The following is a 53,510-nucleotide window of genomic DNA, read 5'->3' as shown; positions in this document are numbered from 1 at the left end:
AGCGCCACATGGATGTGCCGCAAGGAGCGGTTTCCGGAAAGCACAACCACACCTGCACCAGCTCCCAAACTAAACCGCATAGGACAAAAGAATGCCCGACCACAACCGATTAGTGTGGATAGACCTGGAAATGACCGGCCTGGACCCGGAGAAAGAGCGGATCATCGAGATGGCCACGATTGTTACCGATTCGGAACTGAACCTGGTGGCCGAAGGCCCGGTGATTGCCATTCACCAGCCCGACAGCCTGCTGGATGCCATGGACGAATGGTGCACCAACACCCACGGCGCCAGCGGCCTCACTCAGCGGGTGAAGGACAGCAAAACCAGCGAGGCAGAAGCCGAGCAGGAGACCCTGGCGTTCCTGAAGCAGTATCTGTCTGCCGGCGAATCGCCCCTGTGTGGCAACAGCATCGGCCAGGACCGCCGGTTTCTGGTGAAGTACATGCCGGAACTGGAAGCCTTCTTCCACTACCGGAACCTGGACGTCTCAACCATCAAGGAGCTGGCTCGCCGCTGGCGGCCGGATGTGCTGGATGGTGTGAAAAAGAAAGGCAGCCACCTGGCCCTGGACGATATACGCGATTCCATCGAGGAACTGCGCCACTACCGCGAGCACTTCTTCAAGCTGTAAGGCCGTGCCGGCGCAACGCCCAGGTAACGTGCTCCCGCACCAGTTCTGACGGGTGGTCCGCCCGTTGCTTCAGTGCCTCGATCACCGGAATGGTGCTCGGGGCATTGCCTAATCCTACTGCCAGGTTGCGCAGCCAGTTCTCGTAGCCGGTTCTGCGTATAGCAGAGCCTTCGGTGTTTTTCAGAAACTGCTCTTCAGTCCACAGGAACAACTCGGCCAGGTTGGTGTTGTCCAGGCCGTGTCTGGGCTGGAAGTCGTCTTCCCGGGTGGGCTTGCTGAATTTGTTCCAGGGGCATACCAGCTGGCAATCGTCGCAACCGAATACCCGGTTGCCCATTTTCGGGCGCAGCTCTTCCGGAATCGGGCCTTTCAGTTCAATGGTCAGGTAGCTGATGCAGCGGCGGGCATCCAGTAAGTGAGCGCCAACAAAGGCATCGGTCGGGCACACTTCCAGGCAGGCGGAGCAGGAGCCGCAGTGTTGTTTGTCGAAGGGCTCATCCACCGGCAGCGGTGCGCTGGTGAAGATTTCACCGAGGAAAAAGTAAGAGCCGGCTTTCGGGTGAATCAGCATGTTGTTCTTGCCGATCCAGCCCAACCCGGCCCGTTGCGCCAGCCCCCGCTCAAGGACTGGGGCGCTGTCCACAAAGGCCCGGTAGTCGTAGCCACTGACGGCTTCATCGATCTGTTTGGCCAGTGTAGCCAGGCGTTTGCGCATCAGCTTGTGGTAGTCCCGCCCCAGGGCGTAGCGGGTGATGTAGGCGGTTTCCCGGTTAGTAAGCGCTTGTTTCGGGTTGTCGGGCGAGGGCAGGTAGTCCATGCGCACGGAGATGACCCGTAGGGTGCCGGGTACCAGGGAGTCCGGGGTGTAGCGTTTGTCGCCGTGGTCGGCCATGTAGGCCATGTCGCCGTGGTAACCGGCGGCCAGCCAGCGTTGCAGGCGTTCTGCATGGGGGCCGGTGTCGGCCAGGGTAATGCCGGCATCGGCAAAGCCGAGATCCCTTGCCCACTGCCGGATTTGCTCCGGCAGGGTGGTCAGTTCGGTGCCGGAAGGGTGATTTTCAGTGGTCTCGGGCTGGCTGGTCATGATCGCAACGTCGGCCTTTGAAGCCTGCAGAGATTTAATTTGATTAAGTTATGACCTTTTTTCCTGTTTTGCTATGCTTAACAGGTATCTGGCCAATTTTCTTAAACCGGTTTCTTTAACGGGATACCCCATGCGCTACGCGGACAGTCTACCAGAAGCCCTGTACTCCGCCGACTCGGTTCGAGCGATGGATCGGTATCTTATTGATCAGCAGGGTGTTGATGGCTTTGAGTTGATGCAGTCCGCGGCCAGGGGAGCGTTTCGCCAACTGCTCCGGCACTGGCCGTCTCCTGCATCGATTCTGGTGCTGTGCGGGGCTGGCAATAATGGCGGCGATGGTTACCTGATCGCCCTGAATGCCCATAAGCAGGGGATTCCTGTGCAGTGTGTGTCGGTCAGCCCGGCCGGCAAGCTGTCGGGAGATGCTCTCAAGGCCTTCAAGGCTGCCGAACAGGCCGGTGTTGCCGTGTCTGATTTCGCCGGGTTGCCTGAAGGTGACCTGGCCCGACGGCTTGCCGCTGCAGGCGTGGTGGTGGATGCCATGTTGGGTACCGGTGTGGCGGGTGCTCCCCGGGAACCGTTTGCCGGCATTATCCAGGCATTAAACCAGGCCCGGGTGCCGGTGCTGGCAGTGGATTTGCCTTCCGGCCTGAATGCTACCACGGGTGCGGCTGAAGGCGAGGTGGTTCGTGCCACGGTTACGGTCACGTTTATCGGCGCCAAGGCCGGGCTGTTTACCGGTGCAGGTGCCGGTGTTTGCGGGCGGGTAGTGTTTGAATCCCTGGGCGTGCAAGAGCAGCTGCAAGGCTATGCCGGCCAGCCGCTGGCAAGTTTGCAGTCCTGGGCCCGGTGCCGGGATTGGTTTCCTGAGCGGCCGCTGAATGCCCACAAAGGGCAGTTTGGCCATGTGTTGGTGGTGGCGGGTGATCGTGGCTTTGGTGGCGCCGGCATCATGGCGGCAGAGGCGGCGGCCCGTTCCGGTGCGGGGCTGGTCAGCCTGGCTACCCGGCCCGAGCATGTAACTGCGGCCCTGGCCCGGTGTCCGAATGTCATGTGCCATGGCCTGATTCATGGGTCGGAACTGGCACCGCTGTTGCAGCAGGCAGACATTGTAGTGTGTGGCCCGGGCATTGGCCGCTCGGCCTGGGGCCAGCAGATGTTGCAGCAGGTTCTCGACAGCGGGAAACCGCAGGTGCTGGATGCCGACGCCCTGAACCTGATGGCTGCCCGTGCGGTGGCAACGGCAGACAACCGTGTACTGACCCCGCATCCGGGAGAGGCGGCACGGCTACTGGAATGCAGCGTGGCCGAGATTGAAGCAGACCGTCTGAGAGCGGCCACACGGATTCAGAAGCTTTGGGGTGGTATCGTTTTGCTCAAAGGCGCAGGAACCGTGATTACCGACGGGTCCAATGCCCCGTTTGTGGTAGCCGGGGGCAATCCCGGTATGGCGACCGGAGGCATGGGGGATGTGTTGTCCGGCATGATCGGAGCGTTTCTTGGCCAGCTGGAGGATTTTACCCGGGCCACGGTTGCGGCGGCCTCTGCCCACCTGGCAGCGGCAGACCTGGCATCGGAACGGGTTGGCTACAAATGCCTGGTGCCGGCCGATGTCCTGGATGCTTTACCGCCGGTATTGAAGCAAACTGAAACCATGCCATTCCATAACGACCGGGAGGCGCGATGAGTATTTTTGGCAACGAACGCCGGTTGTTTCTCGAAGGCGAGGCCGAAACCGTGAAGCTGGGCTCCGAGCTGGCCCGGCTGGCCCAGGCCTCGGAGCAGGGGCTGACTGTGTTTCTGGGTGGCGACCTGGGTATGGGCAAAACCACCCTGAGCCGCGGTGTGATTCGTGCCCTGGGCCATGAAGGCGCGGTTAAAAGCCCCACCTATACGCTGGTGGAGCCCTATGAAGACCTGGAACCGCCGGTTTACCACTTCGACCTGTACCGGCTGGGCGATCCTGAAGAACTGGAATACATGGGTATCCGTGACTATTTCGCCAGTCGCAGTTTCCGCCTGATCGAATGGCCGGAGCGCGGCGACGGCATATTGCCGGACCCGGATATCGAGATTCACCTGGAACGGGAAGGCGAGGGGCGTTCGGTCGTGCTCAGGGCACGTTCGGAACTGGGCGCCAGCCTGCTGAACGAAATTGAGTTAATTGGGCCGGAATCATGAGAGTTGTACTTGGGTTCTTGTTGATAATGACTGCAAGCCTGGCCAGCGCCGCTGCCCAGGTGGAAGGTGTGCGTATCTGGCCGGCGCCGGATCACACCCGCCTGGTGCTGGACACCGCCGGTGCAGTGGAGCACAACGTGTTTTCGTTGTCTGACCCGTCCCGGCTGGTCATCGACCTGAAAAATGTTTCCCTGAAAACCGACTTTAGCAAGGTGGACCTGGAAGGCAGCCCGATTCGCCGCATCCGCAGCGCGCGGCGAAATGGCAGCGACCTGCGCGTAGTGCTGGATCTTGCCAGTGATATCAAACCCCGAAGCTTTGCCCTGGAGCCCAACCAGCAATACGGACACCGGCTGGTGGTTGACCTGATCGACGAGAAAGGCAGCCGCATAGAGCGGGCTACCAGCCCCACTGTCACCCAGGATTCTGCAGGCAAGCGGGATATCATCGTGGTGATTGATGCCGGCCACGGTGGCGAAGACCCCGGCGCCATCGGCCCCCGGGGCACCCGTGAGAAAGACGTCGTTCTGAGGATGGCGAAAACCCTGGCAGACCTGGTTAACAAGCAGCCGGGCTTTACCGCCAAGCTGACCCGTACCGGGGATTACTACATCGGCCTGCGTAACCGCACCGTCCTGGCCCGCAAATACAACGCCGACCTGTTTGTGTCGGTGCATGCGGATGCCTTCCGCACGCCGCAACCCATTGGAGCCTCGGTGTTTGCGCTGTCCCAGCGCGGCGCGACCAGTGAAACGGCACGGTGGCTGGCCCAGAGTGAAAACAGTTCGGACCTGATCGGCGGTGCCGGAGGTCTTTCGCTGGAAGGTCGGGACGAAATGCTGGCCGGTGTACTGCTGGATCTGTCCATGACAGCCAGCATCAATGCCAGCCTCGGTGTCGGTAGTTCGGTTCTGGGCCGGCTGGGCAACGTGGCCAAGCTGCACAAGCCCGGGGTGGAGCAGGCGGCCTTTGTGGTGCTGAAATCCCCGGATATCCCCTCGATCCTGGTCGAGGCCGGCTTTATTTCCAACCCCAAGGAAGAAAAGAACCTGGCCAGCCAGTGGTACCGCGACAAGCTGGCGAGCGCGATCATGGATGGTATTCATGAATACTTCCGGCGCACGCCGCCGCCAGGCACCCTGTTGGCCTGGCAAAAACAGAACAAGGGTAGCCCGGAAGTGAGTCAGTACCGGATTCGCCGTGGCGATACCCTGTCGGGCGTGGCCCGGCAGAATCAGACCACCGTCAGTGAGCTCATGCGCTTTAACGGCATGAGCGATGATCGTGTTATGGTAGGGCAAACCATTCGTATTCCCTCATCCTGATCAAGAGGTAGTTCCCGGTTATGCCCCACATCCAATTGCTCTCGCCCCGGCTTGCCAACCAGATAGCCGCCGGCGAGGTGGTGGAGCGCCCTGCATCCGTAGTTAAAGAGCTGGTAGAGAATGCCCTGGATGCAGGGGCCGGCCGGGTAGATATCGAGATCGAGCAGGGCGGGGTCAAGCTGATCCGGGTTCGTGATGACGGTTCTGGTATCGACGAAGCGGACCTGCCCCTGGCCCTGAGCCGCCACGCCACCAGCAAGATCCTGACCCTGGACGACCTCGAAGCGGTGGGTACCCTCGGCTTTCGGGGTGAAGCCCTGGCCAGTATCAGCTCGGTATCCCGCCTGTCCCTGACTTCCCGAACCGAGGCGCAGGAAGCCGCTTCCCGGGTGGAAGTGGAAGGCCGGGACATGGACGCGAAAATCTCGCCGGCCGCCCATCCGGTGGGCACCACGGTGGAAGTGCGGGACCTGTTCTTCAATACCCCGGCCCGGCGCAAATTCCTGCGCACCGAGAAAACCGAATTCAACCACGTGGAAGAATGCATTCGCCGGCAGGCGCTGAGCCGTTTCGATGCCGGCTTTACCCTGCGCCACAACCAGCGGGTAGTGCAGAGCCTGAGACCGGCGGAATCGCCGCTGGATAAAGAACGGCGCATCAGTTCCCTGTGCGGCCAGCAGTTTATCGACAACGCCGTGGTGATCGATGCCGAGGCCAGTGGCCTGCGGTTGTGGGGCTGGGTGGCGCTGCCAACATTCTCCCGCTCCCAGGCGGATCTTCAGTATTTCTTCGTCAACGGCCGGGTTATTCGCGACAAGCTGGTGGCCCACGCCGTGCGCCAGGCCTACCGGGATGTGCTCTACAACAACCGCCACCCGGCCTTCGTGCTGTACCTGGAAGTGGACCCGGCCACGGTGGATGTGAATGTGCACCCCACCAAGCATGAAGTTCGCTTCCGGGATGGCCGGCTGGTGCACGATTTTATTTTCCGTACCCTGCACCGGGCACTGGCCGATGTGCGCCCGGATGATCACCTGCGGGGCGCCGTGGCGCAATCGTTCGGGCGTGAGCCGGAGCCTGCTGCTGGTGCGGGTAACGACGCTCCGGCATTCCAGTCGCAGGCGCACCAGATATCCGGGCAGCCGTCGGCCTTTAGTGGTCATTTCGGGCAGGCAGGAAGCCCACAGCCGCAGCAGGAATGGAAAGCCAGCGACCAGATGGCTTTCTATAATTCCCTGAACGAGGGCGGTGGTGTGGCCACCGCATCCCGGTCTGAAGGTTTTACGCCGCAGCCCATGCCAACGCCGCCACAGGATGGCGAGGAAGAACCGCCGCTGGGTTATGCCATTGCCCAGCTGCACGGCATCTATATCCTCGCCCAGAGCCGGGCAGGGATGATCGTGGTGGATATGCACGCTGCCCATGAACGCATTACCTACGAGCGTATGAAGCGTGCGCTGGTGGAGCAGGACCTGAAAAGCCAGCCGTTGCTGGTGCCCCTGTCCCTTGCCGTCAGCCAGAAGGAAGCAGCGCTGGCGGAAACCCATGGTGAAGAATTGCAGCACCTGGGCCTGCAGATTGAACGCATCGGGCCGGAAACCCTGGCGGTTCGGCAGGTTCCCGCGCTGCTGCGGGGTGCCGATACTGAACAGCTGGTGCGGGATGTGCTGGCTGACCTGATCGAGCATGGCCAGAGTGACCGGGTAGAAGCCGTCACCCACGAATTGTTGGGCACCATGGCCTGCCATGGGTCGGTGCGGGCCAACCGGCAGTTGACCATTCCTGAAATGAATTCCCTGCTGCGGGACATGGAAGCCACCGAACGCAGCGGCCAGTGTAACCACGGCCGGCCTACCTGGACCCTGGTGACCCTGTCCGAGCTGGACAAGCTGTTCCTCAGGGGGCGCTGATCGCCATGACCCAGCCCTCCGCCGGTGCCGGGCAGACATTGCCCCCAGCCATTTTTCTGATGGGGCCCACCGCCTCCGGTAAAACCGACCTGGCCATGGCCCTGTGTGAACGGTTGCCCTGCGAGATCATCAGTGTCGATTCCGCCATGATCTACTGCGGCATGGATATCGGCACCGCCAAGCCGAGCGCTGAAGAGCTGGCCCGGGCACCACACCGCCTGATTGATATCTGCGACCCGGCCGATACCTACTCGGCGGCGGACTTTCGCCGGGATGCACTGGCAGAAATGGCCGATATCACCCGCCGCGGGCGAATACCGCTGCTGGTGGGCGGCACCATGATGTACTTCAAGGCCTTGCTGCACGGCATGTCAGGCTTGCCCTCTGCCAGCCCGGAGTTGCGCCGGCAAATCGAACAGGAAGCCGAATCCCTTGGCTGGCAGCACCTGCATGATGAGCTTTCAGCTAAGGACCCGGTGGCGGCTGAGCTGATTCACCCCAATAATCGCCAGCGCCTGATGCGTGCCATCGAGGTGATTCGCCTGACCGGCCGGCCGATTTCTGAACTCTGGCAGGCAGAGTCGGGAACTTCTGCACAGCAACAGCGGTCCGGTATTGAGGATTACACGTATTTCACCAGGTGGCAGGCAGACGAAACCGGCGACCTGCCGTATACTGTTTTTCAGTTTGCTCTGGCCCCCGAGGAGCGCAAGGTTCTTCACGAGAGAATCGAAAAACGCTTCCTGCTGATGCTGGAGTCCGGTTTTCTGGAAGAAGTCCGGAGCCTGATGGCCCGGGGAGACCTGAACCCGGAGCTGCCGTCCATGCGTTGCGTGGGCTATCGACAGGCATGGGAATACCTGGCTGGCGATTGTGACTACGAAACCTTTGTAAACCGGGGCGTGGCGGCTACCCGCCAGCTGGCAAAGCGCCAACTTACCTGGTTGCGAAAATGGCCGGATTTGCACTGGCTGAACAGCAGTGATCCGCAAGTGGTGCTGGAAACCTTGAAAAAGTCCGGACTACCCACCACATTTAATTCTGAAAAATGACGATCTGCACTTACCTATAAACAGGAGAATAAACATGTCAAAAGGGCATTCCTTACAAGACCCTTACCTCAACGCTCTGCGCAAGGAACGCATTCCGGTTTCTATCTTTCTGGTAAACGGCATCAAGCTGCAGGGCCAGATCGAATCCTTTGACCAGTTCGTAATCCTGCTGAAGAACACTGTCAGCCAGATGGTTTACAAGCACGCTATTTCTACCGTGGTACCGGCCCGCAATGTGCGTCTGCCGCAAGCGACCGTGGCAGGAGAGGAAGAGTCTGAAGACTGATACCTCCGGAGTTTCCGGTTTTAACACCCGCGTTCCAGGACAGCCCTTGAGCTGGAGTGGCCGCGGGTGTTTGTTTTTATGGAGTAGACCGAATCTTGTTTGAACGTCCTGACGTCGGAGAACGGGCGGTTCTCGTCCACATCGATTTTACCGCCCACGAAGACACTGAAGACCCGGGCGAGTTCCGGGAACTGGTTACCTCGGCCGGCGTTGAGCCGGTTGCCAGCGTAACCGGAACGCGAAAGCAGCCCAGCCCCCGGCTGTTCGTAGGGGAGGGCAAGCTGGAGGAGATCCGTGATGCGGTTGTCGCCAGCGAGGCTGACGTGGTGCTGTTTAACCACGCCCTGAGCCCCAGCCAGGAGCGCAACATCGAACGGGAGTTGCAGTGCCGGGTACTGGACCGTACCGGGGTCATCCTGGATATCTTTGCCCAGCGTGCCCGCACCCACGAAGGTAAGCTGCAGGTAGAACTGGCCCAGCTCGAGCATATGTCGACCCGGCTGGTACGGGGCTGGACCCACCTGGAACGCCAGAAGGGCGGTATCGGCCTGCGCGGCCCGGGTGAAACCCAGCTCGAAACCGACCGCCGGCTGCTGCGTGAACGCATCAAATCCATCCACAAGCGGCTGGAAAAGGTTCGTAAACAGCGGGACCAGGGCCGCCGTGCCCGGAAGCGGGCGGATATCCCGACCCTGTCCCTGGTGGGCTACACCAACGCCGGCAAATCCACCCTGTTCAACCGGATTACAACTTCCAGCGTATATGCTGCAGACCAGTTGTTCGCAACCCTGGACCCGACCCTGCGCCGGCTGGAACTTCCGGACATAGGGCCGGTCGTAGTGGCGGACACGGTGGGCTTCATCCGGCACTTGCCCCATAAGCTGGTGGAAGCCTTCCGCGCGACGCTGGAAGAAACCATCCAGGCGACGATCCTGCTGCATGTGATCGATTGTCATGACGATCGTCGTGATGAAAACATCGAGCAGGTCGAAGAAGTGCTGGCAGAAATCGGCGCCGATGAGATTCCCCAGTTGCAGGTGTTCAACAAGATTGACCTGTTGGAAGATTTCGAGCCCAGGGTAGACCGTAACGAAGAAGGTATTCCGGTGCGGGCCTGGGTATCGGCCGTCACCGGCGCCGGCCTGGATTTGCTGTTCGATGCCATTGTCGAGCGGCTGGCAGAAGACGTCGTGCATCACTTTGTTGTGCTCGGGCCGGCCGATGGCAAGCTTCGGGCATTGCTGCACGAAGCCGGCTCTGTGCTGAGTGAGGAGCATCGGGACACCGGTGAATCGGTAGTAGAAGTAAGGTTGCAGAACCGGGACTGGCAGCAACTGCTGAGCCGGGCAGGGGTGCGTGAAGACGCCATACGCCTCGAGCAGCGGAACGCCTGAATCCACCCGGCTATTGCCGGGGGCAGGATAAATCCCTAGTATTTGCAGCCATTCGATAAAACACGAACGGAGAGAACTATGGCCTGGAACGAACCGGGTGGAAACCGCAACGACAACGATCCCTGGGGGACCGGTGGTCGTCGCGGCAATGATCAGGGTCCGCCAGACCTCGACGAAGCGCTGAAAAAGGGCCTCGACAAACTCAACCGGATGCTGGGCGGCAAAGGCGGCTCTGGCTCCGGCAACAACGGCAGCAGCTCGGGCGGTAGCAGTGGTGGCTTTGGTGCCATCCTGGCGATCGCGGCGATCCTGGTGGTCGGTTACGTGATGTACCAGTCGTTCTACACCGTAGACGAACAGGAGCGCGCCGTTGTGCTGCGTTTCGGTGAATACAGCCGTACCGAGAGCCCGGGCTTGCGCTTCAAGGTGCCGTTGATCGATAACGTGTACAAGGTGCGGGTAACGAACGTACGTACTGCCCAGTCCTCCGGCCAGATGCTGACCCAGGACGAGAACCTGGTGACCGTGGATCTCCAGGTCCAGTACCGGGTTGGCGATGCCAAGGCCTACGTGCTGAACATCCGGGATTCCAACCAGGCCCTGGCCTTTGCCACCGACAGTGCCCTGCGCCATGAAGTGGGTAGTTCATCCCTGGATGACGTGCTGACCGAAGGCCGTGCCGAGCTGGCTGTACGGGTTGAACAGCGGTTGCAGAGCTTCCTGCGTGACTATGGCGCGGGTCTTGAGATCGTTCGTGTCAACGTGGAAAGCACCCAGCCGCCAGGACCGGTGCAGGACGCCTTCCGTGAAGTTCAGCGTGCCCGTGAAGACGAGCAGCGCCTGAAGGAAGAAGCGGAAACCTACCGTAACAAGATTGTTCCGGAAGCCCGCGGCCAGGCCCAGCGCATGATTGAAGAAGCCAGCGCCTACAAGGAAGAGGTGATCGAGCGGGCCCGTGGTGAAACCGCGCGTTTCAACCAGTTGCTTGCCGTGTATGAAAACGCCCCGGCGGTTACCCGTGAGCGTATGTACATCCAGGCCCTGGAACAGGTTCTGGGTAACAGCAGCAAGATCTTTGTCGACACCGAAAGCAGCGGCAACATGATGTACCTGCCCCTGGATCGTTTGACTCAGGGTCGCCTGCCGGCGAACAGTTCCGGTAATTCCGGTTCCGGTAACCAGCAGCTTGATATCCAGACACTGACCGACCAGGTACTGCAGGAACTGCGTACCCGTCAGGACACCAACATCCGGAGGAGCAGATAAGCCATGGGACCTAAAGGTGTAGTGGGTCTTGCAGGCGCCCTTATTGTTGTCCTGCTCGTGCTGTCCAGCGTGTACATCATTCCCGAAACCCATCGGGGCGTGAAACTGCGTTTCGGTGAGTTGGTGGAAACCAACATCCAGGCAGGCATCCATTTCAAGGTGCCGGTGATCGACCAGATCCGTGAGTTCGATATCCGGGTGCTGACCATGGACCTTCCCTCCCGTCAGTACCTGACCATAGAGAAGAAGCCCTTGGACGTGGACTCCTACGTGGCCTGGAAAATCCGTGATGTGGATCAGTACTATCGGGCTACCGGTGGCGATGAGTTCCGTGCCCAGACGCTGATCCTGTCCCGCGTGGACAATGGCCTGCGTGACGAGTTCGGTATCCGCACCATGCACGAGGTGGTATCCGGCCAGCGTGATGAGCTGATGCACACCCTGCGTGACCGTGCCAACGAAACCGCCATCGCGGAATTCGGTATCGAAATCCTGGATATCCGGGTCAAGGCCATCGAGCTGCCGGGCTCCGTCAGCGAGAACGTGTATCGCCGGATGGCGACCGAGCGCCAGAAGCTGGCCCAGGAGTTCCGTTCCCGGGGTCAGGAGCTGGCTGAAGGTATCCGTGCCGATGCGGACCGTCAGCAAACCGTTATCCTGGCAACGGCCTTTGCCGAAGCGGAGGAAACCCGCGGTGAGGGTGACGGTGAAGCCGCCCGGATCTACGCGGACTCCTACGGTGCTGACGAGGAATTCTACAGCTTTTACCGTAGCTTGCAGGCGTACCAGAACACCTTCGCCGGCAAGGATGACATCATGGTCATCGATTCTGACAGCAACTTCATGAAGTTCCTGAAGGACCCTGCCGGCGCCAACTGATCGGCCAGCAGGCACTGAAAACCGGAATACTCAGGTATTCCGGTTTTTTTGTGTCTGCCAAGGGTGTAGAATTCTGGCGGTTTTGTGCGGGTATTTTTGGCCCGCTCATCCTGAACCCTGAGTCATTCCCCCGGCACGTGGCCGGAAAGGGAAAAACGGACAACCGAATCTCATGACTGTATCTGATCGCTGGTTACTGCCAGATGGTGTCGAAGATATTCTTCCACCGCTGGCCGGACAGATCGAATCCCTGCGCCGGGAAGTAATGGACACCTGCCAGCGTTGGGGCTACCAACTGGTAATTCCCCCGCTGATCGAATATCTCGAGTCCCTGTTTACAGGCACCGGACACGACCTGGAACTGCAAACCTTCAAGCTCACCGACCAGCTGACTGGCCGGATGATGGGTGTGCGCGCCGATATGACGCCCCAGGCCGCCCGCATTGATGCTCACACGCTGGGTCAGGACGGTATTACCCGCCTGTGCTACGCCGGCCATGTTCTGCATACCCGCCCGCGCCACATGCTGACCGGCCGTACGCCGATCCAGGCCGGTTGCGAACTGTTTGGCAGTGCCTCTGAATCCGCAGACCTGGAAGTGATCAGCCTGATGCTGGAGGCCCTCCGGGTGGCTGGCCTGCCCCGGGTGCACCTGGACCTTGCCCATGTTTCCATCTACGAAAGCCTGATCTCTGCGGCCGGCTTTGACAAAGACACCGAAGCCTCGGTGTTTGATGCCATGGCGCGCAAGTCGGTGCCTGAACTGGATGAACTGTTGGGCGATTGCGCCGAAGGCTCAGCCGGTGCGCGCCTGCGCAAGCTGGCTCGGGTAAACGGTGGCGCGGAAGCGCTGGATGAAGCCCGCAGTATTCTGGGTGGCGCTTCCGATGCCCTGGATGCTGCCCTGGACCAGTTGTCCCGGGTGGCAGACATGCTGCAGAGGGACTATCCGGAAGTGAGCCTTGGCTTCGATTTCTGCGAGCTTCGCGGCTACAACTATCACACCGGCCTGGTATTTGCCGCCTATGTGCCCGGCCACGGCGACTCGGTTGCCAAGGGTGGTCGCTACGACGCCATCGGCAGCGATTTCGGCCGCGCCCGGCCGGCAACCGGTTTCAGCCTGGATATCCGGGCCCTGGTGGCACTGGGGCAGCGCTCTGTGCAGCGTCCGGGCTCTGTCTGGGCACCGGCAGACGCCGATCCTGCCCTGGAGCAGGCGGTCGCCGCGCTTCGGGCAACCGACACCGTCATTCGGGCCCTGCCTGAAGATGCACACACCGATCCGGCCTCAAAGGGCTGCGACCGGCAACTGGTCAAGCGTGACGGCCAGTGGATTCTGGAAGCTCTGGGCTGAGACATCGCCCGTTGCTTGCTGATATTTTCGCGTAAATTTGCAAGGCGCCTGCCTCCGGGCTGCCTGATGTGAGAGAGAATCATGGGTAAAAATGTAGTTGTGCTGGGCACCCAGTGGGGTGATGAAGGCAAGGGCAAGATTGTCGACCTTCTGACAGACAAGGTGTCTGCCGTTGTACGGTTCCAGGGTGGCCATAACGCCGGTCATACCCTGGTAATCGATGGCAAGAAGACCGCGTTGCACCTGATTCCGTCCGGTATTCTGCGTAAGGACGTCCAGTGCCTGATCGGTAACGGCGTGGTTCTGTCGCCGGAAGCCCTGCTCAAGGAAGTCCGTGAACTGGAAGCTAACGGTGTGCAGGTTCGTCAGCGCCTGAAGATCAGCCTGGCCTGCCCGATTATCCTGCGTACCCATGTTCGTATCGACCAGGCCCGCGAGCGCGCCAAGGGTAACGACAAGATCGGCACCACCGGTCGTGGTATCGGCCCTGCCTACGAAGACAAGGTATCCCGTCGCGGCGTACGTGTCGGCGATCTGTGCAACAAGGCCGACTTTGAAGCCAAGCTGCGCGAGATCATGTCTTACCACAACTTCGTGCTGACCGAGTACTTCAAGGAAGAAGCGGAAGATATCGATGCGGCCCTGGAAGAACTGATGCAGATGGCGGAGGAAATCCTGCCCATGTCTGCCGACGTAACCGACATCCTGCACGACTACCGCAAGCGTGGCGAGCATATCCTGTTCGAAGGTGCACAGGGTTCGCTGCTGGATATCGACCTGGGTACCTACCCATACGTAACGTCGTCCAACACCACCGCGGGCGGCACCGCCACCGGTTCCGGTTTTGGTCCGCTTTACCTGGACTACGTACTCGGTATTACCAAGGCCTACACCACCCGCGTGGGTTCCGGTCCGTTCCCCACCGAGCTGTTTGATGCCATGGGCGAGCACTTGGCGGTGAAGGGTAACGAAGTGGGCACCACCACGGGTCGTTCCCGCCGCTGTGGCTGGTTTGACGCCGTGGCCCTGCGCCACGCGATCCAGATCAACAGTGTGTCCGGCATCTGCCTGACCAAGCTGGATGTTCTGGACGGCCTGGAAACGGTAAAGGTATGCGTGGGTTACAAAACGCCGAACGGCGAGATTACCCGTCCGCCGATTGGCTGCGACAGCTATGCCGACATCGAGCCGGTGTATGAAGAGCTGCCGGGCTGGAGCGACAGCACCGTAGGCCTGACCAGCGTCGACCAGTTGCCGGAGAACGCCAAGGCGTACATCCGCTTCCTGGAAGAGCAGATTGAAGCGCCGATCGACATCATCTCTACCGGTCCTGACCGTATCGAGACCATTACTCTGCGCCATCCTTTCGGGGAGTAACGGCCAGGAGTAAAAAAACCGCCTGCAGCGAGAGCTTCAGGCGGTTTTTTCGTTTCAGGGTGACGGAGCTCAGGGCTTTTCAGCGATGATGGTTGCCCGCTTTGGCCCCGGGTAGCCTTCGATGGTTTTCGAGGGGTCGTCCGGGTCCAGGAAATCTTTCAGGGAATTGAAGCGCATCCAGTCGGTACTGCGCTGCTCATCGGTGGTGGTGTCGCTGACATCCACCACCCGGGCATTGCGGAAACCGGTGCGGTCGAGCCAGCGCAGAAGGGTGGGGCAGCTGGGCAGGAACCAGACATTGCGCATCTGCCCGTAGCGGTCTTCCGGCATCAGGCTGTAGCCCTCCGGGCCGTCCACCACCAGTGTTTCCAGCACCAGTTCGCCGCCACGGCGCAGGGTGCCTTTCAGCTCCAGCAGGTGATCCAGCGGCGAGCGGCGGTGATACAGCACGCCCATAGAGAAGGTGGTGTCGAACAGCTCCAGGTTCTCCGGCAGGTCTTCCATACGCACGGGAAGCAGGTCGACCGGTACGTTGTCCAGATACCCCTTCACCGCCAGGAACTGGAACATGAACAGCAGGCCCGGATCGATACCCACAACCCGCTTTGCCCCGGCCCCGGCCATCCGCCAGCAGTGATAGCCGGAGCCGCAGCCCACATCCAGGATGGTGCGCCCGTTCAGGTCCGCCAGGTGCGGTGCCACACGGTCCCATTTCCAGTCCGAACGCCATTCGGTATCAATGTGGGTGCCGAAAAACTCGAACGGGCCTTTGCGCCAGGGCATCAGGCCGCGCAGGCCCTGCTCAAGGCGTTCCGCCTGCTCCGGAGAAAGAGGCTCTGGGCCTGACACCGACACCGCAGAGGTGTTGAGGTCGACGGTGGCATCAGTCACCGATGGCAGTGCGTCAAGGGCGGCCTGCCAGCGGGCCATGTCGCCGTGGGGATTGTCTTCAAAACGGCTGACCAGCTGGCCGGTGAGCACGCTGGCCCAGGCCTGTTGGTGCTCGCCATTGAGGTAGTCCAGGAACGGAGTGAAATGGTTACGCCAGTCGAAAGCTGCCATGGGTCTTGGTCGGTCTCGGAATCAGGGGTTCTTGATGGCCAGCATGGAAACAAAGTTGAAGCACTGATACCACACCAGTACCTGGTCAAAGCCGGCGTTCATGAGTCGTTCGCGGTGGGCCGCCAGGGTTTCCGGGATCAGCACGTTTTCAATGGCGGACCGCTTCTGGCTGATTTCCAGGTCGGAGTATCCGTTAGCCCGTTTGAATTCATGGTGCAGGCGGGTCTGGGTATCCTGCTCGGCATCCGATTCAAAGCGGATTTTTTCCGACAGGATCAGCACGCCGCCCGGCAGGGTGGCATCGGCAATGCGGGTCAACAGATCCAGCCGCTGTTCGGGGGGCACAAACTGCAAGGTAAAGTTGAGGGTGGTTACCGAGGCCTGGCTCAGTTCCGTCGCCAGAATGTCTTCGCACCGGAGGGTGACCGGCAGTTCGTGGTCATCCAGGGCAATGTAATGTTCGCAGCGCTCGATCATTGCGCCGGAGTTGTCCACGCCCACCAGAGTGCAGTCACCGTAGGGAATGCCGTGGCGCATGGCCAGTGTGGATGCGCCCAGGGAACAGCCCAGGTCGTAGCAGTGGGAACCCGGTTGCACGTACTGCTCGGTGATCACTTCGATCATCGGAATAATGGTGGTGTAGCCGGGCACCGATCGGCGGATCATGTCCGGGAATACGCGGGCAACCGAGGCATCAAAGCGGAAGTCTTCCGGATTGCGTTGCGTGGCAAACAGGCGGTCGGTCAGTTGCTCCGGTTGTGTCGGCTTGCGGTCACTCATTGCCGGCTTCTCCGGCGGGTTCGGAGGCCAGGTCCTTGTCGGTGGGTGAAGGCCGCTGGCAGCGGATACCGCGATTCTTGTAGTCCACCAGGATGCCCCGGAATGAGGGGTCCACATCGGCAGCAATGGCCAGGTAACCGCTATCACACACCGCATGCAACTCGGAGGACTTGCGGGACATCCGGAATTCCTCGCCCGGCTTGATGTGGATGGCCTGGAAGTCGCCCACTGGCACATGGTCCTTGTTGTCCGAGTGGTCGATGCGGCCGCTGGCTTCCAGCGCCAGCACGGTGCCCACTACAGCCACCAGGGCGGTGACAATCAGGCTGCGCACGGAATAACGGTTTTCGTTGTCGCTCATTGCTTACCTCTTTACGAAATTCAGTATTGCCCGGGCAGGGAAATGGCTGGCTCCTGCAGGGCCGACAGTTGCTCACGCAATGCCAGGACCTGGTCGGACCAGAACCGGGGCTGGGCAAACCAGGGGAAGAACCGGGGGAAGGCAGGGTCTTCCCAGCGCCGGGCCAGCCAGGCGCAGTGGGCGATCTGCCGATAACAGCGCAAGGGTTCGATCAGGTGCCGCTCCCGGCGGTTGAAGTCCCGGAACATTTCATAGCCTTCCAGCAGCTCGCCTAGCTGGCTGCCCCTTTCAGTGGCCTCGCCGTTCAGCAGCAGCCACATATCCTGTACCGCGGGGCCAGTGCGGCAGTCATCCAGGTCGACAAACAGCATGGTTTCGTCACGACACAGGATGTTGCCGGCGTGGCAGTCTCCGTGAATGCGCAGGGTTTCGACAACACCGGCCTCTTCGATCCGCTGCTGGCAGCCCCTGACCAGGTCCGGAATCAGGCTGTCCCATGCCGGCCGGAGATCGTCCGGTACCCAGCCACCATCAACCAGCAGGGCATTATGATCCTGAATGCCTTGCACCAGATCAAAGCCGGGGCGGTGCTGAAAGCTTTTGGTGGCGCCCAGGTTGTGGATCTGGCCCAGCCACTGGCCGAGACGATACAGGGTGTCGGTAATGCTGGTGTCCGGCGCCTGCCCGCCCCGCTGGGGGAACACTGCGAACCGGAAGTCGCCATGCCGGCCAAGGGATTCGCCGTTCTCCATGATCATGGGGGCGATGACCGGAATGTCTGCGGCCTGCAGCTCCAGGGAAAACCCGTGCTCTTCCATAATGGCTGCATCTGACCAGCGCCCCGGCCGGTAAAACTTGGTGATCACCGGCGGGCCCTCTTCCAGCCCTACCTGGTACACCCGGTTTTCATAGCTGTTCAGGGCGAACAGCCGGCCACTGACTTCAAAACCGGCGTCTTCCATGGCGTCCAGGATCACTTCGGGTGTGAGACTGTCGTAAGGGTGGGTAGACGCGGCTATGTCTGAAGACTCGGTGTTCATAAGGCCCAACTGGAAGCAGGATTTGGCGCAAAGTATACCTGTTATGGGGGCTCAGGTAATGCAACGGCCCGCTAACTGCGGTAATTTCTGCAGTCCGTGCCGGAAAGCAGGAATGGGTGTGAGCGAAGACAGTTACAAGGTGCAAACAGTGGTGATCGGCGCCGGTGTGGTGGGGCTGGCCGTTGCCCGCGAGCTTGCCGCTAGCGGGCGGGAAGTCATTGTTCTGGAAGCGGGCCCCCGCTTTGGTGAAGGCATTTCTTCCCGAAACAGCGAGGTTATCCACGCCGGCCTCTACTATCCGCAGGATTCCCTGAAGGCCCGCTTCTGCGTGCGTGGCCGCCAACTGCTGTACGACTACTGCCGGAGCCGCAAGGTGGGCTACCGCAAGTGTGGTAAGTGGATCATCGCCACAGACGCGGCCCAGAGCGAAAAGCTGGCCGGCATTCGTGAACAGGCGGCCCTGAATGGCGTTTGGTTGCAGCTGGCAGACGGTCAGGACATCACCCGGAAAATTCCGGTTATTAATGCCGAAGCTGGTCTTTGGTCACCGGAAACCGGCATTGTCGACAGCCATGGCCTGATGTTGTCCTTGCTGGGGGCGCTGGAAGACTCTGGTGGCCAGCTGGTGCTCAACAGCCCGGTGACGGCCGTTTGCTCGGACGGCCCGCTCCATACCCTGACCGTTGGTGGAGCTGCAGGCGTAACCCTGCAGGCCCGGGAAGTGGTCAATGCCGCAGGCCTCGGCGCTCCGGCACTGGCCGGTAGCTGGCAGGGCTTGCCGGATACTGCCCGCCCCCGACAATGGCTGGCCCGGGGCGTTTACTTCAGCTACAACGGCAAGCATCCTTTCGACAGCCTGATTTATCCGTTGCCAGAACCGGGTGGCCTGGGCGTGCACCTGACCCTAGACCTGGCGGGCCAGGCGCGCTTTGGCCCGGACGTAGAGTGGATTGATTCCGAAGATTACACCGTGAACCCGGAGCGGGTGCATCGCTTTGTGGAAGGTATCCGGGCCTGGTGGCCGGGCATGGACGCCGGTCGCCTACAACCCGCCTACGCCGGTATCCGCCCCAAGCTTACCGGCCCTGAGGGCGGCTTCTTCGATTTCCGCATCGATGGCCCGCAGCAACATGGCCTGGCCGGACTGGTTAACCTGTTCGGCATAGAGTCCCCGGGGCTCACGTCCAGCCTGGCCATCGCCGGGTATGTGAAATCGATGCTTGCGGATACCTAACCGGGAGTTCGCGCCAGGGCCCAGACCTGAATGTCCCGGGCACCGGCGTCGCGGAGCGCATCAGCCAGCAGCTTCGCCGTTGCCCCGGTGGTCACCACGTCATCCACTATGGCGACCCGCGCCGGCACCGGCCCGCACACCTCAAAAACCCCCGCCAGGTTGACCAGCCGTTCGGCCCGGTTCAGTTTCCGCTGGGCCGTTACCCGCCGTCGACGCCGAACCACATCGCCAGCGACCGGAATATCCAGCTGTGAACCGACGAATTCGGCGATATCCAGGGCCTGGTTGAAGCCTCTCTGCCACCTGCGTGACCAGTGCATGGGGGCGGGAATAAGGGCATCGGGCCGTTGATCGGCAGCCAGATGTTGTTCGACAAACTCGCTGAAGCCGGCCAGAAGTGGCCGCACAAACTTTCGGTGGCCGTTGTACTTGTAGCGGCCGATCATGCCGTCTACCGGGAACTGGTAGCGCCAGGGAATCAGTGCGCGGGAAAAGGGTGGTTTTGCCACCTGGCATTCCCCGCACTGGAGCCCGGGGGTGGCAAAGGGCAGCGGCAACGCACAGGTGTGGCAGGCCCAGCGAATGGCTGGAAGGTCGTCCCGACAGCCCTGGCACAACCCGAAGCTGGCATGGGGCGAAAGACAGGTGACGCAGCGGCCACCTTGTTTTGCGCTGTTAACCTTTTGGTAGATCAAGGTTGACAGCGATTTCAGTCCGTTTATCATCGCGGTTTATCCGTAAACCAAAAACCTTGCGAAGGTTAACAGGACTTTGCCATGACCGCTACTGCCCTCCGTCACGACTGGACGCTTCAGGAAGCCCGGGATCTTTTCAACTTGCCGTTCAACGATTTGCTGTTCCGTGCCCAGACGGTTCACCGGGAGCATTTCGACCCCAACGAAGTGCAGGTCAGCACCCTGTTGTCTATCAAAACCGGCGCCTGCCCGGAGGACTGCAAGTACTGCCCCCAGAGCGGTCACTACAACACCGGGCTGGAAAAGGAAAAGCTGCTGGAGATTGAAAAGGTGATCGCCGAGGCCCGCGCAGCCAAAGAAAAGGGCGCGTCCCGGTTCTGCATGGGCGCTGCCTGGCGCAGCCCCTCCAGGAAGGACATGCCCTACGTACTGGATATGGTAAAGCAGGTGAAATCCCTGGGTATGGAAACCTGCATGACCCTGGGCATGCTGAAAGAGGAAGAGGCCCGGGAGCTGGCTGACGCCGGACTGGATTACTACAACCACAACCTGGACACCTCCGAGAAGTACTACAACCACATCATCACCACCCGAACCTACCAGGATCGGCTGGATACCCTGGATAACGTGCGCAAGGCCGGCATGAAGGTGTGCTGCGGCGGCATTATGGGTATGGGCGAAGACGAAGACGACCGGGTAGGGCTGCTGGTTCAGCTCGCGAACCTGCCCCAGCATCCGGAGAGTGTGCCGGTGAATATGCTGGTGAAAGTGAAGGGCACGCCGCTGGAGAATGTAGACGACCTGGATCCCTTCGAGTTTGTTCGGATTATCGCTGTGGCGCGGATTCTGATGCCGGCGTCCCATGTTCGCTTGTCTGCCGGGCGGGAGCAGATGAATGAGCAGATGCAGGCGCTGTGCTTTATGGCGGGTGCCAACTCCATCTTCTACGGCGAGAAACTTCTGACCACGTCCAACCCTGAGGCGGATGCGGATATGCAGTTGTTCCGTAAGTTGGGTATCCGGCCGGAGCAGCGGGAGCAGTGTGCTACGGAGGAGCAGGAGGTGGAGGCGCTGGCCGACGCCGTCGAGTATGAGGCGACGCGGCATCTGTTCTATGACGCGAGTCGGGAGTCGGCTGCCTCAGTCTGACTTTGGTCTTGGCCTTTCACCGGGGCTCACGGTGGAGGGCCGCAGGGCGGGGTCCCCTTTCCGGGACTCACTCAAGACGTCCCTGTGCGCTCAGGTCGGGCCATCCATGGCCCTCTATGGTCCCGGAAAGGGGACCCCGCCCCGCGGCCAGTAAACCTGGGCGATTGTGACCCTGCAGGCTACGCCCCAAGTGAGCGGCGAACCGGGTAGGGCTTTCCGGGACTATCTTTCGCCAGGGATGGCGAAAGCTAAGCGCACAGGGATGTCTTGAGCGTGTCCCGGAAAGCCCTACCCGGTTTGCTGCGGAACCTTAAGTACAGCATTTGAGAGTAAGCGACACTATGCGTGACTTTGGCGCCGAGATTGAACAGCGAAAACAGGCCGGGCTGTACCGTACTCGCCGGTTAGTGTCTGGGCCCCAGAAACCTGAGCTGATAGCCGATGGAAAACCGCTGCTGTCGTTCTGTAGTAACGATTATTTGGGGCTGGCGAATCACGCAGGAAACATCGCAGCGCTGCGGGATACGTTGCCTGAAACCGGTCTGGGCGGCGCCGCTTCTCACCTGGTTTGCGGCCACCACGACGCCCATCATCAGCTGGAACAGCGGCTGGCGGAGTTCACGCAGCGCAGTTCGGCGTTGTTTTTCTCGACTGGATACATGGCCAACCTGGGTGTGATTTCAGCGTTGGCAGGGCGGGGGGATACGATTTTTTCGGATCGGTTGAACCATGCTTCGATTATCGATGGCTGCGTTCTGAGCCGGGCGAAGGTGCGCAGGTATGCCCATGGAGATGTGTCTGCGCTGGAGGCGATGCTGGCGGAGACGTCGGGCCATAAGCTGGTGGTAACCGATGGCGTGTTCAGTATGGACGGTGATATCGCGCCGTTGAAGGAGCTTGCCAGGGTGTGTAAGGCCCATGACGCGTTGTTGGTGGTGGATGATGCCCACGGTATTGGCGTGCTTGGCCCGCAGGGGCGGGGTAGTGTGCTGGAGGCGGGGTTGTCGGAGGCGGATGTGCCGGTTTTGATTGGAACCCTGGGCAAGGCCGTGGGCACCAGCGGGGCGTTTGTGGCCGGGCCGGAGGTGTTGATGGATTACCTGGTGCAGAAGGCGCGCACGTATATCTACACCACCGCCATGCCGCCGGCGCTGGCCAAAGCGACTTACGCCAGTATTGACCTGATCGAGCAGGATGATGCTCGCCGCACCCACTTGCAGGCCTTGATTGCGCGGTTCCGTGCCGGTGCGCAGGAATTGGGTTATCAGTTGATGCCCTCGTACACGCCCATCCAGCCTATTATGGTGGGGGATAACCACGCGGCGCTGGCACTAAGCTGTGCTCTGGAAGAACAGGGTATTCTCGTCACCGCCATCCGCCCGCCCACGGTGCCGGAAGGCGAAGCCCGGTTGCGGGTTACCCTGAGCGCCGCGCATTCGGAAGCGCAGGTTGATCGGTTGTTGAAAGCCTTGGCCCGGTGCCGCTCCCTGTTACCGGAGCAGGCCGTTCAGGAGCCGGTGGCGGTATGAGTGCCTATACCGATCTGACGGCAATAGCCCGTTCCGAAGGCGGAACCGGCAGCAAAGCCTGCATCGCCCGGGGCTTCGGCAGCGCCAGCGGAACCTACGACAGCGCCTCCCGCCTGCAAAAAGCCATGGGCGACACCATGCTCGCCCGCATTCCCGAAAATTTCGAGCCAGCAAGCATCCTGGACCTCGGCTGCGGCACCGGCTGGTTCACCCGCAAACTGGCAAACCAATACCCGAATGCCGCCGTCACCGGCGCAGACCTCGCCCCCGGCATGCTGCAACAGGCCCGATCCTTCAGCCCCGAAACCATCACCTGGCTTAACGCAGACGCCGAACAGCTCCCCCTGGTCGACAACAGCGCCGACCTGATCTTCAGCAACCTGATGATCCAGTGGAGCACCCGCCCTGAAACCGTGCTGGCCGAATGCAAGAGAATCCTCAAACCCGGCGGCACCCTCGCCATCTCCACCCTGCTGGATGGCACCCTCGAAGAACTCAAACAAGCCTGGACCAAAGCCGACCCCGGCCAACCCCACGTAAACCGTTTTACCCACCATGCTGACTGGCAGCAATTAACCAGCCAGCAACTCCCCGGTTCCACCCTCGAGACGGCAACCCTCACCTTGCCCTATGATTCCCCCATGGCCCTGAACCGTGAGCTCAAGCACCTGGGTGCCGTGTTCAAAGGCGAAGAGCGACGCAGAACCGTTACCGCTCCGGGAAGGTTCAAGGCGATGTGTGCCGCTTATCCGACATTGGAAAACGGTGAGATCATCGCCAGCTACCATGCAGGCTGGTTGTACTGGTCAAAGCCGATCTGACTACGACTTTCAATGACCGGATGAGGACGTCAACCTCGAAAGTTTGCGGTGAGGGTGTGGTGTGTCTTTCCGGGACTATAGAGGGCCAGGGATGGCCCGACCTAAGCGCACAGGGAAGTCTTGAGCGTGTCCCGGAAAGACACACCACATCCTCACCTTGCACCCGAAACCGATACAGTAGGACCTCCAGAAAATGGCAAAGAAAACCTATTTCGTAACAGGCACCGACACCGGCGTAGGCAAAACCATCGTAGCCGCCGCCATCCTTGAGGCCGCCAAGGCCCAGGGTAAACGCACCCTGGCCATGAAGCCCATTGCGTCGGGCTGCGACCAGACCCCCGACGGGCTGCGCAATGAAGACGCACTGATGCTGCAAGCGGCCATGACCGAACAACTGGCCTACGACGCCATCAACCCCATCGCCATGGAGCCCGCCATTGCCCCCCACGTTGCGGCCCAGCAAGCCGGCAAACAACTCAGCGCCCAGAGGCTGGTCGGCTTTTGCCGCGGAATGCAGATTCGCCCGGCCGATCTTATGCTGGTGGAAGGCGCCGGCGGCTGGCGGGTTCCTCTGAACGACCGCGAAACCTATGCAGCGGTGCCCCGCGAGCTGAAACTGCCCGTGGTCCTGGTGGTCCCTCTCAAGCTCGGTTGCATCAATCACGCCATGCTCACGGTGGAGGCCATTCAGAATGACGGCCTGACGGTAGCCGGCTGGGTAGCCAATCACCCGGAGTCGGAAACCATGAGTTGCGAACAGGAAACCCTCGGTTACCTGGTCAACCATATTCCGGCGCCGTGTCTGGGCATATTGCCCCGCCTTGATGACACACCAACCGAGCGCCTGCCGGCCCGGTTGGCGGAGTTTCTGAATATCTCGCCGTTATTTGACGGCTGACAGGTTCTGCAGGCTGGGCCACACAAAATTTGCTCAGGGCTATTGACAATTCCGTGCCTCAAAACGTATGTTTCAAACAAGTGTTTAATTAAGGCCGCGGTGCAGCGCATCGTGGTGTCTGAGCAAACCCAAGGCCGAAGGCTGTTACTGCATTCAGCCGAGACCAAACCGAGGTGGATTCCATGCCTGAATACAAAGCGCCCCTGCGTGACATTAAATTCGTAATGAACGAGCTGCTGGACAGCGAGCAGCACTACGCCAATCTGGAAGGTGCTGAAGACGCGACTCCGGATATGGTTGATGCCATCATCCAGGAAGGCGCCAAGTTCTGTGAGCAGGTATTGTCTCCGCTGAACCAGGTAGGTGACCAGGAAGGCTGTACCTGGAGCGAAGACGGTGTGAAAACCCCGACCGGCTTCAAAGAAGCTTACCAGCAGTACGTTGAAGGTGGCTGGCCGTCCATGACTGCCGACCCCAACTACGGTGGCCAGGGCCTGCCGCACTCCATCGGCCTGGTGGTCAGTGAAATGGTTGGTACCTGCAACTGGTCCTGGGGTATGTACCCGGGCCTGAGCCACGGCGCCACCAACACCATCGAAGCCCACGGCACCGAAGAGCAGAAGCAGACCTACCTGACCAAGCTGATCAGCGGTGAGTGGACCGGTACCATGTGTCTGACTGAGCCGCACTGTGGTTCTGACCTGGGTACCCTGCGCACCAAGGCCGAGCCGAACGCTGACGGCACCTACAGCATTACCGGTACCAAGATCTTTATCTCTGCCGGTGAGCACGACATGGCCGAGAACATCGTCCACATCGTACTGGCCCGTCTGCCGGGCGCACCGGAAGGTACCAAAGGTATCTCCCTGTTTATCGTGCCCAAGCAGCTGCCGAACGAAGACGGTTCTGCCGGCGAGCGCAACGCGGTTTCCTGTGGCTCCCTGGAGCACAAGATGGGTATCCACGGTAACGCCACCTGCGTAATGAATTTCGACGGCGCCAAGGGCTGGCTGATCGGGCCTGAGAACAAAGGCCTGAACTGCATGTTCACCTTCATGAACACTGCCCGTATCGGTACTGCCATCCAGGGTCTGGGTTCTGCCGAGCTGGGCTTCCAGGGTTCCCTGGCCTATGCCAAGGAGCGTCTGGCCATGCGTTCCCTGAGCGGTCCTAAGAATCCGGACGGCATCGCTGACCCGATCATCGTGCACCCGGACGTACGCCGCATGCTGCTGACCCAGAAGGTTGTGGCTGAAGGCGCCCGCGCCCTGATCTACCTGGCTGGCCAGCAAGTGGACGTGGTTCACTCCGGCAAGACCGAGGAAGAGCGCAAGCACGCCGATGCGCTGCTGGGCTTCCTGACTCCGATCGCCAAGGCCTTCCTGACCGAGATCGGTTACGAATCTGCCAATCTGGGAATGCAGGTGTTTGGTGGCCACGGTTACATCGCCGAGTGGGGCATGGAGCAGAACGTTCGTGATTCCCGCATCGGCATGATCTACGAGGGTACCACTGGTATCCAGGCGCTGGATCTGTTGGGCCGTAAGGTTCTGATGACCCAGGGCGAAGCTCTGAAAGTGTTCACCAAGCAGGTTCACGTATTCTGCAAAGAGAACGCCGACAACGAGCAGTTGAAAGAGTTCATCGAGCAGCTGGCTGCGATCAACAAGGAGTGGGGCGATCTGACCATGAAGGTTGGTATGACCGCCATGAAGAACCGCGAGGAAGTCGGTGCCGCTGCTGTGGATTACCTGATGTACTCCGGTTACGCAGTCTTCGCTTACCTGTGGGCCCGTATGGCCAAGGTGGCACTGGACAAGATGGCCGAAGGCACCTCCGAGGAGATGTTCTACAACGCCAAGGTTCAGTCTGCGCGCTTCTACTTCAAGCGCCTGCTGCCGCGCACCAAGACCCACGCAGAAACCATGCTGGCCGGTGCAGACAGCCTGCTGGATATGCCGGAAGAAGCCTTCGTTATCTAAGACGGGGTTGCTATCTGGTTGAAGGCACAGCAAAAGCCCGTTCTCCGCTCGGAGGCGGGCTTTTTTCATGAGTTTGGTGGCACGTTTGAGGTAGAATGGCGGGCCACAGAATAACAACCTTGTTTCGGACACATAGCCGAGCGGGCGAACCCGAAGACCTTTACACAGAAGGCGTTGTTACTCGGTTCCCCAAGTGACTGACTGAATTTCTGGAGAGTTATACATGGCTGATTATCAGGCACCCCTTCGTGACATGCGTTTTGTATTGAACGAAGTGTTCGACGCGCCCGCACTCTGGGCCTCTCTGCCAAAGATTGCCGAAAACGTAGACCCGGACACTGCCGACGCGATTCTTGAAGAAGCTGGCAAGATCACCGGCGGCGTACTGGCGCCCCTGAACCGCGAAGCGGACGAGCAGGGTTGTAAGTGGAATGAAGGCGAAGTAACCAGCCCGGAAGGCTTCAAGGAAGCCTACCAGACCATCGTTGAGGGTGGCTGGAACGGCCTGGGCGGCAACCCGGAATTCGGCGGCATGGGTATGCCGAAAACCCTGGTGGCCCAGTTTGAAGAAATGATGCAGGGCGCCAACATGGCCTTCGGCCTGGCCCCGATGCTCACCGCCGGCGCCTGCCTGGCCCTGGACGCCCACGGCAGCCAGGAGCTGAAAGAGAAGTACCTGCCCAACATGTATTCCGGCGTATGGTCCGGTGCCATGGACCTGACCGAGCCCCACGCCGGTACCGACCTGGGCATTATCCGCACCAAGGCCGAGCCCAATGACGATGGCTCTTTCAACGTGACTGGCACCAAGATCTTCATCACCTGGGGCGAGCACGACATGGCGGAGAACATCATCCACCTGGTGCTGGCCAAACTGCCGGATGCTCCCAAGGGACCGAAAGGCATCTCCCTGTTCCTGGTGCCCAAGTTCATGGTGAATGACGACGGTTCCCTGGGCGAGCGCAACCAGTTCAGCTGCGGTTCCATCGAGAAGAAGATGGGTATCAAAGGCTCAGCCACCTGCGTGATGAACTTCGACGGCGCAAAGGGCTGGCTGGTTGGTGAAGAAAACAAAGGCCTGGCCGCCATGTTCACCATGATGAACTACGAGCGCCTGGGTGTGGGCATCCAGGGCATCGGCGCCGCCGAAGCTTCCCTGCAGAGCGCCCGCGAATACGCCAACGAGCGTATCCAGAGCCGTGCGCCGACTGGTGCCCAGCAGCCCGAAAAAGCCGCTGACCCGATCCTGGTACACCCGGACGTACGCCGCATGCTGCTGACTATGAAGAGCTATGTGGAAGGCGGCCGTGCCTTCTCTACCTACGTAGCTCAGTGGCTGGATATTTCCAAGTACTCCCAGGACGACGAACAGCGCAAACACGCCGAAGGCATGGTTGCCCTGCTGACCCCCGTCGCCAAGGCCTTCCTGACCGACCGCGGCCTGGAAACCACCATCATCGGCCAGCAGGTCTTCGGTGGCCACGGCTTCATCCGCGAGTGGGGCCAGGAGCAGCTGGTACGCGATTGCCGCATCACCCAGATCTACGAAGGCACCAACGGCATCCAGGCCATGGACCTGATGGGTCGTAAAGTCGTCGGCAGCCAGGGCAAACTGTACGAACTGTTCGTACAGGACGTAGCTACTTTCATCGAAGCAAACACCGGCGACGCCGCCCTCAAGCCTTACCTGGAGCCGCTGGCGGCTGCTGTCGAGCGCCTGTCCGACGTTACCGAACACGTCATCAAACAAGCCGGCGACAACCCCAACGCCATCGGCGCCGCGGCGGTCGATTACCTCGACATGTTCGGCTACACCGCCCTGGCATACATGTGGGCCAAAACCGTCAAAGCCGCCGCTCCGAAGGCAGAGGGTGACACCTCCGGCTTCTACACCGGCAAGCTGAAAACAGCCCGCTTCTACTTCGACCGCCTGCTGCCAAAGACCGTGTCCCTGGCCGAAGGCATTCGCAGTGGCAGCGATGCCATGATGGCTCTGGCGGCTAACGAAATCTGATACAGGTTTCGTTCTTCCAGCAAGCAAAAAAGCAGGCCCAGGTGGCCTGCTTTTTTGTTTGATGCTAGCTGAAATGTCCGGGCATTGGATCGGGGAGGCCCTTCCGAAACCTTGCGTAGCCATGGATGGCGGAGCAGAGCGTACAAGGATGTATTCACAGCGTGTTTCGGAAGGGCTTCCCCGATCCAACGCTTACTGCATTTCAAACTCAGAGCCGACTAATCAGCCTGGGATTAACCACAAAGGGATTCTCATTACCCTGAATCTCGGCAATCCGGCTATGCCGCGCCAGCTCCCGGTCATCCGGCGGATCCAGCTCGTTCCAGCCCTGAAACAGCGTAGTAGCCCCCAGCCACGGCAACCCGTACGTATCGACCATGTACGCCATCGTCCGGGCCACATCACCCTTGGCATGCTCGGGCGGCTCGAAAAACTGTGTGCTCTCACGAATACCGCAGTCATCCGGCTGTGCACTGGCGCCGATATCCTCATAGCGGGTATTGCGGCGACGCATCTCTATTCGACTGGTTACCGGCACCATATTGTGCAGATCCGAGGCAATCTGCCGGTAGCGGTTGTCCCGCTTGCACTGCGATGTAGTACCGCAATCCAGGGCGGAACGCACATCCGCCAGCGGGTAGATATAACCGTCGGTCAGTACAAAGCCCTTGCTGGTAAACGGCTTTTCGCAGAAGAAGGATGAACCGCCTTCCGCATACAGGTTGCCCCAGAACTCATTCTTGATAACGGTTTCGGGATCACTGAAACGGATGTTCTGGCCAGTAACCAGACCGGCAGAGAGAGACAGGGCGAGAGTAACAGAGAGCGCAGTAACTTTTTTCATATGACAGGTATACCTCACAGTATGTGCCATATTCCTTGGCCAGCCAGACGGCAAGTTGGTGGCAAAATGAACAACACGACAAAATTATGACGCAAGATTCATTTCTTACTGTGAAGTATGGCACAGAGACGATGAGAAGTGTGTCTCTATGCCTGTCTTGATGTGTCTGTTTGTTAACGGGTTAACGTTTACTTCAGCTTGTTGCGGATGTTCTGGTAGCCGGATTTTAGCTCTTCACCCATCTTGCGGGCGGTTTCCCGGGCTTCCTGGCTGGCATCTTCTGCGTCATGGAAAATCTGGTCGAGCTTCGAACGGAACTTGTCCCAGTTCTGCTCCAGGTCGTCCCATTCGTCCTTCACATCTTCCTTGGCCAGGTGCATCTGCACCTTGGCTTCGTCGCGGTATTGTCTGACTTTCTCGGACAGCTTGTTGAATTCGTCTTGCAGGCTCATGGCAGGTTCTCCTTCCCTGATTGAGTGGAGAATGTACAATGCGCCCGATTGCAAAATCGTGTCAAGTGCCGCCGGGGCCGGTACTCGCCCGGGTTTGGCCCAGGTCAGCCATTACGGGTTGCGGCCAGCAGAATTGAGAGGTCGCGCAGGTGATGCCAGGGGGTAAGGTCGTCAAAGCCCTTGGCGGCCCGGTCAGTCAGGCTGCACAGGGCCAGGGCCTGGTTCAGGCGGGGCAGTGTCAGGCGGCGGGCTGCCTGCTGGATGGCAGACGCTCGCCGGGGCTGGAAAACGCCCCGTTTCTTCAGAAAGCCCGAGGGGTTATCGCCCGGGGGCAGGGCGGTCTTCAGCTCGATAATCATGTTCAGGTCGCGCACCAGCACGCTCAGCAGCCCCAGGGGATTTTCTCCTTCCTGCTGCAGTACGCCGATGATGCGGCTGGCGTGGCCGGCCTTACCAGTGAGCAGTTCGGTGACCAGCTCAAAGCCGTTGAAGCGGGCGCTGTCCTGGACTGCCTGCTCTACGGTTTCCTCGTCAATGGTCTTGCCGTTGGTCAGCAGCGTCAGGCGATCCAGTTCCTGGCTCGCCGCCAGCAGGTTGCCTTCGAGCCGTTCAGCCAGCATTCCCAGTGCACCGCGGGTCAGGCTCAGCCCCTGATTGCTTGCCCGTTGCTGCAGCCAGTTGGCGAATTTGTCCGCCTCAACCGGCCACACCGGCACATGTACGCCGGTTTTCTGAAGGTCCTTGTACCATTTACGCTTGGTTTCCGCGGCATCCAGCCTGGCGCTGATCAGCAACAGGATGACGTCTTCAGGCGGGGCCTGCAGGATTTGCTCGAGTACCTTGCGGCCATCGCCGAGTTTGCCGGTGGGCAGGTGAATCTCGATCCGGCGTTTTTCCGCAAACAGCGACATCGCGTTGCATTCGTCTGCTACGGAATTCCAGTCAAGCTGGTGATCTGCGTGGTAGGTGAGGCGGTCCTGGTAACCGGCTTCCCGGGCGGCCTTTCGAACCTGGTCGCAACACTCCTGAACCAGCAGGGGTTCATCACCGGAGATCAGGTAAACCGGTGCCAGGCCTTTTTTCAGTAACTGAGGGAGCTGGCCAGGCTGGGTTTTCATTGCGCCTCAGCCTGTTCCTGGCTGGCCCGGTAATCCTCGATGATGGTGTCTATCCGTTCCCGGGTCATGGGGGCCAGGCGGAAGATAACCTGCTGGGCCAGCCGGTCGCCCAGCTGTTGCCGAAGCTCCTCTTCCTCGCGCTGCTTGGCGAGTACGTTGGTTTCGTCGTAGCGGTAGGTTTCGCTGGCATTCAGGTTGGTGCTGGCAATCAGCGGGATCCGGTCAGCCGTGAGCAGTTCAATGGCGATAGTATGGCGCAGAACGTACTCTGCGGCAGCGGCCTGGGCGGTAATGGCCGAGGCCCGGCGATCCTGCCGGTAATCCCGCAGGCGCAGGATGTAATCGGCCTGGGCGGCGCTGTCAGCAACCTGGACACCGCCGAGGGTCAGCTGATCCCGGACCGATTGACAGAAGCGGCCGGGCAGGTTGTCCGGGCAGTCTACCGCCAGGGGTTGCAGCGCGGCCGGTACCGGCGAGGTGCCCCGTAACTGAAAGCCGCAGCCGCTGGCCAGCACCAGGGTAGCCAGTGCCAGGGCGGCGAGTTTCAACGCTTTCAGGAACGGGGCGGTGGTGGTCATATCAGTTGGCCACCACGTTGACCAGTTTGCCGGGCACTACAATCACCTTGCGAACGGTATTGCCTTCAACAAAACGCTGAACGTTTTCGTTCTCCAGGGCCAGCTTTTCCAGGTCCGGCTTGCTGATATCGGCCGGGACTGTGGCCTTGGCCCGTACCTTGCCGTTGACCTGCAGGACCACTTCGATCTCGCTGCGGACCATGGCGCTTTCATCGGCGACCGGCCAGCTGGCGTCAACCACCGGCTCACTGTGGCCCAGCACCTGCCAGAGTTTATGACAGATATGAGGCACGATCGGAGCCAGCACCCGTACCGCGGTGTCCAGGGCTTCCTGGCGCACGGCGCGGCTCTGGGGTTCGTCATCACCCAGGCGGCCCACTTCATTCAGCAGTTCCATTACGGCTGCAATGGCGGTGTTGAAGGTCAGGCGGCGACTGATGTCGTCACTGACCTTGGCAATGGTCTCGTGGGTCTTGCGGCGCAGGTCTTTCTGGCTGCTGTTCAGAGCGCTGGCATCCAGGGCAGCAACATCGCCGCCGGCCGCATGCTCGGTCACCATGCGCCACAGGCGCTTGAGGAAGCGGTGCGCGCCCTCCACGCCGCTGTCAGACCACTCCAGGGACTGCTCTGGCGGTGCGGCAAACATCATGAACAGGCGCACAGTGTCGGCACCAAACTCATCGATGATCGACTGGGGATCGATGCCGTTGTTCTTGGACTTGGACATCTTGGTAACGCCGCCGATTTCCACCGGCTGGCCATCGGCTTTCAGGATGGCGCGTACCACCTGGCCCTTGCCGTCGCGTTCTACGGTGACGTCCGCCGGGTTGAACCAGGTCTTGCCGCCGTTGTCTTCGTTACGGTAGTAAGTCTCGGCCAGCACCATGCCCTGGGTAAGCAGGCGATTGAACGGCTCGGAACTGTTTACCAGGCCCACGTCCCGCAGCAGCTTGTGGAAGAAGCGGGCGTACAGCAGGTGCAGGATGGCGTGCTCGATACCACCGATGTACTGGTCTACCGGCAGCCAGTAGTTGGCGGCAGCCGGGTCCAGCATGCCCTTGTCGTAGTTGGGGCTGCAGAAACGGGCGTAGTACCAGGACGACTCCATGAAGGTGTCGAAGGTATCGGTTTCCAGGGTGGCGGCCTGGCCGTTGAACTCGGTTTTGCACCACTCCGGGTCTGCCTTGATGGGCGACTGCACGCCGTCCATCTCGACATCTTCCGGCAGGCGAACCGGCAGCTGGTCGTCCGGAACCGGCATCTCGGTGCCGTCTTCCAGGGTCATCATCGGGATGGGCGCGCCCCAGTAACGCTGGCGGGAAACACCCCAGTCGCGCAGGCGGTAGTTAACGGTGCGCTTGCCAATGCCGTTGGCTTCCAGGTAGCTGGCGATTTCCTCGAAGGCTTCATCGCTGGTCAGGCCGCTGTATTTGCCGGAGCTAACCAGTACACCTTTTTCGGTGTAGGCCTTTTCCTGAACATCGATATCTTCGTGGTTGCTCGGCGCAATCACCTGCTTGATGGCCAGTTTGTATTTGCGGGCAAACTCGTGGTCACGGTCATCGTGGCCCGGTACGGCCATCAGGGCGCCGGTGCCGTAGTCCATCAGCACAAAGTTGGCGACCCAAACCGGAATTTCTTCCTGGGTCAGCGGGTGGATGGCCTTGAAACCGGTATCAATACCTTTCTTTTCCATGGTGGCCATTTCGGCCTCAGCTACCTTGCTGTTACGGCACTGGTCCACAAACTCCGCCACGTCGCGGTGGCGCTCTGCTGCTGCCTTGGCCAGCGGGTGCTCGGCAGCGACCGCCATGTAGCTCACGCCCATCAGGGTGTCCGGGCGGGTGGTGTAAACGGTCAGGCCGTCTTCACGATCTTTCAGCGGGAAGGTCAGCTCGGTACCGGTGGACTTGCCAATCCAGTTGCGCTGCATGGTCTTGACCTGTTCCGGCCAGCCTTCCAGGTCGTCCATGTCGTTCAGCAGTTCTTCCGCGTAATCGGTGATGCGGATGAACCACTGGGGAATCTTTTTCTGCTCTACCAGCGCGCCGGAGCGCCAGCCGCGGCCGTCAACCACCTGTTCGTTGGCCAGGACGGTCTGGTCAACCGGGTCCCAGTTAACGGTGGACATCTTCTTGTACACCAGGCCTTTTTCATACAGGCGGGCGAAGAACCACTGTTCCCAGCGGTAATATTCCGGATCGCAGGTGGCCAGTTCGCGGCTCCAGTCGTACCCGAAACCCAGCTGCTTGAGCTGGTTTTTCATGTAATCGATGTTGGAGCGGGTCCACTTTGCCGGCGCGGACTTATTGGCAATGGCGGCGTTTTCCGCAGGCAGGCCGAAGGCGTCCCAGCCCATAGGCTGCATCACGTTCTTGCCCTGCATGCGCTGATAACGGGAAATCACGTCGCCGATGGTGTAGTTGCGAACGTGGCCCATGTGCAGCTTGCCGCTGGGGTAGGGGAACATGGACAGGCAGTAGTACTTGGGCTTGCCCGGCTCTTCCTTCACCTTGAAGGTTTCGTTGGTTTCCCAGAAGTTGCGGGCGGTCTGTTCTACGTCACGTGGGTTGTATTGCTCGTCCATTCCTGCCATTACCAAAAGTACCCTGTGAGAAAAGGATGTTCGAAAAGGCCGAACATTCTAACGCACCGAAGGCTTAACAGGTAGTCTGCCAAATTCTGCGGGATGTGCCAGACTGTCAGTAATGGCGAAGGCCGCAGGCCAGTGCCCCGAAGTCAGGTTGGAAGTCAGGTTGAAGGAGCCGTTATGACAGAACCGGAACGCAGTCACCTTTCAGGTAAAGCCCTCGAGGCCTATGACCGAATGCTGGAGCGGGTGCAGACCCGCCTGCACGATCTGCAGGAGACGTCCTTGCAGACTCTGGAAGAAGAAGTGCAGAAGGCGGTCGAGTTTGAATACGAACTGGAGGAGATGACCCGGGAGGAAGCCGACCTGCTGGGCGCCTACCTGCAGCGGGATCTCCAGCATTTGATGCACTTTGTGGAGGAAACCGGGGAAGGCCTGAAAGAGTGGCTGCAGCTGGACATCTCCCTGCTGGAACAGACTCTGGCCGACCGCCTGCTGTCGGTGGCGGACCAGACCCTGGTAGATACCCTGGAGCTGTCCCAGAAGCTGGAGAACGAAGATGTCAGCCACTACATCTCCGGCGAAGTGGCCACCGCCGGCATGTTCCGCTGCCTGAACTGCAGCCATATGCTGTGCTTGACCAAAACCAGTCACCTGCACCCTTGTGAGGCATGTGGCTCCCACTACTTCGAGCGCGTAACCAGCCGGTGGCCGCCTAAGGAAGGGTGATTCCGTGGCTAAAAATCAGCGTTTAGGAATCACCCGCTCCCGCACGAAAACAATCAGGATCACCGCCAGGGTCAGCACCGGCCAGGAGCCGGTCTGCATGTAGGGCGTGCTGCCGGTGGCGGAGAATACCTCGCCGGTGAGCACGGCCCGCTGGAACTGGGGGATGCGCTCGGTGATCTGGCCTTTTTCGTTGATGATGGCCGTTACCCCGTTGTTGGTGCCGCGCAGCATGTAGCGCCCGGTTTCCAGGGCGCGCATGCGGGCCAGTTGCAGGTGCTGAAGAGGGCCGATAGAGTCGCCGAACCAGCCATCGTTGCTGATGGTCACCAGCATGCCGGTATTCCGCGCGTTGAACGCCACAAAATCCGGGTAGGCCACTTCGTAGCAGATGTAGGGCATCAGCCGGGTATCGGTGGCGCTCAGGCCGGATTGCTGGCCCGGGCCCGGGGTGAAGCTGCTCATGGGCAGGTCAAAGAAGCCGATCAGTCCCCGCAGTAATCCCTGCAGCGGCACATACTCGCCGAAAGGTACCAGCTTCTGTTTGTGGTACATGCCCTCGCCGCCACCGGCAGCCAGGATGCTGTTGTGGAAGGTGTAGTCCTCGATTTCGCCGCTGTAGCCATACCAGGGAATACCGGAAATCAGGGTGCTGTTCTCGCCAAGCCGTTCCTCGATGTGGTCAATGATCTTGCCGGCCTGGTCCTGGGGAATGGGAATGGCGGTTTCCGGCCACAGGATGATGTCTTTATCCCAGTGTTCTTCAGTCATCCCCAGATACGCCACAATCTGGTCTTTCAGGAACTCCGGATCCCACTTGATCTGTTGCGGAATATTGCCCTGCATGGCGGCAAAGCTTTTCGGCTCCTCGCTGATACTGGTCCAGCTGACCTGATTAAGGGCAGGAGCCAGCAGCCAGGGTAATACCACGATCGCTGCCGTCGCACCGGCCGCAGCTTTTCGGCCAGCCAGGATCAGCCACCACACCCCGTAAGCCGCTGCGCCGGTAACCACGATCCAGAAGGTCAGCCCGTGCACACCGGTTAATGGTGCCAGCCCGGCCAGTGGGCCATCGGTGTGGGCGGTGCCCAGGTACAGCCAGGGAAAGCCGGTCAGCAGCCAGCCCCGGAGCCAGTCCCCCAGTAGCCAGATGGCGGGAAACAGGATCAGCCGGCGCACCATGCTTTGCCTGGCCAGCTTGCCCCAGAACCAGAACGCCAGCCCGTGGAATAGCGCCAGCCCTGCCACGAACAGCACCATCAGCAGAACCGCGATGGGCATCGAGGTGTTGCCGTGCTTGCTGATGCTGATGTAAATCCAGCTCACGCCGGAGGCAAACAGCCCAAGGCCGACAAACCAGCCGGCGCGAAACAGCTTCTCCGACGGCAGGTTCAGGGTAACCAGGAGGATCAGAAGAACCGATACCGGCCCCAGCGCCCAGATATGGAACGGCGAGAAGGTAAGGGTTTGCAGGGCGCCGGCGATCATCAGGATCACCGGGCCCAGCCAGGGATGGGCAGTAAATTTCAGGTTGAGCGGATGGCTCAGGCCGTTTTCATGACTCACTTCGGGTTACCTGCAGCAAACGGATGACTCGGTTATCGGCGTTCGCAATAGTAAACTGCAAACCGCCGAATTCAACCGTTTCGCCCCGTCTGGGCAGGTGGCCGAACTCTTTGAGCACCAGGCCGCCAATGGTATCGAACTCTTCTTCGTCCAGGTCGGTGCCAAAAAATTCATTAAAGTCGTCAACCGGAGTCACGGCTTTCACCGCAAAGGTGCCATCGCCCCGGGCCTTGATGTGGGTTTCTTCGTCGAAATCGTGTTCGTCTTCGATCTCGCCGACGATCTGCTCCAGCACATCCTCAATGGTAATCAGGCCTGCCGTACCGCCGTATTCATCCACCACGATGGCCATGTGGTTGCGGTTTTCCTTGAACTCCTTGAGCAGCTGGTTCAACCGCTTGCTCTCGGGCACAAAGGTGGGCGGGCGCAGGATTTCACGGATGCGGGACCAGTTGAGGTTGTTGTTCAGGGCCAGCGGCAGCAGATCCTTGGCCAGCAGAACACCCAGCACGTCGTCCGGGCTTTCACCAATCACCGGGAAACGGCTGTGGGCAGATGACATGATCTCGGGCAGGAATTCTTTCGGTTCCTGGGAGGCTTTCACGGTGATCATCTGGGAGCGGGGAATCATGATTTCATCCACCCGCATATCGATCACCTGCATGGCACCTTCGATGATGCTCATGGAATCGGTATCAATAATGCTCTGGGACTCGGCGTCCCGCAGAATTTCCAGCACGTCCTCAACGGACTCAGGCCCGCTGGAAAAGGCCTGTGATATACGCTCCAGCCAGGACTTGCTGCCCTGGCTGCGACTCGACTGATCGTCGCTCATGAGTCTGGTTCCGTTTCCTCTGCTTCGTAAGGGTTAGCAAATCCGAGCTGCGACAGCAGCCGAACCTCGAGGGCTTCCATGACCTCGGCTTCGTTATCTTCAATATGGTCGTAGCCCTGAAGGTGCAACATACCGTGCACCACCATATGAGCCCAGTGGGCTACAGGCTCTTTATGCTGTTCCTGCGCCTCTTTTTCAACAACCGGTGCGCAAATAACCAGATCTCCGGCCAATGGCATCGTTATACCCGCTGGCGCTTCAAATGGGAAGGACAAAACATTGGTGGGTTTGTCCTTGCCCCGGTACTGGTGGTTCAGCTCCCGGCTCTCGTCGTTATCGACAATACGGATGGTCACCTCGGACGGATTCTCGCCCAGCCAGGCCTTTTCGGCCCAGCTGTGGAACTGCGCTTCATCCGGCACACCCGCACCGTCAAAGGCCATCTGGAAGTCCACAGTCAGCTTGTTCATCGGCTGCCGGAGCTCCCGTCATCAAAGGAATCGTAGGCTTCCACAATCCGCTGAACCAGCGGGTGGCGCACCACATCCTTGGCTTCAAAACGGGTAAAGCCGATGCCAGGCACCTTGCTCAACACGCCGGCGGCGTGAATCAGGCCGGAATTCTGGCCCCGTGGCAGGTCCACCTGAGTGGTATCACCGGTAATCACCGCCGTAGAGCCAAAACCGATCCGGGTCAGGAACATCTTCATCTGCTCCCGTGTGGTGTTCTGGCTCTCGTCCAGAATGATGAATGAGTTGTTCAGCGTGCGCCCGCGCATAAACGCCAGCGGCGCAATCTCGATCACGCTCTTCTCGATCAGGCGGGTAACCTGGTCAAAGCCCAGCATTTCATAAAGCGCGTCGTACAGCGGCCTAAGGTACGGGTCCACCTTCTGTGCCAGGTCGCCGGGCAGAAAGCCCAGTTTCTCGCCGGCTTCCACCGCTGGCCGAACCAGCAGAATCCGCTTCACCTGCTCGTCCTTCAGTGCCTCAACCGCACAGGCCACGGCCAGCCAGGTCTTACCCGTACCCGCCGGCCCGATGCCAAAGTTGATGTCGTGGGTGCGGATGCTGTGCACATACTTCTGCTGATTCCGGCCCCGGGGCTTGGCGGTCAGTTTGGGGGTCTTGATGACGGTAATCTGGCCTTCATCATAAGGCACGTCATCCGGCAGCCGCTCAAGGCCGGTCTCTCGGATAAACAGGTGCACGGTATCCGGCGGAATGTCCTCGCTGGCCTCGGTTTCCCGGTACAGGTGCCGGATGACCTCGGTAGCCGCTGCCACGTTTTCAGTGTGGCCTTCCACCCGGAAATGATGCCCGCGCCGGCCGACTTTCACCTGCAGGCGCTGTTCAATCATCTTCAGGTGTTCATCAAACTGCCCGCACAGGGTCGCCAGCCGGCGCTGGTTCACCGGGTGCAGGTCAAATTGTCTGGTATCGTGAGTGTTCAATATTGCTCCGTTCTGGTTTTAACTCTGGCCCGGGTGGTTTAGGCCGGAGCATGCATTTCTTGAATTGGGCAGTATGGCCGATGAGTGGGTTCGCTTCCACAGGGACGCTCAAGACGTCCTGTTCGCTTAGCTTCGGCCATCCATGGCCTACGATACCCTGTGGAAGCGAACCCACGCACCGGCCTTTCTTGCTATGTGCAGGTTCGCTGATTAAAAATCAAGCTGGTTTGGCTGTTGCTTCATGATGAACGCACTATGGTGAGCGTTTTTGCATGCTGCACTGTTGATGGTCGGAGCTTGGGCGGGCAGGCCTTCCAAAAATGTGCGGAGCCATGGATGGCGGAGCAGAAGCGCCACAGGGATGTGCCGTAAGGAGCGGTTTTTGGAAGGCCTGCCCGCCCAAGATCCCGCCCCCGAACTACAAGCACATGGGTGCCGAAGCCTAAAACAACTCAGAACTAACCGGCACACCACGAAGAGAGTTCGGGTAGGCCTCGACGATTTCTACGTCGATGAAGTGGCCAACCACCTCAGGATTCTCATGGCGGAAGTTCACAATGCGGTTGTTCTCGGTACGCCCCGCATACTCCCCCGGGTCCTTCTTGGACAGACCAGTCACCAGAATCCGCTGAGTGGAACCGACCATCTTGCGGCTGATATCCATCACATTCTGATTCAGGCGATCCTGCAGAATACTCAACCGCTGCTTCTTCACCTCCACCGGCGTATCGTCCGGCAGATCCGACGCCGGAGTACCCGGGCGGGCGCTGTAGATGAAGCTGAAGGACATATCAAAGCCGATGTCGTTGATCAGCTTCATGGTATCCTCGAAATCCTTATCGGTTTCACCCGGGAAGCCGATAATGAAGTCAGAAGAGAAGCTGATGTCCGGGCGGATCTTGCGCAGGCGGCGCAGCTTGGATTTGTACTCCAGCGCCGTGTGGCCGCGCTTCATGGCTGCCAGGATGCGGTCGGAGCCGCTTTGCACCGGCAGGTGCAGGTGGCTGACCAGCTCCGGAACCCGCTCGTAGACATCGATCAGTGACTCGCTGAATTCCACCGGGTGAGAGGTGGTGTAGCGGATGCGGTCGATGCCATCAATGGTGGCGATCACTTCGATCAGTTCCGCCAGGTCCATCTGGTCGCCGTCGTGGGTGTCGCCACGATAGGCGTTTACGTTCTGCCCCAGCAGGTTTACTTCGCGCACGCCCTGGGCAGCCAGGTGGGCCACCTCGGCAATCACGTCGTCTACCGGGCGGCTGACTTCTTCGCCACGGGTGTAGGGCACCACGCAGAAGGTGCAGTATTTGCTGCAGCCTTCCATGATAGAAACGAACGCAGAAGGGCCATCGGCACCAGGTTCCGGCAGGTTGTCGAACTTCTCGATTTCCGGGAAGCTGACGTCAACCACGCCTACACCGTTACCTTTCATTCGGACTTCGCTGATCATGTCTGGCAGGCGGTGCAGGGTTTGCGGGCCGAACACCATGTCTACGTAAGGGGCCCGGTCGAGGATGGCCTGGCCTTCCTGGCTGGCAACGCAGCCGCCAACGCCGATGATCATATCGGGTTTTTTGCTTTTGAGACGTTTCCAGCGGCCGAGCTGGTGGAACACTTTTTCCTGGGCTTTTTCGCGAATGGAGCAGGTGTTCAGCAGCAGGATGTCGGCGTCATCCGGGTTGTCGGTCATTTCAACCGCTTCGCCGGTTTTGAGCAGGTCTGCCATGCGGGCAGAGTCGTACTCGTTCATTTGGCAGCCGTGGGTTTTGATGAACAGCTTCTTGGCCATGGGTCTCACGTAGTTTGGTGTGTGTTGCGCCGGGGTGGTGTGGGGCGCTGGCAAAAATTGACTGCGTATTATAACGGGGTGCCTAAACTTCAACCACCGTTGTCTCGGATTGTCTCTAGTTTTGCTGTGGTATCATTTCCAGCTTTCCGGCGTGGGTGCAAGAAGGCTTGTGGGATGGGGCTTCCAAAAAACGCTCCTTACGGCACCCCTTCGGGGTCCGGCCCACAATCACAGATTGTGGTCGCTCAGCTGTCGCATGAAGCATTGCTTCATAAGCGCTCGGCTGAGCCCCTGTGGCGCTTCTGTTCCGCCATCCATGGCTCCACAAATTTTTGGAAGCCCCATCCCACAAGCCTTCACCAACGCTATTCCTGGATTCCGACAGACATTACGTTATGACCCCCGAACGCCTCGCCCGAATCAAACAAGTCCTGAACACCCGCCAACCCGACCTGCGGGTGCTGACGGACCAGGTGCATAAACCCCGAAACCTGTCCGCCATCATCCGCTCCTGCGACGCCTTTGGTGTGGCGAACATGCACGTGGTCTGGCCGAAGGAGGGTTTTCGGGCATTTCGTAAGACAGCCGGTGGCAGTTTTCACTGGGTGACGACGCATACCCATCCCACCATGGACAACGCGGTGACCGAGCTGAAGGCGCAGGGGCACAAGCTGTATGCCGCGCAGTTGTCAGACCGGGCTGTGGATTTTCGGGAGGTGGATTTCACCGTGCCGTGCACGATTATCATGGGTAACGAGGTGGACGGGGTGAACCCGGTGACCGCCGAGCAGGCGGATGAGCATATCGTGATTCCGATGATGGGGATGGTGGAGTCGCTGAACGTGTCCTCGGCTTGCTCGATCATTCTTTCCGAAGCCCAGCGTCAGCGAAAACTGGCGGGGATGTTTGACCAGCGGCGGATGCCGGATGACGAATACAACCGCCTGCTGTTCTGCTGGTGCCAGCCCACGGTGAAGCGTTATTGCGACGACCGCAACCTGCCGTATCCGCCCATCGACCACGAAACCGGTGAGTTGATCGACGGGGTGGGTTGGATGCAGGAAGTCAGAAAAATAAGGGCGAATCGCCCCCGGTGGGATGAGCAACCAGAAAATCTAAAAGCAAACGAGACCTGACGGACGCCCGCACCATTGTCATGCCGGTGCGGGGTGGGTGAAGCTTTTTTCTGCCGGAAAAAGATGTCTGAGCGAAGCGAGTTGTTTTTCCAAAGAAAAAAGCTTCACCCACCCCGCGACCCGCCCCCAAAACCAGCAGGCTAGGAAAGCACAACTCAGTCCTCGCGAGCCTCCAGGTACCGCTGCAACTGCTCCCGCAAAGCCTTGGGCAGGCGGGTAATGGTCAGGGCGTCTTTGTCGCGGTCGTAGTAGACCGCCTGGTTTACCAGGTCAGATGAGAACGACACGCTCATGCCGCCGCCGGAGCCGGCGATGCGCACGAGTTTTTTGACTTTGCGGTGGTCCGGGTGCAGCACGCCGGTTTCGGGCATTTCTGAGTTCTTGCTGGCAAATTCCTTGAAGCGCTCAGGCTGGCTTTCGTCCAGGTAATTGGACAGCGCCTCGATGGCCACCGGCTCGCCGAGGGCGTGCTGGTCTTTGCAGAATTCGTAGGCCTTGGCGCGGACTTCCCCGGCCTTTTCCGGTTCGCTGGACTTGGCGAAGGCTTCCACTGCGTTCAGGAAAGTCATGGTTTCCTTTTCCACATCCACGCTGTTGGTGAAGGCACACAGGCGCAGGAACAGCTCGCCGGGGTCTCCGGTGCCGCGGGCGTGGACGACGGTCATGTAGTTGTCGCTGGTGTTTTCATTACGCCATTCGTCCAGCTCAATTCGCACGGCGAGGTTCAGGCGCGACAGGCTCAGCACGTCCGTGGCATCCAGTTTCTGGCTGCCGTCAAAACGCATGGCGCCGTCGGTTTCGAGGATGAACAGGTAAACCACTTCGGAATCGGCCAGGGCGTCGTGAACCACCATCAGGTGGCCATCAAACTCTTCCTGGCTGCCGTTGAGCAGTTCCTGCCACTGGCCGAACAGGCGGTCGGTCATGGCGGTGAAGGTTTGTTTGTCTTCCAGATAGTCTTTAAGCCAGGCGCTGAAGGGGCATTCGCCGATGTCGTCTGAGAAGCGGCCGTATTTCTTGCCGGGTTTGCTGTTGAACAGGCGCTTCATCTGCTTGTGCAGGGCTTCGTAATCGCCACCGGGCTCCTGCAGGGCCTCGCCGGCAACAAGGCGGGCGGGCTGGCCCGGCTGGTACTGGCTGGCGAAGGCAGTGCGCAGGTGTTTGATGGCCATGTTATTCAGCTCCTGTGGTTAATCTTGGTGGGCGGGGATTTTGCCATGTATCGGCGTGGGATTCATTGTAGCTTTCGAGTTGTGGGGGCGGGTCGCGGGGTGGTGGTTTATTTTTCTTTGGAAAAACAACTCGCTTCGCTCAGACATCTTTTTCCGGCAGAAAAATAAACCACCACCCCACGACCGGCAGACCATTTGAGTGAAGTCGGCTTTTTCTGGAACTGCTGAGGATAAGGGGGTGTTTGCTGTCAGTAGTGATATCGGAGCTGGGCGATGAGTAGGGCGTCTTCGGTGACTTTGTAGACCATGCGGTCTTCTTCGTTAATCCGGCGTGACCAGTAACCGGCGAGGTTGTGCTTTAGTGGCTCCGGCTTGCCGATGCCTTCGAAGGGCTCTCGCATGGTCGCCTTGATAAGTTTGTTGATGCGACTAACGACCTTTTTGTCAGTGCTCTGCCAGTACAAATAGTCTTCCCAGGCGTGCTCGGAGAAGATGAGTTTCATTCAAGAAGATCCTTTTCCTGGCCGCCGCCTTGTTCCAGTTCAGCGACGGATTCCAGCAATCGGCGGGCGTTTTTGGGTGCCCGTAGCAGATAGGCGGTTTCCTGCAGTGCTTCGTAATCCTCCAGCGAAATCATCACCACAGACTGGGCCTTGCTCCGGGTAATAATCACCGGTGAGTGGTCTTCACAAACCTGCTCCATGGTTTTCGCCAGATTACTTCTTGCAACGGTATAGCTTATAGCGTCCATAAAATATGCCCTGTACAAAATGCTGTACTGTACAGGATACTGTGCAGGCCAAAAAGTGGCAACCACCAACAAACAGTTGGATTACAGAACCCCCTAAAAATCTCTGCCGGCGTCGGGGTGGGGGATGGTTTTCTGCCGGAAAAAGATGTCTGAGCGAAGCGAGTTGTTTTTCCAAAGAAAACCATCCCCCACCCCGGCAGCCCGCCCGCCAAGGATGGGGAATCAAGAGCTTAAACCCGCTGACTCCGAGCCAGGTCCTGCAAGAGCCCCGCAACCGCAGCTGGAATATCGGTCTCCGAATCAGCAGAAACGCTGGCATTGGCAATGTCAGTGCCCAGGTTCACCGCCACAGCCACCAGACCATGGGCGGTCAGCAGCTGGGCCACGCGCCGGCGCTCGTCGGCGTCGCCGGTGTTTTCTTCGGACACCACCACCGCCGTCTTGCCCTGGTCAAACAAAGCCCGCTCCACGGCCAGGGCCAGTTGCGGGGCCTGTTTGCCGGTGCAGGCGATGATGGCCGGTTTCTGGGCCAGGCGGCGCTCGCGCTCCTCAGAAGTAACCGGATCAAGCGATTCCAGGCCATCGGCCAGGCCGGCGATCATACCGGCGCCGACCGTTACGTTGGTCAGGCGGTCGATGACGATGAAGCTGCCGGTGGCGTGGTTGCGCTGGTAGGCGTCGAACGCGATGGGCTGGTTCAGGGTCAGTTCGCACAGGCCGATTTCGTTGAGCTGAAGCTGGCTTGGGTTCGGGTTCTGCTCCAGGGTGTTTACATCGGTCTGGTGGTGAATCTTTTTCACCGTGCCGGAGGTAAACGTGGGCCCCAGCTTGATGTCGTAGAGGCGGCCGGTTTCCAGAGGCGCGTCGGTCATCCAGACAATGTTGGCGTTAAAGCGGTTGTGAACTTCCGGCTCGTCGTCCGCTTTCACCAGCATGTCGCCACGGCTGATGTCGATTTCGTCTTCCAGGGTCAGGGTCACGGCCTGGTCGATATAGGCTTCGCTCAGGTTGCCGTCGAAGGTGACGATTTCCTTGACCTTGCTGGTGCGCCGCGAGGGCAGGGCCATCACGGTTTCGCCCGGGCGGATCACGCCGGAGGCGACGGTGCCGCAGAAACCCCGGAAGTTGAGGTTGGGGCGGGTGACGTACTGCACCGGGAAGCGGAAGTGTTCCAGGTTTTTGTCCCGGGAGACCTCCACGGTTTCGAGGATTTCCATCAAAGGCTGGCCGGTGAACCAGGGGGTGTTCTCGCTCTTGTTCACCACGTTGTCGCCGTCCAGGGCGGAAATCGGCACAAAGCGGACATCCTTCAGGCCGAGTTTGGTGGCAAAGGCCAGGTATTCGTCGCGGATTTCATTGAAGCGCTGTTCGCTGAAGTCCACCAGGTCCATCTTGTTCACCGCCACCACAATGTGGCGAATGCCCAGCAAGGAGGCGATGAACGAGTGCCGGCGGGTCTGGGTCATCACGCCGTGGCGGGCGTCGATCATCAGGATCGCCAGTTGCGCGGTGGAGGCGCCGGTGGCCATGTTGCGGGTGTATTGCTCGTGGCCCGGGGTGTCGGCAATGATGAACTTGCGCTTGTCGGTGCTGAAGTAGCGGTAGGCCACGTCAATGGTGATGCCCTGTTCACGCTCGGCCTGCAGGCCGTCGACCAGCAGGGCCAGGTCCAGTTTTTCACCGGTGGTGCCCATCTTGGCACTGTCCGTTTTCAGGCTGGCCATGTGATCTTCGTAGATCATTTTGGTGTCGTGCAGCAGGCGGCCAATCAGGGTGCTTTTGCCGTCATCCACGCTGCCGCAGGTGAGCAGGCGCAGCAGCTCTTTGTTCTCGTGCTGTTTCAGGTACGCCAGAATATCGTCGGCGATCAGTTCAGACTGGTGTGACATCTCAAAAGTACCCTTCCCGCTTTTTCTGTTCCATGGAGCCGGCGGAATCGTGGTCGATTACCCGGCCTTGCCGTTCGGAGCTGGTGGCCAGCAGCATTTCCTGGATAATTTCCGGCAGCGTGTTGGCCCCGGATTCAATGGCGCCGGTCAGGGGGTAGCAGCCCAGGGTCCGGAACCGCACCGATTTCATCACCGGCTTTTCGCCCTCTTTCAGGGGCATACGGTCGTCGTCGACCATGATCAGGGTGCCGTCGCGCTCCACCACCGGGCGCTCGGCGGCGAAATACAGGGGCACTATGTCGATGTTTTCCAGGTAGATGTATTGCCAGATATCCAGCTCGGTCCAGTTCGACAGCGGGAACACGCGAATGCTTTCGCCCTTGTTGACCTTGCCGTTGTAGATATTCCAAAGCTCCGGGCGCTGGTTTTTGGGATCCCAGCGGTGGTGTTCATCCCGGAACGAATACACCCGCTCCTTGGCCCGGGATTTCTCTTCATCCCGGCGCGCGCCACCGAAGGCGGCATCAAACTTGTACTTGTTCAGAGCCTGTTTCAGGGCCTGGGTTTTCATCATGTCGGTGTGCTTGGCGCTGCCGTGGGTGAACGGCCCTATGCCTTGCTTCACGCCTTCTTCGTTGGTGTGCACGATCAGATCCAGCCCGTAACGGCTCACCTGCTTGTCACGGAATTCGATCATCTCCCGGAATTTCCAGGTGGTGTCTACGTGCATCAGGGGGAAGGGGGGCTTGCCCGGGTAGAAGGCTTTGAGCGCCAGGTGCAGCATTACGGCGGAATCCTTGCCGATGGAGTACAGCATAACCGGGTTGTCGAACTCGGCCGCCACTTCCCGGATGATGTGGATGCTTTCCGCTTCCAGCTGCTTGAGATGGGTGAGGTTGTATGTGGTCATGGTTTTCCGTTGCCGCAAAGGCCAGTAAGGGCTTTAACTCAGAAAACCGACTATATCAGAGGGTAATATGGAATAAGAAGATGACCAACAAGAACTTCGGGTTCTAAAAATATAGCGACTCGCAGGCAGTCCGGCGGGTATGCCGGTCAGTTTCCTGCCAGCAGTTTGGCCACGTAACGGTCTACGTAGTCAAAGCCGTTGCCTTCAAACTCGCAGAAACGGATACCCAGATGGAACTCGTCCCTGGCAACGCGGCGCATGTGTACGATATTGCCTTCGGCTACCACGGCAACCGGTTGGGTGGGTAATACCGGAACACTGAAACGAGTGGTTACTTCCAGCGACTGGCCGGGAGCCGGCGGGACAAGGCCGGGTAGCAGTGTCCGGGCAGTGTCCTGTGAGCAGGAAATCATCACGCCGGAGCGGGAAAGGTTGGCAATTTTGCCGTCAAGGCGGCTGCCATCCGCTCGTTCAATCAAAATGTCGGCAGACACTTCCACCCGTTGCTGGTTGCGCAGGTTGTGCCTTGCAGCGATGGGCTTGACCCGAACCCTTCTGGCGAATGCAGTTTCCAGATGTGTTGCCTTCCCCATAGATGGCTTCCGAACAGGTGTTTGATTGCTGAGAGAGTGTAGTTGTTCAAATTATGACCAGCAAGGGTATTGAAGCATATTATTGCAAATTTATGAATTAAATCTGAACCATGGTTCACAGAATGGCCTGCGGTGATCCGTATTATCCACCCACGACCGGTAGCCGGATAGTGCTGCAGTTGCAATTCCGCTGAGGTAAAATCGCCGCCTACATTCATCAGGAGCTTTGCTCCGGGATTCCTTCAGAACCGTTATGACCGAGAAAACAGAAAACACCGCCAAGGGCGGAAAAGTCGGCTTTATCAGCCTGGGTTGCCCGAAGGCACTGGTTGATTCCGAGCGCATTCTTACCCAGCTGCGCCTGGACGGGTACGACGTAGTGCCCACCTACAACGATGCCGACATCGTGGTGGTAAACACCTGCGGCTTTATCGACGCCGCCAAGCAGGAATCCCTGGACGCCATCGGCGAGGCCATCAGCGAGAACGGCAAGGTCATCGTAACCGGTTGCATGGGCGTGGAAGCAGACAAAATCCGTGAAACCCACCCCGGTGTGCTGGCGGTATCCGGCCCCCAGGCTTATGAAGAAGTGGTAGGCGCGGTGCACCAGTTTGTACCCCCGAATAAAGACCATGACCCGTTTGTGGACCTGGTACCGCCTCAGGGCATCAAACTGACCCCCCGCCACTATGCCTACCTGAAGATTTCCGAAGGCTGCAACCACAGCTGCACCTTCTGCATCATCCCGGACATGCGCGGCAAACTGGTCAGCCGTCCCATCGGTGATGTCATGGACGAAGCCAAGCGCCTGGTGGATGCCGGCGTAAAGGAACTGCTGGTGATCTCCCAGGACACCTCCGCCTACGGTGTCGATATTAAATACCGTACGGGGTTCTGGCAGGGCCGGCCGCTGAAGACAAAAATGCAGTCGTTGTGTGAAGCCCTGGGTGACATGGGCGTATGGGTGCGCCTGCACTATGTCTACCCGTATCCCCACGTGGACGACATCATCCCGCTGATGGCCGAAGGCAAGATCCTGCCGTACCTGGACATCCCGTTCCAGCACGCCAGCCCGAAAGTGCTCAAGGCCATGAAACGCCCCGCCCACGACAGCAAAACCCTGGAGCGCATCAAGAAGTGGCGGGAGATCTGCCCGGAACTGACCATTCGTTCCACCTTCATTGTCGGCTTCCCCGGTGAAACCGAAGAAGACTTCCAGTACCTGCTCGACTGGCTCGACGAAGCCCAGCTCGACCGCGTGGGTGCCTTCACCTACAGCCCGGTAGAAGGCGCAAAAGCCAATGAGCTGGAAGGTGCCGTGCCGGAAGAAGTGAAGGAAGAGCGCCTGGCCCGTTTTATGGCCAAACAGGCAGAAATCTCAGCCGCCCGCCTGCAGGCGAAGATCGGCAAGACCATTGATGTGCTGATTGACGAAGTAGACGAAGAAGGCGCCATCGGCCGCTCCAAGGCCGACGCTCCGGAAATCGACGGCATGGTCTACCTCAATGGCGAGACCGAGCTGCAGCCAGGCCAGATTGTCCGGGCCGTAGTAGAACACGCCGACGAGCACGACCTCTGGGCCGTACTGGCCTGATCGGGATGTTAGCTAAGAGTTAGAAAGGGTGGGGTGGGGAAGGTATCCCCACCCCGCCCAAACACCACACAAAGACGTCAGGCCTCAGCAACCCGAGCAATCGTCTCCGCATAATAGTCATCGAAATTCTTGAACTCGATGCTATCCCGCCCGCAGCAACGAATGTTGCCGGACTTGATATCGTACACCCAGCCGTGAATCTCGATCTTTCCGGTAGCCAGCTTGGCCGCCACCACAGGGTGCGTGCGCAGGTGCTGAACCTGCTGCAGCACATTTTCCTCAATGGCTTCGTTCAGGTATTTCGGATCCAGCGGCGTGTCACCGTCAATGCCATGGCGTTCACGAACGATTTCCATGGCGGAACGGCAATGGCCCAGCCATTCCTTTACGTGCGGCAGGCCCTTAAGGGCCGGGATATCCAGTGCACCTTTGATGGCACCGCAGTCGGTGTGGCCGCAGACGATGATGTGTCGCACGCCGAGCACCGCCACAGCATATTCGATGGAAGCGGTCATGCCTCCGGTCTCGTTGCTGTGGGGCGGGATCACGTTGCCGGCATTACGGCAGATGAACAGGTCACCGGGGTTGGAGCCGGTCACCATGTTCGGGTCGATGCGTGAATCGGAACAGGTGAAGAACAGAACATCCGGGTTCTGACTGTCGGCCAGGGCGCCAAACAGGTCTTTGTGCTCCGGGTAAACGTTCTTGCGAAAATCCAGTACGCCGCGAACAATGTGGTCCATAGTGTTTCCTCCTGCCGGTCAGGCAATCTCGATCAATACTTCGCCCGGAGTAACCCGGTCGCCCTTGGTGACGTAAACCGCCTGCACGGTGCCGTCCACGCTGGTGTGAATTTCGGTTTCCATTTTCATGGCTTCGGTGATCATCACCGCCTGGCCAGCGGCGACAGTATCGCCTTCCTTGACCAGTACATCCACCACATTGCCGGGCATGGTGGTGGTGACATGGCCCGGATCCGTGGCCTGCTTGCGGCCGCTACCGCCGGCTGAGGCCTCGTATTCGTTCAGCGACTCGAACACCACTTCCTGGGGCATGCCGTCCAGCGACAGGTACAACTTGCGTTTGCCCGGGCCGGAGGCGCCCACGCCGGTAACGGCGACTTCGTAGGTTTCTCCGTGCACATCAATGCGGAATTCGGTGGCAACGGCAGTGCCCATACGGTCACGGCCCTTGTGCTCAGCTGGTAGCAGTTCTTCCGGCTTCAGGGTGCCGTCTTTGCGCTGCTGCAGGAACTCCCGGCCGAGGTCCGGGAACATGGCGTATGTGAGCACATCTTCCTCGCAGGTGGCCAGACTACCAATGTCTTCTCGCAATTTGTTCAGCTCCGGGCTGAGCAGGTCCGCCGGCCGGCCTTCGTTTACGCTTTCATTGCCGATGGCTTTCTTCTGGATGTCGGCATTCACCTCAGCCGGCGGATGGCCGTAGCCGCCTTGCAGGTAGCGCTTTACCTCGTTGGTGATGGTCTTGTAACGCTGTCCGGCCAGAACGTTGTACACCGCCTGGGTTCCGACAATCTGGGACGTGGGGGTTACCAGTGGAGGGTAGCCCAGGTCCGCCCGCACTCCCGGAATCTCGCTGAACACGTCCCGGATTTTGTCCAGGGCGTTCTGCTCCTTCAACTGGTTGGCGAGGTTGGACATCATGCCGCCCGGCACCTGGTTGATCTGTACTGACACGTCTTCCCGGGTAAACTCGCTCTCGAACTGATGGTACTTCTTGCGCACTTCCCGGAAGTAATCGGCAATTTCGCTCAGCAGTTCCAGGTCCAGCCCGGTGTCGTAGTCGGTGCCTTTCAGGGCGGCCACCTGGGATTCCGTTGCCGGGTGGCTGGTGCCGTTGGCAAAGGATGAGATGGCGGTATCAATCCGGTCGGCACCGGCTTCGATGGCTTTCAACTGGCACATGGCCGCCAGGCCTGCGGTGGCATGGCTGTGAATCACCAGTGGCAGGTCGACGGCGGATTTGATGGCTTTCACCAGCTCAAAGGTGGCGTAGGGGGTGAGCAGGCCGGCCATATCCTTGATGGCGATGGAATCTGCACCCATGGCTTTAAGTTCCAGGGCCTGCTGAACAAACAGCTCAGGAGTGTGCACCGGGCTGGTGGTGTAGCAAATGGTACCCTGGGCATGCTTGCCGGCTTTTTTCACCGCTTTCATGGCGGTTTCCAGGTTGCGCAGATCGTTCAGGGCGTCGAACACCCGGAACACATCAATACCGTTGTCGGCGGCTTTCTGCACAAAGGCTTCCACCACGTCATCGGCGTAATGCCGGTAACCCAGCAGGTTCTGGCCCCGCAGCAGCATTTGCAGGCGGGTGTTGGGCAGGGCCTGGCGTAGCTGGCGCAGGCGCTCCCACGGGTCTTCCTTCAGAAAACGCACGCAGGCATCAAAGGTGGCGCCGCCCCAGACTTCCAGGGACCAGTAACCCACCTGGTCCAGCTTGTCGCAGATCGGCAGCATGTCTTCGGTGCGCATGCGGGTAGCAATCAGGGACTGGTGCGCGTCACGAAGGATAACGTCGGTCACTTCAATCTTCTTTGCTTTACTCATGTTAAATCCTCCTGCGGATTACCAGCCGGCGTGGGCTGCGATCGTGGCGGCAATGGCCAGGGCAATTTCACTGGGATGACGTTTGGCGGAATAGTTCAGCAACTCCGGGTGGCTCGGCACAAAGCTGGTATCGAACACCCCGGCCCGGAAATCCGGATGGTCCAGGATCTGCTGGTAGTAGTTGGCGGTGGTGGTAATGCCGTGCAGGCGCATGTCATCCAGCGCCCGCTTGCCCCGGGCAATGACCTCGTCCCAGGTCAGGGCCCAGACCACCAGCTTCAGGCACATGGAGTCATAATAGGGCGGAATCTCATAGCCGGTATAGATGGCCGTATCCACCCGAACGCCGGGGCCGCCCGGTGCGTAATAATGGGTGATGCGCCCGAAGCTGGGCAGAAAGTCATTCTTCGGGTCTTCCGCATTGATCCGGAACTGCAGGGCATAGCCCCGGTAGGAAATGTCCTCCTGCCGGTAGCTCAAAGGTTCGCCGGCGGAGATCCGCAGCTGCTCGCGGACAATATCCACCCCGGTGATGGCTTCGGTAATGGTGTGCTCCACCTGCACCCGGGTGTTCATCTCCATGAAGTAGACTTCGTTGCCGGTGAGCAGGAACTCCACCGTACCGGCATTCTCGTAACCCACCGCTTTCGCCGCCTTTACCGCCAGGCCGCCGATGTACTGGCGCTGTTCCGGGGTAAGCTGAGGGCTGGGGGCGATCTCGATCAGCTTCTGGTTGCGGCGCTGGATGGAGCAGTCCCGCTCGAACAGGTGAATCGCATTGCCGTGGCTGTCAGCCAGCACCTGCACCTCGATATGGCGCGGGTTCACAATGCATTTTTCCATGAACACCTCGGCCGAACCGAAAGCCTTGGTGGCCTCGGAAATCACCCGCGGGTACTGGGTTTTCAGCTCCTCCGGAGAGTCGCACCGGCGAATGCCCCGGCCACCACCACCGGAGGTGGCTTTTAGCATCACCGGGTAGCCGATCTCGTTGGCCAGCTTCAGCGCGTGATCCAGTCCCGCCAGGTTGCCCTCGGAACCCGGGGTGATGGGCACACCGGCCGCCCGCATACTGTCCCGGGCCTGGGTTTTGTCGCCCATCTTGTGGATAACGTCCGACCTGGGGCCGATAAAGGTAACTCCGTGCTGCTCGCACAGCTGGGCAAAGCGGGCATTCTCCGACAGAAAGCCGTAGCCGGGATGGATGGCGTCGCAGCCGGTCTCCAGCGCCAGGTTCACAATCCGCGCCGGGTCCAGGTAGCCGGCCAGCGGGTCCTCTCCCAGTGAATAGGCTTCGTCGGCGCGCTTCACGTGCAGGCCGTAGCGATCCGGCTCGGTATAAATCGCCACCGAGCGGATGCCCATCTCGGCGCAGGCGCGGACAATACGCACCGCAATCTCGCCACGGTTGGCGATCAGAACTTTTTTAAGCGTGGGCTTCAACATGGGCGATTCCTCGTCTCGTCGTCCCGAATGAAGGTGGGAAAAGAGTAACGGGGATGACGGATCACGAAAAATTGATATTATTTCGCTTACGTATAACAAATATCTTATGAATGGTTCGAATCGGGAACGCCCATGCCCCTGAGTATCCAGAAACTCGCCAACCGCCTGACCTTCCGGCAGCTGCAAGTGTTCAAAGCGGTCTACGACCTGAAAAGCTACAGCAAAGCCGGCGACCTGCTGGGCCTGACCCAGCCCGCCGTCAGCAGCCAGGTACGCCACCTGGAGCAGGCCCTGGGCATGCCCATGTTCGAATACGTGGGTCGCAAGTTGTATTGCACCGCGGCAGGCGAAGAAATGGCCGCCTGCGTGCGCTCCGTGTTCCGCGAACTGGCCGATATGCAGAACCGCCTGGCGGCGTTGGAGGGCAGGGTAGCGGGAGATCTAAAGCTGGTGGCCGTCAGCACCGCACAATACGTGGTGCCCTACCTGCTGCGTTCATTTCTGCAACTGAACCCGCAGGTCAACGTCTCGGTGGCCGTGGTCAACCGCGCCACCGCACTGCAACGTCTGAACGACAACAGCGACGACCTGGTGATCATGGGCATGGTGCCCCCGGACCGGCCGCTGACCTCGCTGCCGTTTCTCGACAACGAACTCATCCCCATCGTCCCGGCCGGCCATCCGCTGCTGGAGCAGGAGGTTGTAGCACCTCAGGACTTCCTCAACAGCCAGCTGCTAACCCGGGAAGCCGGCTCCGGCAGCCGCCTGGCGCTGGAGGTCTATTGCCAGCAACACCGCCTGAAGATGGAGCCAACCATCGAACTGGGTTCCAACGATGCAGTGAAGCACGCAGTCCTGGCCGGTCTGGGTGTAGCGGTGGTGCCAAAGCTCAGCGTTCTTTCGGAGCTTGCCCTGGGTTCCCTGCAGGCCCTCAACATCACCGGCTTCCCCCTGCGTCGCAGCTGGTGCGTGGTCTACCCCCAGGCCCGGCACCCGACGCCGGCCATGCAGGCGTTCATCGACTACATCCAGCAAAACATCGCCCAGTTTGAGCGACTGTTTCGGCGTTTGGGATCTTAGTTTCGGCCCTAGCCTGTCGATTTCGGTGGTGGGCCTTGGCGGGAGGTGCCTCCCAAAAACCGCTCCTTACGGCACATCCCTGTGGCGCTTCTGCTCCGCCATCCATGGCTC

The 53,510-nt window shown here is 59.8% G+C and carries 48 protein-coding genes; 23 read left to right on the top strand and 25 right to left on the bottom strand.

From position 1 onward, the window contains the following. The first annotated feature begins 91 nt into the window (after window positions 1–91). On the top strand, window positions 92–634 hold the full coding sequence (orn, locus tag B2589_RS03095; RefSeq protein ID WP_286815576.1) for an oligoribonuclease: 543 nt from the start codon (window positions 92–94) through the stop codon (window positions 632–634). Here the strand turns inward: orn and queG are convergent. Then, window positions 624–1,718 (bottom strand): tRNA epoxyqueuosine(34) reductase QueG, encoded by a 1,095-nt coding sequence (gene queG / locus B2589_RS03090; protein ID WP_286815575.1) that lies wholly within the window; start codon window positions 1,716–1,718, stop codon window positions 624–626. The two genes, orn and queG, sit on opposite strands and share 11 nt — an antisense overlap. Before the next feature lie 130 nt (window positions 1,719–1,848). Between queG and B2589_RS03085 the strand changes: the two genes are divergently transcribed. The 11 genes from B2589_RS03085 (at window position 1,849) to B2589_RS03035 (ending at window position 14,742) form a co-directional block, all read left to right on the top strand. Beyond that, window positions 1,849–3,405 (top strand): NAD(P)H-hydrate dehydratase, encoded by a 1,557-nt coding sequence (locus B2589_RS03085; RefSeq protein ID WP_286815574.1) that lies wholly within the window; start codon window positions 1,849–1,851, stop codon window positions 3,403–3,405. Continuing rightward, window positions 3,402–3,899, top strand: a complete 498-nt coding sequence (gene tsaE / locus B2589_RS03080) for a tRNA (adenosine(37)-N6)-threonylcarbamoyltransferase complex ATPase subunit type 1 TsaE (protein WP_286815573.1) — start codon at window positions 3,402–3,404, stop codon at window positions 3,897–3,899. The genes B2589_RS03085 and tsaE overlap by 4 nt, the downstream gene beginning before the upstream one ends. 26 nt (window positions 3,900–3,925) lie before the next feature. Beyond that, complete coding sequence (locus B2589_RS03075; protein WP_414673919.1) at window positions 3,926–5,224, top strand: N-acetylmuramoyl-L-alanine amidase; 1,299 nt, start codon at window positions 3,926–3,928, stop codon at window positions 5,222–5,224. 20 nt (window positions 5,225–5,244) lie between these two features. Continuing rightward, the gene (gene mutL / locus B2589_RS03070) at window positions 5,245–7,134 is read left to right on the top strand and encodes a DNA mismatch repair endonuclease MutL (protein ID WP_286815571.1); all 1,890 of its coding nucleotides are present in this window, start codon (window positions 5,245–5,247) and stop codon (window positions 7,132–7,134) included. 5 nt (window positions 7,135–7,139) lie between these two features. Beyond that, window positions 7,140–8,186: a tRNA (adenosine(37)-N6)-dimethylallyltransferase MiaA gene (gene miaA / locus B2589_RS03065; RefSeq protein ID WP_286815570.1), complete on the top strand. Its 1,047-nt coding sequence runs from the start codon at window positions 7,140–7,142 to the stop codon at window positions 8,184–8,186. Between the two features lie 34 nt (window positions 8,187–8,220). After that, window positions 8,221–8,472 (top strand): RNA chaperone Hfq, encoded by a 252-nt coding sequence (gene hfq, locus B2589_RS03060; protein ID WP_022990693.1) that lies wholly within the window; start codon window positions 8,221–8,223, stop codon window positions 8,470–8,472. 92 nt (window positions 8,473–8,564) lie between these two features. Continuing rightward, on the top strand, window positions 8,565–9,866 hold the full coding sequence (gene hflX, locus B2589_RS03055; protein ID WP_286815662.1) for a ribosome rescue GTPase HflX: 1,302 nt from the start codon (window positions 8,565–8,567) through the stop codon (window positions 9,864–9,866). A gap of 78 nt (window positions 9,867–9,944) precedes the next feature. Next, complete coding sequence (hflK, locus tag B2589_RS03050; protein ID WP_058341341.1) at window positions 9,945–11,132, top strand: FtsH protease activity modulator HflK; 1,188 nt, start codon at window positions 9,945–9,947, stop codon at window positions 11,130–11,132. Between the two features lie 3 nt (window positions 11,133–11,135). After that, window positions 11,136–12,011: a protease modulator HflC gene (hflC, locus tag B2589_RS03045; protein WP_022990696.1), complete on the top strand. Its 876-nt coding sequence runs from the start codon at window positions 11,136–11,138 to the stop codon at window positions 12,009–12,011. A gap of 172 nt (window positions 12,012–12,183) precedes the next feature. Further along, a complete protein-coding gene (locus tag B2589_RS03040; protein ID WP_286815569.1) occupies window positions 12,184–13,365 on the top strand; it encodes an ATP phosphoribosyltransferase regulatory subunit in 1,182 nt (393 codons plus the stop codon). A gap of 81 nt (window positions 13,366–13,446) precedes the next feature. Further along, a complete protein-coding gene (locus B2589_RS03035; RefSeq protein WP_022990698.1) occupies window positions 13,447–14,742 on the top strand; it encodes an adenylosuccinate synthase in 1,296 nt (431 codons plus the stop codon). Window positions 14,743–14,811: 69 nt separating this feature from the next. Here the strand turns inward: B2589_RS03035 and cmoB are convergent, their stop codons facing one another. The 4 genes from cmoB to B2589_RS03015 are packed head-to-tail and all read right to left on the bottom strand — an operon-like array spanning window position 14,812 to window position 17,985. Beyond that, the gene (gene cmoB, locus B2589_RS03030; RefSeq protein ID WP_286815568.1) at window positions 14,812–15,804 is read right to left on the bottom strand and encodes a tRNA 5-methoxyuridine(34)/uridine 5-oxyacetic acid(34) synthase CmoB; all 993 of its coding nucleotides are present in this window, start codon (window positions 15,802–15,804) and stop codon (window positions 14,812–14,814) included. Window positions 15,805–15,825: 21 nt separating this feature from the next. Next, window positions 15,826–16,584: a carboxy-S-adenosyl-L-methionine synthase CmoA gene (cmoA, locus tag B2589_RS03025; protein WP_286815567.1), complete on the bottom strand. Its 759-nt coding sequence runs from the start codon at window positions 16,582–16,584 to the stop codon at window positions 15,826–15,828. Continuing rightward, complete coding sequence (locus B2589_RS03020) at window positions 16,577–16,945, bottom strand: kinase (protein WP_286815566.1); 369 nt, start codon at window positions 16,943–16,945, stop codon at window positions 16,577–16,579. The genes cmoA and B2589_RS03020 overlap by 8 nt, the downstream gene beginning before the upstream one ends. 20 nt (window positions 16,946–16,965) lie before the next feature. After that, window positions 16,966–17,985 carry a serine/threonine protein kinase gene (locus tag B2589_RS03015; RefSeq protein ID WP_286815565.1) on the bottom strand — a complete coding sequence of 340 codons (1,020 nt, stop codon included), beginning with the start codon at window positions 17,983–17,985 and terminating at the stop codon, window positions 16,966–16,968. A 118-nt stretch (window positions 17,986–18,103) separates the two neighbouring features. Here B2589_RS03015 and B2589_RS03010 point away from each other — a divergent pair, with 118 nt between their 5' ends. Next, window positions 18,104–19,219 carry an NAD(P)/FAD-dependent oxidoreductase gene (locus B2589_RS03010; protein WP_339648281.1) on the top strand — a complete coding sequence of 372 codons (1,116 nt, stop codon included), beginning with the start codon at window positions 18,104–18,106 and terminating at the stop codon, window positions 19,217–19,219. Here B2589_RS03010 and B2589_RS03005 read toward each other — a convergent pair. Next, window positions 19,216–19,728: a ComF family protein gene (locus B2589_RS03005; protein ID WP_286815563.1), complete on the bottom strand. Its 513-nt coding sequence runs from the start codon at window positions 19,726–19,728 to the stop codon at window positions 19,216–19,218. The genes B2589_RS03010 and B2589_RS03005 overlap by 4 nt on opposite strands. 267 nt (window positions 19,729–19,995) lie before the next feature. Here B2589_RS03005 and bioB point away from each other — a divergent pair, with 267 nt between their 5' ends. The 6 genes from bioB to B2589_RS02975 all read left to right on the top strand — a co-directional run bounded on the left by bioB (window position 19,996) and on the right by B2589_RS02975 (window position 28,307). Continuing rightward, window positions 19,996–21,063: a biotin synthase BioB gene (gene bioB, locus B2589_RS03000; protein ID WP_286815562.1), complete on the top strand. Its 1,068-nt coding sequence runs from the start codon at window positions 19,996–19,998 to the stop codon at window positions 21,061–21,063. Window positions 21,064–21,404: 341 nt separating this feature from the next. Continuing rightward, a complete protein-coding gene (bioF, locus tag B2589_RS02995; protein ID WP_286815561.1) occupies window positions 21,405–22,592 on the top strand; it encodes an 8-amino-7-oxononanoate synthase in 1,188 nt (395 codons plus the stop codon). Further along, window positions 22,589–23,413 carry a malonyl-ACP O-methyltransferase BioC gene (bioC, locus tag B2589_RS02990; protein ID WP_286815560.1) on the top strand — a complete coding sequence of 275 codons (825 nt, stop codon included), beginning with the start codon at window positions 22,589–22,591 and terminating at the stop codon, window positions 23,411–23,413. Before bioF ends, bioC begins: the two co-directional genes overlap by 4 nt. A gap of 193 nt (window positions 23,414–23,606) precedes the next feature. After that, window positions 23,607–24,311 (top strand): dethiobiotin synthase, encoded by a 705-nt coding sequence (gene bioD, locus B2589_RS02985; protein WP_286815559.1) that lies wholly within the window; start codon window positions 23,607–23,609, stop codon window positions 24,309–24,311. 182 nt (window positions 24,312–24,493) lie between these two features. Further along, complete coding sequence (locus B2589_RS02980) at window positions 24,494–26,293, top strand: acyl-CoA dehydrogenase C-terminal domain-containing protein (protein ID WP_286815558.1); 1,800 nt, start codon at window positions 24,494–24,496, stop codon at window positions 26,291–26,293. 223 nt (window positions 26,294–26,516) lie between these two features. Beyond that, window positions 26,517–28,307, top strand: coding sequence for an acyl-CoA dehydrogenase C-terminal domain-containing protein (locus B2589_RS02975; RefSeq protein WP_094623900.1), 1,791 nt, complete (start codon window positions 26,517–26,519; stop codon window positions 28,305–28,307). A gap of 208 nt (window positions 28,308–28,515) precedes the next feature. On the opposite strand, the gene B2589_RS02970 is transcribed toward B2589_RS02975, so the two are convergent. The 5 genes from B2589_RS02970 to leuS form a co-directional block, all read right to left on the bottom strand. Beyond that, window positions 28,516–29,151 (bottom strand): endonuclease, encoded by a 636-nt coding sequence (locus tag B2589_RS02970; protein WP_286815557.1) that lies wholly within the window; start codon window positions 29,149–29,151, stop codon window positions 28,516–28,518. Window positions 29,152–29,339: 188 nt separating this feature from the next. Beyond that, a complete protein-coding gene (locus tag B2589_RS02965; protein WP_022989716.1) occupies window positions 29,340–29,603 on the bottom strand; it encodes a hypothetical protein in 264 nt (87 codons plus the stop codon). 104 nt (window positions 29,604–29,707) lie between these two features. After that, a complete protein-coding gene (holA, locus tag B2589_RS02960) occupies window positions 29,708–30,721 on the bottom strand; it encodes a DNA polymerase III subunit delta (RefSeq protein ID WP_273132186.1) in 1,014 nt (337 codons plus the stop codon). Next, window positions 30,718–31,299: an LPS assembly lipoprotein LptE gene (gene lptE / locus B2589_RS02955; RefSeq protein ID WP_273132184.1), complete on the bottom strand. Its 582-nt coding sequence runs from the start codon at window positions 31,297–31,299 to the stop codon at window positions 30,718–30,720. Before lptE ends, holA begins: the two co-directional genes overlap by 4 nt. Before the next feature lies 1 nt (window position 31,300). Next, window positions 31,301–33,886 (bottom strand): leucine--tRNA ligase, encoded by a 2,586-nt coding sequence (gene leuS / locus B2589_RS02950; protein WP_232901671.1) that lies wholly within the window; start codon window positions 33,884–33,886, stop codon window positions 31,301–31,303. Window positions 33,887–34,069: 183 nt separating this feature from the next. Between leuS and B2589_RS02945 the strand changes: the two genes are divergently transcribed. Then, a complete protein-coding gene (locus B2589_RS02945) occupies window positions 34,070–34,618 on the top strand; it encodes a zinc ribbon-containing protein (RefSeq protein ID WP_199458059.1) in 549 nt (182 codons plus the stop codon). A gap of 15 nt (window positions 34,619–34,633) precedes the next feature. On the opposite strand, the gene lnt is transcribed toward B2589_RS02945, so the two are convergent. From lnt to miaB, 5 genes are all read right to left on the bottom strand, one after another. Continuing rightward, window positions 34,634–36,103: an apolipoprotein N-acyltransferase gene (gene lnt, locus B2589_RS02940; protein WP_286815661.1), complete on the bottom strand. Its 1,470-nt coding sequence runs from the start codon at window positions 36,101–36,103 to the stop codon at window positions 34,634–34,636. A 67-nt stretch (window positions 36,104–36,170) separates the two neighbouring features. Next, entirely contained in the window at window positions 36,171–37,016 is an 846-nt protein-coding gene (locus tag B2589_RS02935) for an HlyC/CorC family transporter (RefSeq protein WP_286815556.1), read from the bottom strand. Continuing rightward, entirely contained in the window at window positions 37,013–37,486 is a 474-nt protein-coding gene (gene ybeY / locus B2589_RS02930) for an rRNA maturation RNase YbeY (RefSeq protein ID WP_199458061.1), read from the bottom strand. The genes B2589_RS02935 and ybeY overlap by 4 nt, the downstream gene beginning before the upstream one ends. Beyond that, window positions 37,483–38,469 carry a PhoH family protein gene (locus B2589_RS02925; RefSeq protein ID WP_022989707.1) on the bottom strand — a complete coding sequence of 329 codons (987 nt, stop codon included), beginning with the start codon at window positions 38,467–38,469 and terminating at the stop codon, window positions 37,483–37,485. Before B2589_RS02925 ends, ybeY begins: the two co-directional genes overlap by 4 nt. A 442-nt stretch (window positions 38,470–38,911) precedes the next feature. Next, entirely contained in the window at window positions 38,912–40,258 is a 1,347-nt protein-coding gene (gene miaB, locus B2589_RS02920) for a tRNA (N6-isopentenyl adenosine(37)-C2)-methylthiotransferase MiaB (protein WP_286815555.1), read from the bottom strand. Window positions 40,259–40,653: 395 nt separating this feature from the next. On the opposite strand from miaB, the gene trmH reads away from it, so the two are divergent. Then, window positions 40,654–41,394, top strand: coding sequence for a tRNA (guanosine(18)-2'-O)-methyltransferase TrmH (gene trmH, locus B2589_RS02915; RefSeq protein ID WP_286815554.1), 741 nt, complete (start codon window positions 40,654–40,656; stop codon window positions 41,392–41,394). A gap of 155 nt (window positions 41,395–41,549) precedes the next feature. Here trmH and B2589_RS02910 read toward each other — a convergent pair whose 3' ends face one another. The 6 genes from B2589_RS02910 to B2589_RS02885 form a co-directional block, all read right to left on the bottom strand. Continuing rightward, entirely contained in the window at window positions 41,550–42,566 is a 1,017-nt protein-coding gene (locus B2589_RS02910) for a nucleoid-associated protein (RefSeq protein ID WP_286815553.1), read from the bottom strand. Between the two features lie 248 nt (window positions 42,567–42,814). Continuing rightward, window positions 42,815–43,069, bottom strand: coding sequence for a Txe/YoeB family addiction module toxin (locus B2589_RS02905; protein WP_022989703.1), 255 nt, complete (start codon window positions 43,067–43,069; stop codon window positions 42,815–42,817). Continuing rightward, on the bottom strand, window positions 43,066–43,317 hold the full coding sequence (locus B2589_RS02900; RefSeq protein ID WP_022989702.1) for a type II toxin-antitoxin system Phd/YefM family antitoxin: 252 nt from the start codon (window positions 43,315–43,317) through the stop codon (window positions 43,066–43,068). Before B2589_RS02900 ends, B2589_RS02905 begins: the two co-directional genes overlap by 4 nt. Before the next feature lie 230 nt (window positions 43,318–43,547). Next, window positions 43,548–45,206, bottom strand: coding sequence for a sulfate adenylyltransferase subunit CysN (cysN, locus tag B2589_RS02895; RefSeq protein WP_286815552.1), 1,659 nt, complete (start codon window positions 45,204–45,206; stop codon window positions 43,548–43,550). 1 nt (window position 45,207) lies between these two features. After that, entirely contained in the window at window positions 45,208–46,116 is a 909-nt protein-coding gene (cysD, locus tag B2589_RS02890; RefSeq protein WP_286815551.1) for a sulfate adenylyltransferase subunit CysD, read from the bottom strand. A 146-nt stretch (window positions 46,117–46,262) separates the two neighbouring features. Beyond that, window positions 46,263–46,709, bottom strand: coding sequence for a PilZ domain-containing protein (locus tag B2589_RS02885; RefSeq protein ID WP_286815550.1), 447 nt, complete (start codon window positions 46,707–46,709; stop codon window positions 46,263–46,265). Window positions 46,710–46,962: 253 nt separating this feature from the next. On the opposite strand from B2589_RS02885, the gene rimO reads away from it, so the two are divergent. After that, a complete protein-coding gene (gene rimO, locus B2589_RS02880) occupies window positions 46,963–48,303 on the top strand; it encodes a 30S ribosomal protein S12 methylthiotransferase RimO (protein WP_286815549.1) in 1,341 nt (446 codons plus the stop codon). Between the two features lie 77 nt (window positions 48,304–48,380). On the opposite strand, the gene B2589_RS02875 is transcribed toward rimO, so the two are convergent. The 3 genes from B2589_RS02875 to B2589_RS02865 are packed head-to-tail and all read right to left on the bottom strand — an operon-like array spanning window position 48,381 to window position 52,319. Next, window positions 48,381–49,046, bottom strand: a complete 666-nt coding sequence (locus B2589_RS02875) for a carbonic anhydrase (RefSeq protein ID WP_058341316.1) — start codon at window positions 49,044–49,046, stop codon at window positions 48,381–48,383. Window positions 49,047–49,064: 18 nt separating this feature from the next. Continuing rightward, entirely contained in the window at window positions 49,065–50,873 is a 1,809-nt protein-coding gene (oadA, locus tag B2589_RS02870) for a sodium-extruding oxaloacetate decarboxylase subunit alpha (RefSeq protein ID WP_286815548.1), read from the bottom strand. An 18-nt stretch (window positions 50,874–50,891) separates the two neighbouring features. Further along, the gene (locus tag B2589_RS02865) at window positions 50,892–52,319 is read right to left on the bottom strand and encodes an acetyl-CoA carboxylase biotin carboxylase subunit (RefSeq protein WP_286815547.1); all 1,428 of its coding nucleotides are present in this window, start codon (window positions 52,317–52,319) and stop codon (window positions 50,892–50,894) included. Window positions 52,320–52,451: 132 nt separating this feature from the next. Between B2589_RS02865 and B2589_RS02860 the strand changes: the two genes are divergently transcribed. Continuing rightward, window positions 52,452–53,399, top strand: a complete 948-nt coding sequence (locus tag B2589_RS02860) for a LysR family transcriptional regulator (protein WP_286815546.1) — start codon at window positions 52,452–52,454, stop codon at window positions 53,397–53,399. The last annotated feature ends 111 nt before the right edge of the window (window positions 53,400–53,510 follow it).

This window comes from Marinobacter sp. UBA3607, assembly GCF_002375525.1.
Lineage (GTDB): Bacteria > Pseudomonadota > Gammaproteobacteria > Pseudomonadales > Oleiphilaceae > Marinobacter > Marinobacter vinifirmus.
This window is presented reverse-complemented; position numbering and strand designations above follow the sequence as displayed.

What these genes read in the sequence shown, in the direction of transcription:
- orn (WP_286815576.1), top strand. Translation starts at nt 92, where the DNA reads ATGCCCGACCACAACCGATTAGTGTGGATAGACCTGGAAATGACCGGC.
- queG (WP_286815575.1), bottom strand. Translation starts at nt 1,718, where the DNA reads ATGACCAGCCAGCCCGAGACCACTGAAAATCACCCTTCCGGCACCGAA.
- B2589_RS03085 (WP_286815574.1), top strand. Translation starts at nt 1,849, where the DNA reads ATGCGCTACGCGGACAGTCTACCAGAAGCCCTGTACTCCGCCGACTCG.
- tsaE (WP_286815573.1), top strand. Translation starts at nt 3,402, where the DNA reads ATGAGTATTTTTGGCAACGAACGCCGGTTGTTTCTCGAAGGCGAGGCC.
- B2589_RS03075 (WP_414673919.1), top strand. Translation starts at nt 3,926, where the DNA reads ATGACTGCAAGCCTGGCCAGCGCCGCTGCCCAGGTGGAAGGTGTGCGT.
- mutL (WP_286815571.1), top strand. Translation starts at nt 5,245, where the DNA reads ATGCCCCACATCCAATTGCTCTCGCCCCGGCTTGCCAACCAGATAGCC.
- miaA (WP_286815570.1), top strand. Translation starts at nt 7,140, where the DNA reads ATGACCCAGCCCTCCGCCGGTGCCGGGCAGACATTGCCCCCAGCCATT.
- hfq (WP_022990693.1), top strand. Translation starts at nt 8,221, where the DNA reads ATGTCAAAAGGGCATTCCTTACAAGACCCTTACCTCAACGCTCTGCGC.
- hflK (WP_058341341.1), top strand. Translation starts at nt 9,945, where the DNA reads ATGGCCTGGAACGAACCGGGTGGAAACCGCAACGACAACGATCCCTGG.
- hflC (WP_022990696.1), top strand. Translation starts at nt 11,136, where the DNA reads ATGGGACCTAAAGGTGTAGTGGGTCTTGCAGGCGCCCTTATTGTTGTC.
- B2589_RS03040 (WP_286815569.1), top strand. Translation starts at nt 12,184, where the DNA reads ATGACTGTATCTGATCGCTGGTTACTGCCAGATGGTGTCGAAGATATT.
- B2589_RS03035 (WP_022990698.1), top strand. Translation starts at nt 13,447, where the DNA reads ATGGGTAAAAATGTAGTTGTGCTGGGCACCCAGTGGGGTGATGAAGGC.
- cmoB (WP_286815568.1), bottom strand. Translation starts at nt 15,804, where the DNA reads ATGGCAGCTTTCGACTGGCGTAACCATTTCACTCCGTTCCTGGACTAC.
- cmoA (WP_286815567.1), bottom strand. Translation starts at nt 16,584, where the DNA reads ATGAGTGACCGCAAGCCGACACAACCGGAGCAACTGACCGACCGCCTG.
- B2589_RS03020 (WP_286815566.1), bottom strand. Translation starts at nt 16,945, where the DNA reads ATGAGCGACAACGAAAACCGTTATTCCGTGCGCAGCCTGATTGTCACC.
- B2589_RS03015 (WP_286815565.1), bottom strand. Translation starts at nt 17,985, where the DNA reads ATGAACACCGAGTCTTCAGACATAGCCGCGTCTACCCACCCTTACGAC.
- bioB (WP_286815562.1), top strand. Translation starts at nt 19,996, where the DNA reads ATGACCGCTACTGCCCTCCGTCACGACTGGACGCTTCAGGAAGCCCGG.
- bioF (WP_286815561.1), top strand. Translation starts at nt 21,405, where the DNA reads ATGCGTGACTTTGGCGCCGAGATTGAACAGCGAAAACAGGCCGGGCTG.
- bioC (WP_286815560.1), top strand. Translation starts at nt 22,589, where the DNA reads ATGAGTGCCTATACCGATCTGACGGCAATAGCCCGTTCCGAAGGCGGA.
- bioD (WP_286815559.1), top strand. Translation starts at nt 23,607, where the DNA reads ATGGCAAAGAAAACCTATTTCGTAACAGGCACCGACACCGGCGTAGGC.
- B2589_RS02980 (WP_286815558.1), top strand. Translation starts at nt 24,494, where the DNA reads ATGCCTGAATACAAAGCGCCCCTGCGTGACATTAAATTCGTAATGAAC.
- B2589_RS02975 (WP_094623900.1), top strand. Translation starts at nt 26,517, where the DNA reads ATGGCTGATTATCAGGCACCCCTTCGTGACATGCGTTTTGTATTGAAC.
- B2589_RS02970 (WP_286815557.1), bottom strand. Translation starts at nt 29,151, where the DNA reads ATGAAAAAAGTTACTGCGCTCTCTGTTACTCTCGCCCTGTCTCTCTCT.
- B2589_RS02965 (WP_022989716.1), bottom strand. Translation starts at nt 29,603, where the DNA reads ATGAGCCTGCAAGACGAATTCAACAAGCTGTCCGAGAAAGTCAGACAA.
- holA (WP_273132186.1), bottom strand. Translation starts at nt 30,721, where the DNA reads ATGAAAACCCAGCCTGGCCAGCTCCCTCAGTTACTGAAAAAAGGCCTG.
- lptE (WP_273132184.1), bottom strand. Translation starts at nt 31,299, where the DNA reads ATGACCACCACCGCCCCGTTCCTGAAAGCGTTGAAACTCGCCGCCCTG.
- leuS (WP_232901671.1), bottom strand. Translation starts at nt 33,886, where the DNA reads ATGGACGAGCAATACAACCCACGTGACGTAGAACAGACCGCCCGCAAC.
- B2589_RS02945 (WP_199458059.1), top strand. Translation starts at nt 34,070, where the DNA reads ATGACAGAACCGGAACGCAGTCACCTTTCAGGTAAAGCCCTCGAGGCC.
- lnt (WP_286815661.1), bottom strand. Translation starts at nt 36,103, where the DNA reads ATGATCGCCGGCGCCCTGCAAACCCTTACCTTCTCGCCGTTCCATATC.
- B2589_RS02935 (WP_286815556.1), bottom strand. Translation starts at nt 37,016, where the DNA reads ATGAGCGACGATCAGTCGAGTCGCAGCCAGGGCAGCAAGTCCTGGCTG.
- ybeY (WP_199458061.1), bottom strand. Translation starts at nt 37,486, where the DNA reads ATGAACAAGCTGACTGTGGACTTCCAGATGGCCTTTGACGGTGCGGGT.
- miaB (WP_286815555.1), bottom strand. Translation starts at nt 40,258, where the DNA reads ATGGCCAAGAAGCTGTTCATCAAAACCCACGGCTGCCAAATGAACGAG.
- trmH (WP_286815554.1), top strand. Translation starts at nt 40,654, where the DNA reads ATGACCCCCGAACGCCTCGCCCGAATCAAACAAGTCCTGAACACCCGC.
- B2589_RS02910 (WP_286815553.1), bottom strand. Translation starts at nt 42,566, where the DNA reads ATGGCCATCAAACACCTGCGCACTGCCTTCGCCAGCCAGTACCAGCCG.
- B2589_RS02905 (WP_022989703.1), bottom strand. Translation starts at nt 43,069, where the DNA reads ATGAAACTCATCTTCTCCGAGCACGCCTGGGAAGACTATTTGTACTGG.
- B2589_RS02900 (WP_022989702.1), bottom strand. Translation starts at nt 43,317, where the DNA reads ATGGACGCTATAAGCTATACCGTTGCAAGAAGTAATCTGGCGAAAACC.
- cysN (WP_286815552.1), bottom strand. Translation starts at nt 45,206, where the DNA reads ATGTCACACCAGTCTGAACTGATCGCCGACGATATTCTGGCGTACCTG.
- cysD (WP_286815551.1), bottom strand. Translation starts at nt 46,116, where the DNA reads ATGACCACATACAACCTCACCCATCTCAAGCAGCTGGAAGCGGAAAGC.
- B2589_RS02885 (WP_286815550.1), bottom strand. Translation starts at nt 46,709, where the DNA reads ATGGGGAAGGCAACACATCTGGAAACTGCATTCGCCAGAAGGGTTCGG.
- rimO (WP_286815549.1), top strand. Translation starts at nt 46,963, where the DNA reads ATGACCGAGAAAACAGAAAACACCGCCAAGGGCGGAAAAGTCGGCTTT.
- B2589_RS02875 (WP_058341316.1), bottom strand. Translation starts at nt 49,046, where the DNA reads ATGGACCACATTGTTCGCGGCGTACTGGATTTTCGCAAGAACGTTTAC.
- oadA (WP_286815548.1), bottom strand. Translation starts at nt 50,873, where the DNA reads ATGAGTAAAGCAAAGAAGATTGAAGTGACCGACGTTATCCTTCGTGAC.
- B2589_RS02865 (WP_286815547.1), bottom strand. Translation starts at nt 52,319, where the DNA reads ATGTTGAAGCCCACGCTTAAAAAAGTTCTGATCGCCAACCGTGGCGAG.
- B2589_RS02860 (WP_286815546.1), top strand. Translation starts at nt 52,452, where the DNA reads ATGCCCCTGAGTATCCAGAAACTCGCCAACCGCCTGACCTTCCGGCAG.